Below are 57,671 nucleotides of genomic sequence, written 5' to 3' on the forward strand. Positions count from 1 at the left end.
AAGTTGCATGCTTAGGGCAAACGTATAAAAAACAAGGATAGTATGTAGTTATCCGTTAATATACGCATAAGTGCGATAACTCTAACACCACCCCGCCTTCGGCACCCCTCCTAAGACCAGGAGGGGGAAAGCCAACAGCGAGAGTAAATTCACCTAGGTCATCCTCATCGTTGAAATTGAGTTGTCCAAAAGGGGAGATTGAAAATCCTGTAGTCGCCGCAAAAAATGATGTGCAGATCCCGCCATATAATAAGGCCAATAATGCACGTAATTCGCGCTCTTCCTTCGGTTTGGCTTTAAGAATGAAGTGATTGATTTGATTTTCCCATTCTTGATTCAAGTTGGACATACTTTTAATGGGCTTGCTGAGGTTCCAAAGTAGGAGTTGCCGCATTTCAAGGTCCTCTTTTAATTGATCAATGAGATTGTAATATACATGCTTCAAGAAAATTTCCAGATCAATCCTCGATGGATCATCTTTCAGCAGGAAAACCTGTTGAAACAAGGCTGCCCAGATCTTTTTGTCCCTAAGATATTCATCTATCATATTTTGATAGCATCCAAAGTGGTATGCTATCAATTTTTTATCATGTCCGGCTTCCCTGGAAATCTCATTAACACCGAGAGCTTCAAATCCTTTTGCCTTCAGCACGGTACCCACGGCTTTCAGAAAAATTGCTTTTGTTTTCTCTTTATCCCTATTCCGATAAGGACTTTCTGCATTGTAATTAATGTGTTTTGTCATGTTGTATATATTAGTTGCTGCTAAACTACTGCTGGTAAAACTCCGAAGTGGTGAATTAGGGGGCAATATTTTTCAACAAACTGGGCTTTTTATCGGGGGGGTATATTTAGGGTGTTGTTAATGGTTCGTTATCAGCAATTTCGCTCAAACGATGTCATATAAGTAAGATCTTGATCATGGTGCAAGAGGTTAGGATATGGACTATAATTAGCTGGCAATAAAACTTTATTTATTTTATGCGAAAAATTCGGTTAAAAACACCTATAAGTTATTACGGTGGTAAGCAAAAGCTTGCCACCACTATTGTTTCTCTGATTCCCTCACATACCCTTTACTGTGAGCCATTCATTGGCGGTGCAGCTGTGTTTTTTGCCAAGAAGTCCTCTGAAGTTGAAGTGATCAATGACACCAACCGGGAATTGGTGAATTTTTACAGGGTTGCTAAGGAAGATTTTGTAAGCCTGGAGAAAGAGGTACGAATCAGTTTGCACAGTAGGGATATGCACCGGCGTGCGACCGTTATTTATAGCAACCCGGATATGTTTTCAGATCTGAAGCGTGCCTGGGCAGTTTGGGTATTGAGCTCGCAAAGTTTCAGTGCCAAATTGGATGGAACCTGGGGATATGATATTTCCAGCAACACTACGACTAAAAAAATCGATCACCATAAAGCCGGTTTTACTGAAGAACTCGCCATTCGCTTACAGAATTGTCAGATTGAATGTGCAGATGCATTATATATTATTGGCAGCCGGGATTCTGCTAACACGTTTTTCTATTGCGATCCGCCTTATTACAATTCAAATTGCGGTCATTATAACGGTTATAGCCAGCAAGATTACGAGAGTTTGTTATATCTGCTGAGCCGAATTAAAGGCAAGTTTCTGCTTTCATCTTATCCTTCGCCGATATTGGAGAAGTATACATTGAGTCAGCAATGGCAGAAATGGTCTATTCGGCAAAAGGTGTCTGTAAATGCCAAGGGCGGAAATCAAAAAACAAAAACGGAAATGCTGGTGGCGAATTACCCAATAGCTGAACAATTGAAAATTTTGGAGGTTTAGCCAATGGCCAATCATGTATTTAATGAAGTAAATTTTCATGGGCAGGATGCTGATTTGATGGTTGCTGCACATTTTTTCGAGCAGATGGAAGCCTGCGAGCCCAAGACAGAGGAAGCCCAGTGGCCGCATTTTTTTATCGAAATGCCAAAACGCTTTTTTGCCCATATCGAAGGAGCCCATCTACCTGGCGTATTGAGAGTGGAATACGAGACTGATTGGTACCCCAATCCAGAGGATCTGGTGACCATCGCTGCACATTTCGGGCTGGATTTTGAGTCTACCTATATCGAACATGGAAACGGCTATTACGGAGCCTGCAGATATAAGTTCGATGAAGGTAATTTATTGCATACCTGGCTGGGGGAGAATGATTTTATGCAGATCGGGTGCGATGATCAAAAAAATGAATACTTGTATAAAGAACGCAGGTTCAAGTTTCAGGGCACTTGCTATAATCATGTGCTGAAAGAGAAGCTCGATGTGCTTGAACAGTTTATCGGTCAGTCCAGGGGGAGATAAACTATTATTTTATGGATTTAGAAATACCGGAGATGCTCTACCACGGCTCCTATTATAATTTTAGCGAGTTTGATGACCGCTTTAAACGCAGCAATACCGAATGGGAAAATACCGTTCACGGATTCTTTTTTGCTGATAAAGTGGAAAATGCTTTGCTTTTTGGCCCGAGGGTATATAGTGCCCAGGTTTCTATCACGAAGCCATTGGATTTGAGAATACATGGCATTTTTTCTACGCTTGAGCAGGCACCTGTCATTTGCGAGATTGCTTTTGAACGGGAACTTAAGCCCAGAGCAGCGCTGTCCTTATTGAATAGAGAAATTGATCCTTTCGAGCTTGCGGAACTTTATGAAGTGCTAAATACTCAGCATGCAAATGACCTGTTCAAAAAAGCAGGATATGACGGTATAGTTTCTGATTTGGGAGATTATCAAAACGAATATATTGCTTTTAATGCCTCGCAGATCAAGATATTAGAGGTGTTGAATTATGGGGAAGAAAGGCATCTGACCGAGGTACATTCGAGGCGACGGTAATTAGTTAAATCTGGAGCGTCTGTTTTGCTGAGAGGCAAAGTATTGGTAAAACAGGCGCTCTTTTTCCCGCTGCCTTGCTTGGCGTCTGGACTTACCGGTCAAATGGAACATGAAAAGCAGTACAAGGGCAAAGGCAATAGCTGGCCCGATGAAGGGATTTTTCATGCTTAACGAGGCAAGCAACGCTCCAGTGCTGATTACCATTGTAATAAGGAATAAGATGATGGTTTTCATGGGTTTATATTTTTTAAAAATACCTGGTTATAATTAATAGAGTTACAAACTTTGTGCCTGATCTTTTGCGCCAATCATTTCTGAATATATTAGAATGTTGTGGTAATAATTACTGTAATTGGTATAATAGACGAATTATGGAGCCAATAAGTGAGGAAGATTTATTTTGGACCCAGTGCAAGTAATTCCAGGACGACACTACTTTGTCCGTTATATACAGGTATCGACTTTTAATTGTATGGCACCTGTTCGGTATCTGGGCACAATGAAACTGATATGGTGAATAAATTTATTTCAGCCTGCGCGTATCTTTGGATACCTTAGCTTTTAAGTATGAAATTAATCAGTGACATATTAAATGATTTGATGGATGATCAGCTTTCATTATCAGTGCCGCTTACCAAGACAAAGTTTTTGGCCAGTAAGATCGCTCACCAGGAGCTGCTTGAATGGGTCAATTTTGAGTTGAAGGGCTACCCCAGTAACGGGAGTTTACCTGCCTACAGAATTACCAAAGGCGTTATTGTGGGTGACATGATCAAAAGCGGTATAAGATTTTCGGACCACCCTTTTCATTTGCCTGACCTGCCAGCGGACTTAAATGAACAGATGCAGCTCTTCAGGGCACACGACAATGTCTCAGCTTTGGAAAGCCTTTTGAAATCAAAATCAAGCAACATGGTCTGCGCACTATTCCCTGAGAATATTTTACGAACCATTGAAAAGCCCATGAAAAACACCAATGGTGCAGACTTTCAATTGTTAAGAGCAGGCATAAAAGTACCGCTGCATTCTCTGCACAAAATACTTGCTGAGGTTAAAGACAAGCTGATGGAATTCATGCTAGCTTTGGACAAGCAGTTTGATGTCAACACTGAAATTCGGGATTTAAAGAACAACCAGTCTAAAATAACAACGATCATGAATACAACCATTCACAATAACGGAGACGGCAATGTGATCAACACAGGAGAAAAAGCGTCTATCACCACCAACGTAAGTATCAACAAAGGCAACAAACAGGTTTTGGAACGCAAACTGGCTGAAAATAATGTCGCTGAACAGGATATCAGAGAACTGCTTCTGGTGATTGACGAGGAGCCGCCCGTGGACCAGAAGTTCGGTGAAAAGGTCAACCTCTGGCTTCAGAAAATGGTAGCAAAATCATTGTCCGGAGGTTGGGAAATTTCGCTGGGTGCCGCAGGATCTCTACTGGCGGATGCGATTAAACAATATTATGGTTTAGGTTAAGATTCGCTTCAGCCGGATTTTTCTACAGAAATGCCTGCCTCAATTTTTGCCTTGGCTCCGGTATTGATGATGCCGCCGTCACCAAAATTAATGATGTTATTATGGACAATATGGGTAATCGCGGGACTAAAGGCCTTCAGTGCTTTAATGTCGGAGACCATGCCATAGGTCCGCTCCATTTCCAACATAAAATCCAGCAGCCGGTTTCTGACGGTACTGAGAATATCAAGCACAATATTAGCTGGTGTTTTTTTATATATCCTTGAAATCTGCAGGTTGCGGTTTTGTGAGCATAAATAATCCACGATGACCTGCCGCTGTTCACCTTCAAAGGTTTCCCCGACATGAGAGGAGGTATAGGTTTCCAGTGTTGGAATGCCTTGGCACATGTGCATCTCATAAAGTTCAGGATCTCCTTTGAGATCAACGAACTGGTCTGTTGCCAGCAGGTTGCCTTTGACATAGTCGGCATAAATGTCTCCGGTAGTTCTTCGGTAGTCCGGGACCTGGTCCAACAGGGGATAGCCTGTCAGCTCATGGTTGGTCCAGGCCAACAATTCCTGGTTTTCAATGCGGTATGCCAGCACCTTGGTTTTCAGCAATGGTGAGCTCAGTGATATGCTGGTGTTTGTCAGTTCATTGATGATGTTTTCGGCCAGTGCAGGAAATGCGGGGTGCTGTTGGTTCATTTGTTCAAATATAAATCTTATTGCGGGATTCCTTGCGATGAATCCGGTTGGTCAATAATGTCAACTGTACCAGATTCTCCTGATGGATCATGTTCAATATCTAGTGGCTCGAGGCTTTCACACAGCAGTACCGCCCTTTCAAAAGCTTCATGGCAGACATGCATCTCCCTGGATACAAAGCTCAGGATCTTGCCCATATCCTTTTCAAGATTAACCAGGGCTTCCTTGCGGTTCATGGCATTTTTCATCCAGATCCTGCTTTTTGTGGTATTGTAGGACCCTTTGATAAAGGTATTGCTGCTTTGGTAATGGATCAGCGGGTGCCGGTATCCGGAAAGTACTTCGTGTCCGTTTTTTACGCGGCTGACAAACCACTGGTAATGCTCATTGGTGGCAAGGTCCTTAAATTGCCGTTCCAGCACTTTTCTGGTTGGCTTTTCAAAAAGCTTATTTAGTGAAAGTGCTCTGGGCTCGAAGTTGTCAGGTCTTAAAAAGATATACAGCAAGTGCGCAATGCGTTCATAGAAGGTATAGAGTTCTTCCATGGCGGCCTCCAAGTAAAAAATATGCCGGTTGTCATAAAAGCTGGTTTTCATCGGATATACCGTTTTTTGCTCCATCTGGTAAGCATGATCCCCATGCAGGCTGATGTATCGTCCCCACATCATTGCGCAGCTGACGCTGTACATCACATTTCGGTGGGCTTCGGCAAGTTCGTGGAAATAATGCAGGTCTGTTGTTGCCGCTGCTTCGGGATGCCGAATGGCGGAGTTCTTCCAGATCCGGGTGAAAAAACTAAAGGCCTCACTGCCTTGGTACCTTGTTTCGATGATATTTTTGATGCCGGTACGATTGAGCTCCTGCTGGTACTGAAGCTGGTAATTAACCAATGCCTTTTGTTCTTTATTTAGCAGATCTATGTTCCCGTCAGACAGGTAACCATTATCGTCAAAGTAAGCCCGGATTGTGAAATCAAAACTGATTGCTTCATTGACAAATTCCTTGGAGGTGGTCCGATTGAATTGCCGGAGCCTGCCACTGGCCTGTACGTCCAGCATGATCTCGTGATATAGGTTTCCTTCGGAGTCGTTAAACTGGTTGTGGATGTAGTCCTGCGCCCAGTTGAGGTCTTGGGTGCTAAAGTCAAACCGGGTGATGGCAGTCTTTTTGAGCATGGGTTGGTAAAAATGCTGGTTCTCCCGCTTCTTCAACAGGAAATTGAATAGTCCGCACTGGTTCATTTCCATGCGCTGTTTCAATCGCTCCAACAGGTTGATTTGTCCGTCCATAGCCAAAGGTAGTTAATTAACCTTTCGTTACAATGACTTCAGCCTGGTGGTAGGCAGTCTTCTGGAAGGCGCTGACTTTAAATATTTATGTGTTTTAATGCTTTCCCACATAATCAGTTTGTCGCCTGCTTTGGTAAATGCCCGGATATCGCCATCCTGGGATACCACAAAGCCAATGGAACCTTCGTTGGCGTAGCAAAAGGAAATCATAGACTGGTGGCGGGTACCATAGTGTGATAAGGATTTGCGAACCAGCAGAGATTCTGTTCCGGTATTGTCGGTGGCCTGGTAAATGTACTTTGGTGCATGCAGATCCTGAACAAACACACCATATCCCTGTTCGAAGAGATCATCGTCAAAAAGGATCAGTCCATCCACACAGCTATGCGAGGCAATGAACCGGATAGCTCCCTTGAGTTCGTTTTCACTGGATTTCTTTTTTGATTTGCCGATTAGGTATTCGTTAAAAAGATCCATTTTCATGTTCCTGTCACCCAGGATGGAGATTTCTTCCTCGACCACATCGCAGGCTATTGTCCATTTCAACAGTCTGGCCATGGATTTATGAAGCCTGTCATAGCTGACAGTATAATTGATTTTTAGTCCTGTTGTTTCAGCGCTGATTAAAAATGCACCACCATGGCGATAGTTACGGATGTGAATGAGGATCCGGGAAAGGGTATCACGCCAGATATTATGAATGGTTGGTTCATAGTCTTCGATATCTACATCAAAATCGTTACTGACAATAAACTTGATGATTTCGTCTGTAAAATTTTTAGCTTTGGCTTTTAGGAGCCGTGAAATCGGACCGAATCGCAGAACATCTAAAAACTGGGTAACTAGGATGTTTTGCTTAAAGGTAGCGATCAGGTCATATTCCCTGATAACAGACAAACTGCCGATGCCAATAATGGAAACCTGAAAAAGTCCTGCCTGATCTGGTTTGGTGGTGCTTTCCCGGTTCAGGTAGCTTTCCGTATGCACGGCCTGGTCAATGAGTCCATAAATTTGCAACTCCTGATCGTCATCAAAATAAACGGCTAAAGAGCTGCTCCATGGATCGGCAGATTTGGATAATTTGACAATGGACTTAACATCATAGGGCATTGGTTTGCCAAAGGGAATATAGTTGTACCTTTCTATGTTTCTTGTCCTCCTGAATCCCACCGGCTCGTTAGGGTTGTAGAAGGCGACACGGACTTTGATCAGTTCTCCTTCTTCTGAGTTCATGCTGGCAAAATAAAGCGTCTCAAAAAGTTCCTCTAGGATGCCGGACGGCGGTATCCTGTACTCGAGCTTTGTTGATTTTTTAATGTTCTGCCAGATATATGCTGCCAGATCGGTAATGGTGTTTTTTTGGGGCATAGAGGTGAGATTGGTTAAAATAGTTTTTTCAGTTTACCCCAGAATCCTGCTTTTTCGGCTGGTTGTTGTGGTCCTTGGTTTAATAAGGCTATCGCCAGCTGCGCATTGCATGGTGTTTCCTGGCTTTCAGTCCTTGATGGATTTTCTGTAACTGGCTTAATGGATGATGATTTGTCTACCGGACTTTGATCGCCAGGGTTGTGGAGTTCATTTAAAAACATCTCCAGTGCATAATCATCCGGTATCAACACTTCCCTGGCTTTACTGCCTTCAAAGGGGCCGACTACACCAATGACTTCCAGCTGATCTATCATCCGGCCAGCGCGATTATAGCCCAGTTTGAGCTTGCGCTGGATAAGTGAGGTTGAGCCCTGCTGGTGCATGACGATGAGTCTCGCCGCATCATCAATCAGCGGATCCAGCGCGTCCAGATCTATTTTGGGTTCAGGATTCGGATTATACAGCAGGTAGCCTTCCGGGTAGCCTTTTTGCGCGGCAATACCTTCCGCCAGATTTTGCAGGTCTTTATATTCAATAAAGGGTTGTTGCGCTTTGAGCAGCTGCCCGCTGAAATTATAGATCATTGCACCAGGATGGACAAGCTTTTCTGCGCCAATGTTATCCAGGATTTTTTTGGAATCGCTTTGAGAGATAAGCCGGAAGGCAACGCGCAACACAAAATTACTCCTAAGCTGCCTGGAGATACTCGGACTGTTAACCTGGCTGGTTGCGGCTAGCACATAGATTCCGGTATGACTGTTCTGCTGGGTAAGCAGGATCAGTTGACTATCGAGCTCTTCGCTGTAGCTGAAATTGTACAGGTCATCGATGAGCACGGCAATATCGGGCAAATAGTGATGTCCCTGGTTATAGTCGAGTTGTTTTTTGATAATAAGCGCGTTGTATTGTTTGATGGTTTTGACTCCTGCTAGGGTAAACAGATGGATACGCTGCTGAATTTCAAAGATCAGCGCGGTGGCTGTTTCCCGGAAGTTTTCAGGCGTAACGATACTTCTACCCTTGTCAACTCCTGCCAGGAAGTGCTTTTCCAGTTTACCGAACAGGTTGTAGTCTATGCTTTTGCTCCCGCAGAATATGAATTTGAGCTGGGAAGGGTGTTTGTAGAATAGCCAGAAGGCGATCTGGTTATAGATAAACTGGGTCTTTCCGCTTCCCGTAGTTCCGGCGATGAGCATATTGGGCCGGTTGAATAGGTCTTCTACCTGCACATCGCTGGAATCTCCAAGCAATACAGGAAAGCTGCAGGCATCTCGTCTGGACATGGAAGCAACCAGAGTTTTTTTAAATTCCGGAGATACCAAAGCGAGCTCGGGATACTGGTAGCCCGAGAGATCAAAGGCCGGGTCGTAAACTGAATTGGAAAGATCTTTTTGTACTGATGGCTCGTTTGGTTCCATGGATTTTTGCAGTGCGTTAGTGTGGCATAAACGTAATGATTTGACATTAAATATCATAATAGTTAGCAGATTGCATTTGCCTGGTTGCCTAAGAAACAACGTATTACCATGTGATGCAGGGAATACCTCCCCTCGATGAAATTGCCTGACCTTGCTTATTATCCACCAAATATCAATTACTATTACCATTTAATGCGCAAATTTATATTCATAGCAGATCTTGATTGTCATGATAATTTTGGTTAATTTTGATTAGTTTGCAGCTAGCATAAAATAGGATAGTGAGTAATTCGGTGAGTCTAGTAATTTAAAAGTTTTTAAATGATTGAAAATCAATTAAAAAAAGCGCGACGAGAGGTTCTCGTCGGGACCACTGAAAGGCTAACCAAAACATTCAATTGCTTGTAAATCAGCAATTTACAGGTAAGTCTTAAAAAAAGACAGTGAGTGATTTGGTGAGTCATGAATTACAAACTTGTAAATGAATTGAAAATCAACAAGTTATAAGCGGGATTAGGTTCCCGTCGAGACCACTTCACTGGACAAGTCAGACATTCTGAACTTGTCCAGTTTTTTTGTCCTAACATTTTATTTATCAATAAGATGTCTCGTATGATTTCACTTGGTCTTTGGTTCGATGTGAAAAATCACCAAACATCAAATTTACAAGTATTAAAGGATAATATAGCTCTTATAAATCCCAAAATCGGGCATATATTATCATGCGTGTGCCTCTCAGTTAAATAATCATAAGTTAACATAAAATTAACCTTTCATTGTCAGCTTAGAACTATTTTTGCATTGATAAAGCTGGTTTGATAATGGCATTCAAAGATTTACCGGATAGTGTGTTACTGCAAAGATGGAAAGATGGGGATAAACAGGTATTTAAAACATTGTTTGATCGTCATTTCAATAAACTTTTGCAATATACCACCAACCGTATATCTGATACGGAACTTGCCGAAGAAATCGTAATGGATATTATGATGCGCTTATGGCAAAAACATACCATGCTACAAGTAGACAGTTCATTATCACCCTGGTTGTTCCGGGCCATAAAAAATTCCATTATTGATCATAAGCGAAAAAAAGCCCTGCAAACTATTGGAATTGAGGAAACTGATTTTGAGCATCCCACAACCGCAAGCCTTGAAGATCAGTACAATACTTCAGAACTACAGCAGATTTATCATAAAAGCCTGAAACTGTTAAGCCCACAGCGCCGCAAAGTATTTGAACTTAGCCGCCAACAAGGGAAAAGTATCAAAGAGATTTCGGAGGAAACAAATCTTTCGGTCAGTACCGTAAAGCAACATATTGGGGCATCTCTGCATACGCTTCGCCACACCATGCAACCCCATACCGATCTGGTTTACGGTTTCATGGCTGTTTTTTCTTTGTTTTTATAACGATTTATTTTACCTTCTCCTGTTAGGAATTCACTTGGCCGTTATAGCATTCATGTTTCTACAGGACCTTTTTTTCAATTTACTTCAAAATAATTCATTTTGCATTAGTACCTGATTGCAAATCTTACGTTTTCATAAGCAGAGGGGGCTTGTTAATGGCCACCATCGCAAATGAAAGAACTGTTAGAAAAGTATATCCAGGATCGCTGTACACCCGAAGAGCTGCAGAAAGTTTTGCCATATATCGATACTCCTCAGGGTCGCAGGGAACTGGAAGAATTGCTGATGGCAGACTGGGAGGATTTTGCTCCCGAAAAAGCAGAAGATAGTGTAGCAGGCGAATGGCAAGATCGTTTAACAAAGCGGGGTGGAAAAAAGCCTGGTAAGTTAACCATGCTTCGCCAATCATGGATCGGTTATGCCGCGACGGTTATACTGGTTACAGGTTTTGGATTTTATTTCTTAAACCGGGAAAAGCGCAGCAGGGTGGAAGTTCAGCAGGTTGCTATGATCGAAAAATTTAACCCCAGCGGTAAGCGGACTATCCTTACGCTTTCAGACAGCAGTGTGGTATACCTCGGGGCAGAAAGCCGTATACGATATCCTGAACGCTTTGCGGGCACAAAAAGGGAAATCTCTTTGGAGGGGGAAGCTTTTTTTGAAATCAGCCACAACCCGGAAAAACCTTTCATAGTCCAAACCGGAAAAGTAGAGACCCAGGTTCTGGGTACCTCTTTTAAAATCGAGGCTTTCAAGGGGCATCAGTTAACTGTTTCTGTAGCCACAGGTAGGGTAAGCGTTGGGCGTAAGGAAAACAGCAAATTAACCTCACTAGCTATTCTGACACCTGGGAAAATGGTTAGCTGGAACCCCTCAGATAACAGTACGGAAATCTCGGCTATACCTATTGAGGATGTGAGAAACTTAAAAAATGGAACCCTGGCCTTTAAAGATACACGCCTGGATAAAATAGCGCTTGACCTGGGGAGATGGTACAATACTAAGATCATTATCACCGAATCCAAATTAACGGCTTACCAACTAAGCATTACGATCAATGGCAAAGCATCAATAAATGGAGCACTGGATGCCATTACAGCAGCTACCGGCTTAAAATACAGGATCAGTAAAGATCAGATTATAATAGGACAACGATGAACACACAGAGAAAAGGAGGCCTGAATGCCTAAATAGATCAAATATAAAAAATCTGCCCCCGGAAGCCGGGAACAGACCTGATTAGATTAACCTTAAGCCAAAGTTTTCGACGACAGCTGGCTTAAAGCAGTCTTCCCGCAAGGATAACCTTAGGGGAAATTAACTTAATATGCCATACAGACAAAAAAGTCAATGTTCAAATTTATACAAAAAACAGCAGAACCCGGTTCTGCCCATGGATTTATCTTAAAACAGTATTATGCCCCATATCTATTATTCACAGCTACATCCGGCATTTTTCATCAGGGGCTTTGGAATAAATTTATCTTCCTGATGAAATGCTCATTGATCATGCTTGTTCTTCAGGTCACCTTCGCAGGTGTTCTGGCTGCAAATACAGCAAAAAGCCAGAATATAAATGAGGTGAAAGTTGGACTGAACCTTAAAGGGGCGAGCGTCAAAGAAAGCCTGATCCAGTTACAGACCAAAAGCGGTGTTAAATTTACCTTGTTTAACCAGTTGTTTGACGGGGAACACAAAAAGGTAACGCTGGCAACAGCGCAGATGTCCGTCAGAGATGCCCTTGTCAATATCCTTTCGGGCACCAATCTTCGCTATAAACTTGTAAATGAATTTATAGTGATTGAGGCCAAACCAGTCCCACCAAAGCCCGGCAGGATCTCTGGCAAAATACTGGATGAAAAAGGCGAAGCATTGCCCGGCGCATCCGTTAGGGTTGTAGAAACCGGTGCTGGTGTACAGTCAGGTGTTGATGGTAGTTATATTCTTAATGCTCAACCCGGAACGTATACCTTAGAAATTACCTATATTTCCTTTCAAACGCAAAGGATCACGGGAGTTCTGGTAACGGAAGATAAGAATACACCACTGAACATTTCGATGAAACCTGATACCAGAGGGCTGAAGGAAGTGGTCGTAACTTCCGGCTATAAAAAAGCTACTACCGCAGGCCTTTTAGCTAAACAGAAAAATGCTTCCGAGATTAGCAACGGTATAAGCGCCGACCAGCTATCGAGAACCCCTGACAAAAACATTGGCGAAAGTTTAAAACGCATCAGCGGCGTAAGTACTGTTGATAATAAATTTGTAGTGGTACGTGGTATTGGCGAACGCTATAACGCCGCTCAATTGGATGGAATAGCACTACCTAGTACCGAAGGACAAACCCGTAATTTTTCTTTTGACCTGATCCCTACCAACATGGTAGACAACATCGTGGTCAGCAAAACCGTAACTCCCGATATGAATGCAAGTTTTGGCGGTGGTTTAATTCAAATCAGTACCAAAGATATCCCGGCAGAAGATTTTATGAGCTTTACGGCAGGTACCTCGTACAATGATCAAAGTACCGGCAAAGATTTTTTTAGCAAACAAAGAGGGAAGTATGACTACCTGGGGTTTGACGACGGGCGACGGGACTTCCCAACAAACCTGGAACATACAGGTCGTACTACCGCCCCCAATAATACTTTAAGTAATGAACAATATCAAGCCAAATTGGATGCCCTAAGTAAAAAATTTACGGTAGATAATTTTACACTATACAAATATAAAACAGCGCCATCGCAAAATTACCAGTTTACCATAGGGCGTTTGTTTGGATTAGATACCGTAAAGAAAATTAAGCTTGGGTTTACCGCTTCGCTTAGTTATCGCAACACACAAAATATCAATAATTTTGATCAATACCGATCCGGCTGGACCCCTAACGCTAATAATTATGGCTCGTCATATCGTTTTAATACAACTTTGGGTGGTTTGTTAAATGTTGGTTTGCAGGTTGGTCAGCACCGGTTTAGTTTGCGGAATACTTACACCCACCTTTATGACAATGCCCTCATCAGAACAACAGGTTATAGTGAGGAAGATGGGAATGAATTCTTAGATAAGGGCTTAATGCCCGATAGAATACAAGAAGTTGACGACCCCACTTTTACTAATCTTTTACAGAATAAAATTAGCGGCCAGCATCAATTGAGTAAAGTAAAATTGGAATGGAACGTTAGCAGAACAAGCGTAGACAGGAAAGAAAAAGACATAGGTATAGCCGAGCAGAGAGCAAAACTGTTTGGGAAAGAGTATGCTTACTTTTACATTACAGATCAAATTAATCAAGGTTATATCAAACCTTCGTCACGCCATAACTACGATAACCAGGAAACCCATTATTCTGGAGGGGTAGACGTATCGCTGCCATTTAATACAGGCCTGCTACGAAATATTGTTAAAACAGGATATTTCGGCATCCATAAAAAAGGAAGCTTTAACTGGCAGATCGCGACATTAGCTAATCACATCAATATATCTGACAGCTTAACTTACCTGCCGATCAGTGAAAAATTAAAGCCTGAAAATATGGGCGCACATGGTTACAATTACACCATAAATCAATGGTTTATAGATGCCTATGAAGGTAAAAGCATTAGTCATGCCGGCTACCTGATGTTAGATAACCGCCTGGCCGAAAAACTGAGGTTGGTTTGGGGCGTTAGGGGCGAGTATTACAGGTATACAGAAATAAAAAACGGAAGTAATCAAAAAATGGGTAATTCGCCATTTTCTTTACCTCAGGAGAAGAATTGGCAGTGGATACCTTCGGCAAATTTAACCTACAGCCCAATAAGCCAGTTAAATATCAGGCTTGCTGCATCCCGTAGCGTGGTACGGCCGGAATTGCTTGATAACAGTCAGTTTTTCAGGTATAATGCGCCACTTAACGCCAATTTTGGAAACCTGGGCCTTGCAAGCACCAGAATAGAAAGTTACGATTTTAAAACAGAGTGGTTTCCGGGATTAGGCGAAATTATTTCTGCGGGTGCATTTTATAAATATTTTGATAAGCCAACCGAATTGGTAACCCTAACGCTTGACGGGGATATTTATTTAACCAATTCAGACCACGCCAAGGTGTATGGACTTGAATTTGAAATGCGCAAAAATTTAGGCTTTCTTACCGATAACCAACTGATCAAAAACTTTACGGTATATGGAAACTTAACCTTACAAAGATCAAGCGTTGTTGGCTACTACAAAACAACAAATCCTGATCCTAAGCTTGGCGATGTTTTGGTAAAAACTAAACAAAGCCGATCAATGTATGGACAGGCACCATACCTGATCAATGCAGGATTACAATATACCTCAAACCATTTTGGTTTTAATTTAGCCTATAATAAATCCGGACGTAAAACATACATCGTAGGGCTAAATCCGGATGAAATTGAATATGAAAAGCCGAGAGCACAGATAGATGCACAGGTGAGCTACAGGTTTTTAAAAAGCAGGTTTGAAGTGAAAATGAACGCCGCCAACTTACTTAACCAGGCATCTGCTTATTATATCAACAGAGGTAGCTATGAAAAGAACCCTGATTTTGTTGCCGGAAGTGGCGATTATAGTAATGCTAAACAATTAAAACCGGGTTTTACTGATAATTTTGAAGATGGAGATCAACTCAGATTTAATCAAAAATTTGGCCGTACCTACAGCTTGTCATTAAACTATAATTTTTAATATCATGAAACATAAAATATTTACGCTAGTCTTTCTTAGCGCTTTTGTAGTGCTGAATATCTCTTGTAGTAAAAAAGAGCTCGCTCAACCCGATCCGGATAAAGTTATTAAGTTGCAAATCCGGGGAAGCTCAGACGTTGATTTGGAATATGTTTATAAAGACAGTGTTATTGCTACCAGTTTAATCACCTCGGGTAAAAATATATCAATTGATACCCGGCTTTTAATAAAAGAGGAGGGAGCAACGTTTCAGATCAGAAAAAAAGGAAGTTCAGAAATATTGCAAACTAAACAGCTTTCATCCAGCCCCTTTATTCAAAATTTTACCGTGTTTTATGATGGCATAAAAGTATATGATCAGGCCATTTCCCTACTTATAAAGGGGTATGCCTTAACCGGAGAGCTTGAATTTTTATTGGATGGAAATATCATCCTCTCTAAAGGCGGAGCCGTAGATAGCCGATCTTCTATTTTAATCGATAAAGGTACTTCAAGAGAAATTCAGATTCGAAAAAAAGGTGAAACTACCGTTTTATTAAAAAAAACAATAGAATCCGACATTCAACAACAGAATATTAGCTTCTTTTTCGATGGAATAAAGATCGTTGATAATGTACAGCTAGATCCTCCAACAAATCCTGCCAATATGATGGTGAGGGCCAAATTTGAAACCTCATTTCCAAATCAGTTCAAAAAGGTAGATGTAGATCTTGTTTTTTATACCAGGCTTAAAACCGCATCGAACACCACAGTTGGAACAAAAGTAATACCCGAAATCAGGTTTACCTTGCCAAAAGATGGTTCTTTCAATTCGATAGAGCTGCCACCATTGCCGGGACCGGAGTACATCTATAGCTTTGACATATATGAAAAAGGAACGAATATTGAACCTTACAATCCTGGTAGCCCATTAACCCTTACTGGTTATACGATTAAGCCTAATGAAGGTCGGGTTACTTCAGCATATGTCGACTATCCTGAAAATAGAATTAATTTTCAGGCTGGAAAATCGAATTTATTGATTTTTACCGATGCAAGAATACTGGCAGTTGTAGCCGGTACAAGAAGCGTTTTTATATCAGGCGGCAAAGTAACGGATCTTTCTCAATACTTTCAATAACAATGCAGGCCATTAGCAAAAAGAGGCATGAGCGTTTAAAGGATGCTTTGCTGCAAATGAAAGGGTTGTTGAGCGACGGGCAAAAAGAATGCAGTTGTTTACAGCAGGCAGAAGATTATAATAGGGAACTGGAAACGATGTACAGGAACTATGATCGCTTGTTAAAAGAACTTTCAAGACAGATCACTGCCTATGAGATCTTATACAGCGAGGCCAAGGTTCAGTTTTTGGGCAGGAAGCTGAAAGCGCTGAAGAAGGAAATTCCTACTGAAATGCCAGCTTTTGTAATGCTCCAGGCAAGCATCAGGTTAGCCTACGGCACATAGCTAATCATATAATCATTGGGCAGGCCTTTAAGTGGCCTGCTCTTTTTACTGCCAACTTTTTGAGGGCTTAGCCAACCAGAATGTCCAATAATAGCCTTTACTTTTGCCAAGTTTTCTTGATCTGTTTTTTTCGTCTTTATTTTAGAATTAGAAATCATCATAAGAGTTTGAAATCGGTGTCTTGGAGACCACGGATTTGCCAGCAGTTTGTACAACTGCTGGCTTTTTTATGTTTCTACCACCACTTCAGCGGGAATTCCAGCTGGTCTACCGAACTTACAATCAGATCGGGCTTAAATGCGTATTGGCTTAAACGTTCTTTTTTAGCTATGCCAGATAATACCAGTACAGTTTTATAGCCCATTTGTACCCCGCCCTGTATATCGGTTTCCATGGTATCTCCAATTACTGTAGTTTCTGCGGTTTCCAGGCCCAGATATTTTCTGGCCGAACGCATCATTACCGGGCTTGGCTTGCCAATGACAAAGGCTTTCCTACCGGTTGCTTCTTCAATCATTGCAGTGGTTGCGGCAATGCCCAGGTTATTCCACCCTGGTTTTTTAGGTGAAGGATCCTGGTTGGTGGTAATAAATTTTGCCCCGGCCAGGATCATGTCTACAGCACGTTGTACCATTTCCAGGGTAAAATTTCTGCCTTCGCCCAATACCACAAACTCCGGATCGGTGTTGACCAGGTTAATTCCATTTTCATGTAAGCTGGTAATCAGCCCTCCTTCGCCCAGTACGTAAGCTGTCCCGTTTTCACTCTGATCGCCCAGAAATTTGCCGGTGGCCATGGCGCTGGTGTAAACATGGTTTTCGGTTACTTCAATGCCCAGGAGCTTTAGCTTGCGAACCACGTCGAGCCTGGTACGCTGGCTGTTGTTCGTCATAAAGGTAAAGGGGATATCGTTCTTAAGCAGGCTGGCAATAAACTTGTCAGCACCTTCAATTAATGTTTCTCCGCTGTAAATGACACCGTCCATGTCAATCAAAAGTCCGTGTTTCATAGAATTCTTCAGTTAAAATAATGTTCAGCCTGCTCGTACGATTTATATGGGTCAATACAAAGATGCAGAGATAAATTTAAAACAAAAGTTAAATCTTGTAAATGATATATTTGTGTCATGTCATCACATCATATTATTCGCGAGAAACAGGAACCGGCCCTTTATATTCATGAATTAGGGACCTTTAATGAAGAATATCTGGGGCAGCTGCTGGAATGGAGCCCTACCCTGATTGTAAATGGACCAGTATATGAAAAGGTACTGAGTATGGGCTTAAAGGTCGATGCGGTAGTCAGTTCAGGAGAAACAGGTGCATTCCAGGAAAATACCAAAGTGATCAGCGCAGGCAAGGAAGCTTTAGATGCTGTTCTTGACCATCTGATTGCCGAGAGGTATCCGGCAGTTAACGTAGTTGATGTTCAGAGTAATTTAAGGGAACTGGGCAGCTATATTGAGGCCATTAATATTGTGGTGTTCACCGGAACTGAAAAAGCCTATGCCATCAAAAAAGGGTTTAAGGTTTGGAAACCAAAGGGAAGTATATTCAGAATAGAGGTGCTCTCTTATTTTGAAACCAGCAACCTCCGCCAGGAAGAAAGTGGCGACTTTGTGGTGATCGATGATGGTTTTGTTGAATTTAACTTCTCAACCGAATACCTGTTTATTTCTGAAGTATTGTAACATCTGGCCGGCAAACACCGGCCTGATAAGGGTTTATTCTACTAATCTGGGAATTCTTGTGGGCGTATCTGTTCCTTTAATGATGCTGATCGCGCTTTTGGCAATGCTCTTTATGGTCGACAGGATATTGTTGGTGTCCAGCGTTTCATACTCATCTTTTACCGTATGGTAAAACTCATCCTTGTCAATCTGGTCGGTACTGATGGTATGGGCGGGTACCCCTAATGCAGCCAATGTGGCATTGTCGCTCCTGTAAAACAGCTGCTGGCGGGGATAGGGATCAGGATGAAAGGTAAATTCTGTGCCGGCAAGGTTTTTTTGCAGTATTTTTCCGAAATCAGATTTGTCATAGCCGGTAATGAATGCGGCATTTTTTCCAAACTTGCTTTCTTTACCGATCATCTCTATGTTAAACATGGCAACCACATCGTCAGGGTTTAGCTTTTTGGAGAAATAACGTGAACCAAAACCACCGATCTCCTCGGCGGTGAAAGCGATAAAGATGAGCGTACGTTCATTGTTGTTCAAAGCTTTATAGTATTTGGCCAAAGCAATAACAGCTGTCGTACCAGAAGCATCATCGTCTGCCCCGTTGGCAATACTGTCTGTTCCGTTTGCTTTAATGATCCCTAAATGATCGTAATGCCCTGAAAAAACCACAATTTCATTGGGTTTGGATTTGCCCGGGATCATACCAGCCACGTTAAACAAGGGGCGTTTATCTGTAGAATCTTTAAAAAAGGTCTGGCGGTAGCCTGTTTCCCCTTTTAACGGCATCAGGCCTATGCTTTTAAATTCTGATTCGATAAATGTTGCAGCTTTGTCTATCCCCGGACTAAAAGTTGCCCGCCCCTGCATGTCGTCACTGCTCAGCGTTTTTATCAGCCGGTCAACATAACCCGCTGTGATGATCTTATTGATGTCTTGCGCCCAGGCCAGCTGTGTAAATAACAAGGCCAGTAAAGTGTAAATGGTTTTTTTCATGTATAAATCAGTTTAGTTTTAATGCTTAGCGCTCCCAGTTGTGGTTTTTAAGGTCCTGATAGGCCTGCCCCTTTATAATTTCCTTGCGCTTTTCGGTTTCTGTTGAAACCTTCGTTTCATGGGTGCCGTCTGCTACCTCGGTTTCATACTCCCGCTCTTTATCCGATTGATAAATCTGTGTTTGCTCAACGTTTTCTACTGAGCGGTCGTAAGGCCCCCTGCTGCTCATCAGCTTTACAAATACCGGTAAACATTCAAAGAATATGAACAAAAGGCCTATAAAGGTTACGGCCAGGTAGGTACTTGTATCCCTTGTGCCATCCTTGTTAAAGCCCAGCTGCCCCAAGGCCCAGTTCCTGTCCGCAAAACCCGCAACGCCGGTCAGGCTGTCCAGCTGTTTGCCCGTATAAAGTTTCTCGGTCATTAAGCCATCAAACTGCTTCCTGTCGGCTACGAATTTCTCCTGGCTACGTACATCAGCGGTCAGGGTATCCAGCTCCTGTTCCCTTTGTTTCAGCTCAGCTTCTTTTCTTTTGGCATAAGGGCCATAGCCCATGATACCCGAGGTCTCTGTAGTTTTATTGCCAAAGATCTCAAAATTGAGCTTTTGCCGGTCGGCCTTAATGGCGCTGGCCATAGAATCCCTTTGGGCGCGGCTTTCATTCAGCTTGCCCATTTCAATCGCATACTTGTTCTCAAAAGCCGCGTTCAGGGTATCAATTTTCGATCGCTGGTTGTTCAGGTAACTCACCTTCAAACGTTCTTTGATCTCTTTGTCGAATATTTTGAGCTCCAAAGGTCTTGATATGACTATCCCGATCATGATAGCCAGCAGGATACGCGGGGTAGCCTGTAAAATCTGTTTGTTGGTGCTGGCGCTTTTATTGATACTGGATACAATATAGCGGTCCATATTAAAAATGGCCAGTCCCCAGATCAATCCAAACAATACAGCAAAAAATACCGCTCCGCCATCGCCTTTAAAAACAAAATACATGGCATAGCCGCCAGAGAGCGCTGCAAACAAGCCGGTAAAGAATATAGTGGCACCGATGCCTATATATTTATTGTGCTCTGTAGGATGTTTTTCCAGTGTGGAAATATGGGCCCCGGAGCAGAACCAAAAGAAACGCGATATAGAATTCATGACCTCTAAGCATCAAAGTTAATAAAGAATACTATTTAAACGCCCGGGGTATGAAGTTGTTACAGTAATTTGCTTGAAATGATCAGATTATCACATCTAAGTGTCTAAAAAACAGTTTTTTTACAATTAATGATTTCGGCATTCTGTATCTTTGGAAAAATCAAATGACATGATAAAAGAAATAACAGTTCAGGAGCTTAAAGAAAAAATTGACAATAAAGAGGATTTTCAATTGATCGATGTTAGGGAAACATTTGAATATGAAACCTCCAATCTGGACGGCCTGAACATACCTTTAGCTGGTATTTTAATTGAGGCAGATCAGATTGCACAAGATAAACCGGTAATTATTCACTGCCGAAGCGGAAAAAGAAGTGCGGCCGCCGTAATGCAATTGGAAGCACAACTGGGTTTAACCAATTTGTATAACCTTCAGGGTGGAATCCTTGCATGGCAGGAAGCCTTTGATCCAAACATGCCTGTTTACTAAGCATGGGAAAGAAAATTGCCTTAAACGTTTTTTATAACCTGGGTATCATCATTTCTGTTTTTGGAATGGTATGGGGATATAACAACGCCAAATATTTAGTGATTGCCTTATTTGTAGTTACTGCGGCTTTTTTTGTTTATTTAAAGGTGCAGCTGGTAAAAGAAATGCGCAATACCCTTAAAAGGAAGTAAAAAGACCGGGATCTATTCCCTCCAGTCCTAGTCCCGGCAGCTGGTTAAGCTGGTATTTTCCATCAGCCATTGCCGGGGCATTAAAAGGATTATTCTTGGTCAGCCAGGGGCCATCCAGGTCTGCCCAGTCGCACAAGGGCGCCAGAGCTATACCAGCTTGTGTGGCACAGGAGGTTTCACTCATGCAGCCAATCAAAACCTTCATTCCAAGTGATCTTGCTTTCAGGATTATCTGATGGCCTTCATACATGCCCCCGCTTTTCATCAGTTTGATATTGATGCCGTGGTAGGCTCCCTTTAAACCTTCCATGTCTGCTAACCGTTGTACGGCCTCATCGGCAAGGATCGGGATAGGGCTGCGTGCGGTAAGCCATGCATTGCCTTCCAGGTTGGCTTTATCCATGGGTTGCTCAATCAAAAGTACTCCATTGTCGTGCAGCCAGTAGATCATGTCTATGGCTTGTTTTTTATCGGTCCAGCCCTGGTTGGCATCTACATATAAAGGCAGGTTGCTCACACTCCTGATCGTATTGATCAGCTCCTTGTCATTGTCTCTTCCCAGCTTTATTTTCAATACTTTAAAACCCTTTGCATCGGCCACTTTTTCCCTGATCACTTCAGGGGTATCGATGCCAATGGTATAGGAAGTAACCGGCATTTTTGAAGGGTCGGCCCCATAAATTGTATAGCAAGGCTTATTCAACAATTTTCCGTTGATGTCATTCAAGGCGATGTCAATCGCCGCTTTTATGGCCGGGTGTCCCTTTTCTATACTGTCCAGATATGCCATGATCTCTCCAAAATTGAAGGGGTAAACAAACCTTTTCCAGTCTACCCGCTTCAAAAAGTTAACTGCAGTTTCCACACTTTCGCCCATATAGGGTACCATTGAAGCTTCGCCATAACCAGCTGTATTTTCATAGGTTAAGCGGATCAGCATTATGGGGGTACTGGTGCGCGAGAACTTTGCAATTGCAAATGGGTGCTTTAATTCGAGGCTATAGGCAGTGTAGGCGAGTTTCATGGGCAGGATAATTGGTAATTTAAAGGTTAAAAAAAATTGCCGGAGGCTAATGTAAAAATAATATGCCTAATATTGTGCCTTGTATGAGCAGCACAATATACCAGCCCTTTAAGAACTTCGATTTTAAATATAAAAATTGCTTTTTAAGTGGAGATACCTTTAAATCGCCCATTGAACAAATCAATATACTACCGGCATGGCTGCTGGAGGTGGCTAATTTTAGCGGCGAAGAACAGATTAAATTGCTGGATGAAAGTGTGCGCTCCTATAATGCCTTAAAGGTCCCATGTAACACCGAGATCCTGGCACACTTTATACAGCCGCTGGAAGAAAAGATTTCGGCTGCATTTGCAAAAGGTTATGAAGGGGTCTCTGCACTGAATGAAGCAGACTTATTTAAATGGATTGGTAAGTTCATCTACGGATTGATCTATATTGAAATGAACGCTGCCGTTCGGTTGCAGCAACTGAGTGCCGACGGACTGAACATGTCGCAGGGACTGATGCATAAGTTTGGTAACCTGAATACCATGATCCAGAGCATTTACCTGGATGTGGTATTTGAAGATTTTACACCCTGGTCTATCGTAGTGGTGCCGCTTGAAAATAAGGAAACCCCCTTTAGCTTCCGCGACGAGATCAATACCCTTACCTTCTCTTTAAAACTTAAGGACTTCGGGATCATCGCCTGCTTGCAGGACAATGGGACGAATAAAAAATACCACCAGGAATTGCTGGACCAGATCGGAAAGCAGGCTGTTTCGGCCGAACAGTTTGAAGAGTTGTGTGCCCGTTTCTTTTACTCGGCCTACCTCTTTAACCGTTTACCTGAATATGCCATTATGCCTGTTGAGGGCTCGGTTTATATTGATGCCATGCCACTTAAAGGAACTTTAAACAAAGCCCTTTTTGACCACTGGCAGCATAAAACCTATGCACAGGTATTACAAGATTTCTGGAAACCCTGGGGGCATACGCTTTTTGAGATCATCAAAGACCCGACAAAACCAATGAGTTATTTTGACCCGGCCGCGCTGCCGGAAACGAATTAACCGATTTTAGCCATCAGCTGACTGACGAAATTGGGAATGATTCCGGGAACTATCAGTACCGATATGATCAAGCCTGTTAAAGCGCCAAAAAGGTGTGCGTCATGATTAATGTGGTCTCTTGCATTTTTCGACATGTAAGCACAGTATACCAGGTAAAGCGGCCCAAAGATGATTGCCCAGATCGGAATCGGAAGTGGGAATATGATCATGGTAGAAAAAGGCTGACATAAAATATAGCTGAACAAAACAGCGCTTATGGCACCAGAGGCACCAAGGCTATTGTACCACATGTCGTTCTTATGGCGTATTACCGAAGGGATATCACTCAATATTAACCCAAGAAAATAAACTACTGCAAACCGCAAAGAGCCTATCATCGCTTCCAATTGGAAAGCAAAGAAAAAGAAGGTCATCATGTTAAATAGCAGGTGCATCCAGTCTGCATGGATCAATCCACTGGTAATTAAAGTGTATATCTTATGTTTACGTGATACACTATAAGGATGGAGCATGAATTTGCCATACACACCATGGTTGTAAAAAGCGTAAACGCTGGTAATGATGGTAAATACAAAAATAAATGAAGCAACAGGGGTGTGGATTAAATATTCCATTCTTATTTAAGTGACAATTGGGTTTCAGTAAGCAGACGGGCTATTGGGTACCTGTTGTGCGTTTTTTCGTAATAATCAGAATTTTTATAGATAAAATCAAGCTGTGCCTCAGCATTTTTACTTAAACCGGGGTCTTTCTGTTTTTGCTGTTCCAGCTTTTCCCTTAACCTGGGGTCTTTCTTTAAGAGATCGGCTGCAGTATCTTCAAACACATAAGCCGAAAAATGTTCTTTCATACCTAAGATGGAATCGAAAAAGTTCCAGTTAAAAAAAGAATCGGTAGCCTGCGGCTCCAGGGTTTCCACAATATACCGGTTTACAGGCTGGTTCACATACACTACGTAGTCGCCCGCATAAAACTGAAGGTTTTGTTTTGCAGGGCTAACTTTTACCGCAGAGTGTACATAATGCCCCTCAAAGGGTTTGCCCGCAGTTTTATAATCTGCAATGTAATAGACTTCAACCGGTATGGCGGCATCTTTTGTCAATCGCTGCATTTTTACGCGGTTCAGCTTTAGCAGGCTTATCACCTTGTCCCATGCCTGAGGGATAATATAAGCAATGGGTTTATGAAGTGTAACCGCTGGTACATAGGTATTCCAGTATTTAATGGTTTTGGTATAAGGCGTGCTACGGTCGTAGTAAAGCCGGTCTAAACCACTTACAGCACTTGGTTTTTGTTTCGCCGCATACCCTTTAAACTCGAGCGCCTCATGCTTTTCCTGGTCCAGCTTCCATTCTACGGTAAACTCTTTTTGACTGGCCGTTTCTTTATCTGCTGTATGCTTGTTTTCTACCAGTTTTTTTGCATCTCTGATTACAATTTCAAGATAGGTTTCTAAAAGCTTATAGGTAGCATCCACACGTTTGTCATAAGCTTTCAGCATGTGGGTTTCGGGCATAAAGCCGATGGTGTTGTGCAGCGTAGTGTAACCGGTCGAATAACGTGGCGACTCCAGGAAACCTGTAATTCCGGCATCTGGTGTTTCTTCTATAGAATTTACATAGGGGATCATTTCATAACCCCGTTGCTTAATACCTGCATAAAGATCGGGCAGTAAGGTTCCGGTCATGTAAGCTGATAGTCCCGGGTTTAATTTATCCTTATGGGTAGGGATCAGTGTCATGGTATATTGGTAGTCGGCGCCGTTGCTGGTATGGGTATCTACAAAAATCTCAGGCTGCCAGATGTTGAATATTTCCTGAAAACTGTGTGAATTCTTTGAATCTGTTTTAATGAAATCCCTGTTCAGATCGTAGTTTTTGTTGTTTCCCCTGAAACCATAAGCTACCGGGCCGTTCTGGTTTGCCCTTGAAGTACCGCTGCGGTTAAAGATGCCATCAATATTATAAACGGGGATAATGCAGATCACCACATTTTCCGGCAGTTTACCCGCTTTCAGCAGGTCACGCGCAAGCATCATGCTGGCATCAATCCCTTCCGGTTCCCCGGGGTGGATGCCGTTATTGATCAGCAGCACACACTTGTTATTTTTCCTTATCGTTATCGGGTCAAAAACCTTGTCCCTGGCCAGTACAAGCACATTTAACGGCTTGCCAAAGTCGGTATTGCCATAGGTAAGGAGTTTGCACTCCGGATAAGCCTGATCCAGCAACTGGTAGTATTTAATCGTCTCCTGGTAGGTTGCTGTTTCTGTTTTACCGCTTAATTCGTACGGGGTTTGCTGAGCTGATGCATTCATAAATATCAATAAGAGCAGTAAATTTAGGAAATGTTTCATTGCCCCGATCGCTTTTGCTAATACAATGATTTTATAGAAAGCCCCATCGGACCAAAGTAATATTTTAAGCCGATAGAGAAATAATTATAGATGTCTGGATGGCCGCTTTTGAACCTAATGGGCGAATCATCATAGCCGTCCAGCCCTTCGCCCAGTGTGATATTGGACTGGTAATTCACATTAAGCCCATACCGGTAATAGCCCGATCTGTCCATAAAGTTAAAATTAATGCCCAGGTTTAAAGGAACCAGCAGGTCGGTAGATTTATCCTTTCCGGGAAAGATGTAACTACTGCCATCTGGCTTTTCCCTTACCACAAACTTCATCTTGTTCATGATGGCCCCTACGCCGGCCCCTACGTATAAGCCTTTGATGGCATTGGCAAAATCGCTGCGCTTGTAATCGATCAAAGCACCAAGCGCCAGTTTGCCATTCACGTTAATGGCCTTATAGGTGTTGATGAACTGGCGCATGTTGGGGTCCTTATAAACATCCCCTCCGTTGATCTCACCAAACTGACCTTCCATGCCTAAGCTGATAAAAGGGGTCAGGTAATAATCTAAAGTCCCGTAACCCGACAAGCCAAAGTCGTGTTTGTTCAGGTCGGCGAAAGACTGGGTAATCCCTACGCCTGCTCCAAGGCCCAGTTTGTAAAAGTTAGATTGTGCTGCAGCATTTACGTATAGTACAACGGGCAGTAGTAGCGCTAAAATTGTTTTCAATTGATCTTCATTAAATTATTAGGCAAAAACTATAATCTTTCTATAACTTTGGATTTTCATAAGAGTATGCTAATTTATACAAATAAAAATAAAAGCCTTCAAAACAGGTTTACAAAATACGTGCAAATCGACACACAGTCAGATCCTTTGTCGCCTACCGTACCTTCAACAGAAAAACAGAAAAACCTGGGCCGGTTACTTGTAGAAGAACTGCTGGATCTGGGTATTGCCGATGCACATCTTGACGAATATGGTTATGTTTATGCAACCATACCTTCCAATTCAGACAAAAAGGTGCCCGTGATCTGTTTCTGCTCCCACATGGATACCTCGCCGGATTGCAGCGGATACAATGTAAAACCAATTATCCACGAGAATTACCAGGGACAGGACTTAGTGCTGCCCGATGATCATTCGGTGGTGCTGAAAATGAATGAACACCCTGACCTGAAAGATCAGATCGGTAATGATATCATTACGGCCAGCGGGACTACCCTGCTTGGGGCCGACAATAAAGCCGGTGTTGCAGAGATCATGGAAGCTGCGGCTTTTCTGGTACAAAATCCAGACTTTAAGCACGGTGAAATTAAGATCTTATTTACACCTGATGAGGAGATCGGCCGTGGGGTTGATAAGGCCGACCTGAAGAAACTGGGAGCCGATTTTGCTTATACCATTGATGGAGAAACGCTGGGCTCAATTGAAGATGAGACCTTTTCTGCCGACGGGGCAGTTTTAACCATTAAGGGGGTGAGTGCCCACCCTGGTTTTGCGAAAGGCAAAATGGAAAGTGCCATTAAAATCCTTTCTGATGTGATCAGCGCACTGCCGGCCGACTGCCTGTCACCCGAATCAACCGAGGGAAAAGAAGGCTTTATTCACCCTGTAACCATTAGCGGTAATGTAGAGCAGGCCGAAGCCCGCTTTATTCTCCGCGCCTTCAATGATGAAGAGCTGGCCGCGAACGGTGAACTGCTGGATGCTACCGTTCAGAACATCATTGAAGATTTTCCAAACTCATCCTACGAGCTGAAAATAACCGAGCAGTACCGCAATATGAAGCAGGTGCTGGATAAATACCCTCAGATCATTGAATATGGTATCGAAGCCATCAGGAGAGCTGGAATTACCCCTAAGCAGCAAAGCATCAGGGGTGGAACAGATGGTTCGCGCTTGTCGTTTATGGGCTTGCCTTGTCCGAATATCTTTGCTGGTGAGCATGCCTTCCATGGTAAACAGGAATGGGCTTCTGTACAGGATATGGAAAAGGCGGTAGAAACCATTGTAAATATAGCTGCCATCTGGGAAGAACATTCTTAAACCTTTAAAGTTAATCTTGCTAAATACTGGTCATTTTCGTCTTCGAAAATGACCTCGGTATGCCATCCGGTTTCGGTAGCAATATCTGTTAAGGTCTTCTGGTCTACGTATATCCATTTAAACCAATTTCCTTTAACACTTTTATACTCATACCTAAAGCTGACTTCACCAAAATACCCGCTTTCCGGGAAGGGGATTTCGAGGTACAGGTAAGACAGGTCGGAACTGTCGAAAACCAGCTGCCCATCGGTGTGGATGAGTTCTTTTGCCTGGTTTAGAAAAGACCTGAGACCCGGTAATGACCCTGTAAGGCCGATTCCGTTCATCATAAAAAGCAGGGTGTCGTACTTTTTGCCCCCGGGTCTATAGGTTAGGATGTTGCCTTCTATAGCCTGTTTCAGGCCACGTTGTTTCATGATGGTTACCGCGGCGGCAGAGATGTCCATCCCGGTAACGTCCAGGCCTTTTTTTTGCAGGATAAGGGCGTGGCTGCCTACACCGGCACCAACGTCGAGCACACGACCCCGGCATAAATCAAGGGCCCTGAGCTCCAGCTCCGGCATTTCATTTTCATTCCTGAAATAAATGTCAACCGGCATTTCTTCCGGTTCGTCATAAGAATTATGCACCCATAAGGTTTCAGCGGGTGGTTTTATAAACTGGTCTTTTAAAGCTTCTCCGAATACATCCATGCGGCAAAGATAGGAAACCAAGTGTTTTAAAGCTCAAATTCCTGATGATATTCGGGGATAGCTACATTGCTAAATCCTGCCGCCCGAACCCGTTGTGCAAAATTCTGTTGTACCTCATATTCTCCATGAACAAGGAACACCTGTTTCACTTTTGAAGCGTCCTGAACAGAAAGGAACTGGAGCAGGTCTTCATAATCGCCATGTGCGCTCATTGATTTTATGGACCGTATTTCTGCAATTACATCATACTCCTGTCCAAAAAGCCATACCCTTTTTTGTCCGCCTATAAGCCTGCCTGCCAGCGAGCCCGGACTGGCATAGCCCACCATTAAAATGGTATTCTTTTTATCGCTGATGTTGTTTCTGATGTGGTGCCTTACCCTGCCGCCTTCGGCCATGCCCGATGAGGAAATGATCACGCAAGGCTGCTGTTCGCTGTTTAAAGCTTTGGACTCGGCTACATCTTCAATAAAACGAAGGCCTTTAAAGCCGAAAATATCACGATCTACCTTTAGTACTTCTTTTACCCCGTTGTTGTACACTTCCGGGTGGTTTCTCAAAACCTCAGTTGCTTCCAGTGAAAGCGGGCTGTCGACATAGTAAGGAACGGCCGGAAGCTGGTTCTTTAATTCCAGTCCATTTAGTGCATAAAGCAGTTCCTGTGTGCGGCCCACACTGAAAGCTGGTATAATCACTTTCCCTCCTTTTTCCAGGCAGGTATGTCTGATAACCTGCAGCAGCATATTTTCTATCGGGTCAAGATCTACATGCAGGGAATCCCCATAGGTAGACTCCATAATGATGTAATCGGCCTGTGGAAAGGTTTGCGGACTTTTCAGCAGCAAATCGCCGTAGCGCCCAACATCCCCGCTAAAGGTAAGCCGGGTTTCTTTTCCTTCTTCATTTACCTTGAGGTGTACGGCGGCACTGCCTACAATATGGCCCGCATCGGTAAAACAGACAGAAATATCGGGACTGATATTGAAATCCTGATCGTAGGGAATGGTTTTAAACTGACTCAACGTTTGATGAACGTCCTTATCCGTATAAAGCGGCATTTCCTGATCTTCCACACGTTTGATTTTTTTATTGGCGTATTCAGCATCCTGCATTTGGATCTTGGCTGAATCCAGCAACAGGATCCGGGCAAGGTCTTTGGTGGCAGGCGTACAGAATACAGGCCCCCGGAAACCTTCTGCTACCAGGCGGGGCAAAAGTCCGCAATGATCTATATGCGCATGCGATAAGATCATGTAATTAACTTTTTCCGGGTTAAAACCAAAAGACTCGTTCAGGCTTTCCGTGACGTCGCCCATCCCCTGGAAAAGCCCGCAGTCTAATAATATCTGTATTCCGTTGTTTAGTGTAATCAGGTGTTTACTGCCTGTAACGGCGCGCGCCGCCCCATGAAAAGCAATCTTCATTCTTTGTTTTTACGTGGCTTAGGCTCTTACTTTTGCGATAGTATCTTTTACCTGATCGGTCACATCGGCCAGTTTTTCTTTTGAAGCATCTAAAAGGTCACAAAACCAGTCAGACATTTTATCTTTCATTTCTCCTGTTTTATCTGACGATAATATCAGGGCAACAGCAGCACCAAGGGCAGCTCCTGCCAATACGCCTGCAATTATTTTAGTTTCTTTCTTCATGGTTTCTCCTTTGTTTAATCCGTAAATGATGTTGTAAGATAAACAAAAATAAGGCCGAATGGTTTAGCCGCGGCGGTATATTGCATAAAAAAGCCGGGAAACATTTATTTGCCCGGCTTTTGAATAGGGATGGATGAATATTATTTTACGCTTGGTCCTTCAAAAAAGATTACGTTATTGTTAAAGTTATAAGCCAGATTCAGGTTAATCGTAGCATCTGCCTGGAAGCTGAATATAATAGCACCTGGGTTTGAACCTGCATACTGATTGGTTTGGCTTGAATACATCATACTGGCAAATGTTAAACTGGTAAAGGCAGGGTAATTTTCTCCGCTTACGGCTTCAAAAGTAATTTGATTCGCTGCTTTACGTGTTACCTTTACTTTAACATTGGTATACTCTACAGTAGCTCCCGGAGGGCCCAGGGTTAGTTTGCCCTGATAAGTTTTTGCTACCTCAGCAGATTTATCCTGACCATCTGGATTTGGTTCTTTGTCCTTGCTGCAGGCAGCGAAAATGGTAACAAGCAATAGAATTGGGTAGATGATTGATTTTTTCATAACAAAATAAGAGTTGGTTTAAAAATATTTAGCCATGCCTGTTGTAAAAACTGTGCCAAAGCGCAACAGCAGTCGTAAGACCGGGCCCTTAAATCATTAGAATTAACTACTGGTTTACCGTTAATTGCGTTGTTTTTAACGATTTGTGTTTTCGATTATCTTTGTATGATAATTAGCATTTTCTTTAATAAAAGAAGAACAGCAAAGAATAAGATGTCTGTAAAAAGAAACAGAAGATGCTTTACCTATTTCAAGGCTTCCTCGAGCTGCTGAATTAATTTAACTCTTTCCATCGGGTATCCTGCTTTGGAGAGTTCATAGCTCCCATCTTTTTTTATCAGAAAATAAGTGGGGAAGCCTTTGCCTTTCACTGCGTTCATAACGCTTTTGGTTAAGGCCTGGCTGGCCAGGATGTGTGTGCCTTCCAGATTAAAATAGCTGATCAGTTCTTTCCATGCCTTTGTATTGCTGGCATCGTAGTTGGCAACATAGAAGTATTCAAGACCCTTACCTTTAAAATGTTTTTTAAGCTCGGCGCTGTTTTTTTCAATTTCCTGCCTGCAAGGGGAGCACCATGTTCCCCACAAATCCACCAAGACTGTTTTGTTTTTGGCCAGTTTTAAGAGATCATCAAATGCGTTTAATTGTTTGGCGGTACTGTCGGCAAAAACCATACGGTCGTTTAAACCTTGTTCCTGCCTCTTTTTAACGGCATTTACAATGGTTTTTAATTCCGCATCATATTCGCTGCCTGGATATTGATCTTTAAACCTGCTGTAAATGTCGAGCAGATTTTTCGGGTCACTGTTATCTATAGCGTCGACAATCAGGTGAGCGTATAGATGCTCTGCTGTTTTGCCTTTGAAGTACTTGTTGATGATCTTTTCCCTTAGGGCGTTGCTCTTATCTGCCATATATTCTTCTTCTCCCTTAAGCTGATCTCCTCCGTACCATTCTTTGTAAAAAGCGTCCTTATTTTCATATTGTTCAGTCCATAAAGCTTCTTTTTTTCTGTTAAGAAATTCGGCTATCAGAAGGGTATAATTGCGAGAAGATAAGGCGTTCGGGTTGTCGAAAGGCTGTGCATTGAACAAACTGTCCTGAACGGATTGCCACTTGTCAGAATTACGCTTGTAGGGCTGCCTGATCTGGAATTTGTTGTTCTCTTTAAAACTAAAATAAGCGCTTGCAGCCCAATAAGTCAGGTTAAGTTTTTTAGCCGCTATAAATTCCTTAGTTGGTTTATTACGCGTAATATATTTTTCCAGTTCAGTCTTATGATGTGCTTCTTCTTTTAAAATTGCGCTGATGATCCGATTAGGGACCGTGTCTCCATAGAACTTTTCGAAATCAAAACGTGAAGAGTTGCTATAAATGGATTGGTTGTTATTGCTTCCTTTTCCCGTTACGGTTATCTGGTAATCCCTGGCCAGCATATCTGCATTAAATGTCAGCTGATCGCCAGGAGAAAGAAAAAACGAATAGGATAACCATTGATCAGATTTGCTGCGCTCGCAATAAAAGTTGAACGACCTGGGCTTTGTAATTTTTAAACCGTAGGATGCTTGCCCGTTTTTATCAAGGGGTAAAGGAATACGTCCTTTGCCATATCGGGATAAATCATTTTGAGGGGATAAGGTGCAATTGCAGGAACCAGCGTTTTTAATGTTGAAGTTGATGGTTGCAGTTTGTGCAAGCGCGGCACCGGTATATAAGATAACCAGTAGCAAAGAGCAGATAATTTTTTTCATCCGTTACATAGTTTGTTTTTCATTTGTGATGAAGCTATCAGATTTATTTCATCCCAAGTGTGGTTTGAAAAATCATGATGGTTTCATAATTAAAGATAGATCTTTTTTAGAGAAGCAAAAGCTGTAGCAGATGAAAAAGTATGTAAACAGAAACAGGGACCACCTGGCGGTGCGTCCCTGTTATAAGATGGTTGATCCACCACAGATCAACCTAAACCAAACAAACTGCAACTATAACGAAGGATGTTGTGCAAATGTTTTACTGAAATGGGAAAAAAGTTTTTGATGACGGTTTAATGACTATCAGGGGTAATGTGTAGCAGCTATAAGCAAGGAATACATTTTTTTATCGTAAAAGTATTTTTGCTGATTTAAGGTAATAATTAATTAATATTGAACTCATTTCTTGAATGTTGTATGGATTAACCAATGAAAATTAACTATAGCTCTTGTCCGGATATTGAACTCGTTAACTTATTGTCTGAAGATGATGAGCATGCTTATTTGGAAATATTCAGCAGGTACAACAAATTACTTTATAGCCATGCTTATAATAAACTCAGGGAAAGGGAAGACGCAATGGATATCGTTTCGGAAGTTTTTTATGCACTTTGGATGCGGAGGGCCCAAAGCTTGCCAAAAGAAAATCTTGTTGGTTACCTTTTTATGGCTGTGCGGTATAAAATTGCCGATTTTTTATCCAGAAAACAGGTAAAGGAGCAATACGTGCAGTCATTGCAAACTTACATTAACCAAGCCGAAGTTGATACCGATCATCTGGTGAGGGAAAAGCAACTGAAAGAGATCATCGAAGAAGAAATTGCGGCACTCCCGCCGCGGATGCAGGAAATTTTCAGAATGAGCAGGTTTGAGCAGATGAGCCACAAAGAGATTGCAGAAAAACTACAGCTTTCAGAACAAACAGTAAAAGATCAGGTAAAAAAAGCACTTAGAATTTTACGCATTAAGTTAGGTTTAATGGCGTTTATCATTCTTTTCTTTAAAATATTTTAATTTTTTAATTTTCGGTATCCCTCCAAAGCTGCACTTGTCCGACTTATAGTTTAATCAGCCAAATAGACCGGATTAAATGAACGACATAAAAGCGAAAGCGCTATTGCGTAAATATGCTGAAGGCAGCAGTACAGCTGAAGAAAAATTGCTGTTTGAACAGTGGTATGCAAGTTTGAACAACACAGACCATTTAAGGCTGACAGAAACTGAACTGGAACTGGCCGAGCAGGAAATGCTAAAGAAGTTACCTGTTGTAGTGCCTGAAAAAACAAAACGTTTGCGCCCATATACAATTACAGCTGCCGCCGCCGCCATTGGCTTTGCTATAGCAGCAGGTTTGTGGTGGTACAAACCGGATCATAAAATTAACAACAGCAATATTGAGGTCCAGGCCCGGAATAACATTCTTCCAGGAGACAATAAGGCGATATTGACCCTTGCCGATGGTTCCAAAATATCACTTACAGAAGCAATGAAAGGCGAACTTGCGCAACAGGCAGGCGTAAGTATTACGAAAACCAGGGATGGTCAGCTTGTATACCAGGTAAAAGGCAGAGGAAGCAAAGTCGTTTACAATACCATTCAAACCCCCAGGGGGGGGCAACATCAGGTTATACTTCCCGATGGGTCTAAAGTTTGGTTGAACGCCGCATCATGGCTAAGGTTCCCTTCTTCGCTGGCCCTGGCTACTGAACGTAAGGTAGAATTAAGAGGGGAGGCCTACTTCGAAATTGCACACAAGCGAAAACACAGCCTTTTTGTTGTAGTTACAGCTAACCAGGAAATAGAAGTACTGGGTACACATTTTAATGTTAACAGTTATGCAGATGAAAGCATTGCCAGGACAACATTGCTGGAAGGGGCTGTTAGACTTAGCACTCCTGCCGGGCAATCTTATGTGCTCAAGCCCGGTCAGCAGGCTGTTTCAGGGAAGGATCAGCCGCTAAGTATCAGAAATGTAGATGTTAGCGTGGTGGTAGACTGGAAAGAGGGACTTTTTGTGTTCAATAAGGAGAGCCTGGAAAGTATTATGCGAAAGCTTTCGCGCTGGTATGATGTGGATGTTGTTTTTGAAAACGAGCAGTTAAAGCAGCAGCTTTTTGGTGGTAAAGTATCGCGTTTCAGCACGGTTGCAGAGGTGCTTGATGTTTTGGAGCTAACAGATCTGGCACATTTTAAAATTGAAGGAAGGAGGATTATGGTTGTCAAATAGCTACCCATACCGTAATCCATAAAAAAGCCAGATGTGGTTGGAACACAACTGGCAAATGTCGGGATTACGTTCATAAAACTGGATTGTATCAACATTAACCCAAACTAACCAAATGTATAAAAAAAAGACCAAGAAACTTGGTGTACCTGAGAGGTATGTCCATAAACTTCTGCTAATTATGCGAATCACCACCGTAATATTAATAGCAATGATCATGCAGGTGAGTGCAAACGGGCGCGCACAAACTTTGTCGTTCGTTAAAAGCAATGCCACTTTTAAAGAACTTTTTGCTGAAATTAAGACCCAGACTGGTTATAACGTAGTGTGGCCAGCCGAAAAATTTGACGAATACAGAACACTGGACGTGAAGTTTAGCAATGTGCCGCTGGCAAGTGTTTTGAGCCAGACATTTGCCGGGCAATTGATCAGTTATTCCATTAAGAACAAAACCATTGTACTAAAAACCCATGTACCGCCGGGTCAGGTTTACCAGGAAGTGGTATCCGGCCGGGTAACCAGTGCTTCAAATAATGAGCCGCTGTCGGGTGTAAGCGTAATTGCGGTAGGCAACCCATTGGTAACGCAGACCGACGCCCGGGGAAATTACAGTATTAAAGCAGATAAAGGCGCGCTGAAGTTTACGTCTGTAGGTTTTGCGGATACCATTATTAACATAAATGGACGAAGCACCATTAATGTGCAGATGCGGCCATCCAATACCAAACTTGTCGAAGTTGTGGTGGTGGGCTATGGTACGCAAAAGAAATCAGATATCACCGGCTCTATAGTTTCTATTAATGAAAAAGCGCTGAAGGAAGTTCCGGTCGCGAACTTATCGCAGGCATTGCAGGGTAAAGCAGCAGGTATTGATGTGCAAAAAGGCGGAGGTAATAGCAAGCCCGGAAATTCTCCAGTGATCAGAATCAGGGGGGTGCGTTCCATTAGCGCCGAAAACGGGCCTCTGTTTGTGATTGACGGGATTCCTTACAACGGGAATATCAACGACATCAATCCTGATGATATTGTATCGGTGGAAATACTTAAGGACGCGTCCGCAACGGCCATTTACGGTGCAAGGGGTGCCAATGGGGTAATCCTGGTAACATCCAAAAGGGGCAAGCCTGGTGATGCAGTTGTCACTTACAGTGGTTATGCCGGTTTTACAAAGAACCTGGGCAAAATCAATGTAATGAATGGCGAACAGTTCATGAACCTCAAAAAATGGGCGGTGGTAAATGGGAATTTTGTGGGTAGCACACCAAAGTATACAGGCATTGATGATCCCAGGCTTTTAACAGATGGTATTTTTGCAGCAGAAGAAATTGAGGGAATCAATACGGGCAGAAATACAGATTGGCAGGACCTGATTTACCGGACAGGTTTAAATACCAATCACCAGATTGGGGTATCAGGAGGAACAGAAAAAACACAATATTCAGCGTCCTTGGGCTACCATAATGAAACGGGTATTTACCCCGGTCAGGCTTTTGGGCGTTATACCATTAAGGGGGGCTTTGATCAGCAATTGGGAAAACGTATAAAAGCGGGTTTGAGCACTTTAATTACCTATAACAATACGCAAGGCGAGAACGCCAATCCGATGGGGCAGGTATTGCGGGCCAGTCCGCTCGCCAGTCCTTACGATAAAGACGGTAAGCTGCTTGGCTTTGTTCCGGGAAGTGCAAACCAGGTATGGAACCCCCTGGCCGATTTTGTAGAAGGGGCCAAAATAGAAGACCGTAAACGATTTGGGACTTTTACTACGCTGTATGGAGAAATCAGCATTGCTGATGGTTTGAAATACAAGTTTAATGGTGGCGTAGAATTAAAGTCTGATAACTATGGTACTTTTTATGGCAGTGCCACCTCCAATAATCTGGGTGGTTTGTCAACTTCTAACAACAGGAGTGCTTTCAGGTCAAATTATACGCTAGAGAATATCCTGACCTATAACAAAATTATTGCGCAGAACCATAAAATTAACTTTACAGGTCTTTTCAGTTACCAGGCGGCTTACGGGCAGTCTAACAGCTTCAGCAATAACGATACCCCTGTTGAACTTGTTTATTTTAATCCGGCTTTTGGAGCCAATCTGGTAGGTACTGGAGATTATGAAAAATGGGGTATTGTGTCTTACATGGGCAGGTTGAACTACGGCTTTAAAGACAAATACCTACTTACCTTAACCATGCGTTCAGACGGTTCCTCGCGTTTAAGCCCCGGTAAGCAATACGAGTATTTTCCGTCTGCCGCAGTAGCCTGGAACATGCACGAGGAGAGTTTTATGAAAAATGTAAAGTGGATATCCAGCTTAAAACTAAGAGGAAGTTACGGGCGAACAGGAAATACAGCGATCGACCCCTACCAAACATTGGGCGCTTTACTTGCGGTTCCTTATAATTTTGGCGACCAAACTACTACCGGGGCTTATCTGGGCAGTGTGGTCAACAGGGACCTCCGCTGGGAACATACCACAACAGCTGACATCGGTATTGATTTTGTATTGTTCAACAGCAGGGTTACCGGATCTGTTGAAGTGTACAGGCAGCTCACCGATAAATTGTTGTTAACAAAAGCACTGCCGCTTACTCAGGGGATTCCGAACGCCCCTGTAACCAATGTCGGTAAAACGCGGAACGACGGTTTTGAGCTTCAGCTTGGAACGGTCAATTTTAAGGGTGACGGACGAAAGACTTTTTCATGGTCTACCGATGTCAATATCTATCTCAACCGCGGAAAGATTACGGAACTTGACCTTGGCGTGTTGAACGATATTACCAACAGCAGGTTTGTTGGACATCCAATAGGCACAATTTTCGATTACAAAAGGATAGGGATCTGGCAAAATACACCAGAAGATATCGAACTGGCCAGGAGCCTTGGTCTGAGTTTATCAGGGAGCGGATCAGTAATAGGAAATATTAAGGTAGCAAACACAAACCTCACCCCGAATGCTGACGGACTGCAACGGATCAATGCTGATGACCGGGTTATCCTGGGATCAAGTCAGCCTGATTGGTCTGGAGGTTTAACTAACCGGTTTGCCTATAAAAACCTAGACTTTACGGTAGTGGCTTTCGGAAGGTTTGGCAGTACCATTATCAGCAGGGTTCACAACAGTGGCTTCGCTAATACTTTTCAGGGTAATTACAATAACCTTAATGTGAACTACTGGACGCCAACAAATGGCGAAAACTACTGGCCTAAACCGAATGCCGCATCAACCAATACACCAAACAATTCAACATTGGGGTATTTTGATGGCAGCTTCGTTAAAATCCGGAGTTTAACCCTGGGGTATAACCTTCCCCAGTTCATGGCTGCCAAAATAGGCGGAAAATCGTTAAGGGTATATGCTACCGCAAATGATGCTTTTATCCTTTTTTCAAAATACCGTAATAAATATAGTGGGATAGATCCTGAAGCCATCAATTCAGGTAACAACCGTGGTGAGGTCAACGTTGATACGCCAGCAAGTTATTCAATCCTTTTTGGAGTAAATCTGACCTTGTAATTTTAACAGAAGAAAACATGAAACGCATTTATATATATTTACTGGCCTGTATATCGATAGTCGCTGTATCGGGCTGTAAAAGAGCGCTGACAGAAGATCCGCATTCCATACTTACACCAGAGTTTTTTAAAACTACACAGGGATTTAAAAAGGGACTTGATGCTGCGTACGCCGGTACCAGAATGCTTTGGGGTACACAAAACCTGTTTACCATGACTGTAATAGGTACGGATGAATTTTATACCGGTAAAGATGGTAATAACGATATCAATAAGTACAACAGCAATTACAATACCTCAAATGGTACAGTTATGGCGATATGGAGGGATTGTTACATCAATATCAATACCTGTAATGGGATCATTGAAAATGCGGCTATCGTGCCAGATATTGATGAGGCTACAAAAAGCCGCATGGTTGCCGAGGCAAAATTTCTGAGGGCCAACTTTTATTTCTTGCTGGTTCAGTTCTGGGGGGATGTTACATTAAGAAAAACATTCCAGACCGAGGCCAATTCTTCAGATGCACGTACACCAATGGCCGAGATTTATGATTTTATCATTCAGGATTTAAAGGAAACAATCGCTACACCAACGGTTTTTGCGAGTCCGAAGTCTACAGGGGTTCGTCCAGGTCAGATTACCAAGGCTGCTGCACAGCATGTGTTGGCAAGGGTATACCTGACCAGGGCAGGTTCCAAAGCAAAAAAGAACACAGATTATACCGATGCCTATACCATGGCAATGACGGTGATCAATACCAGTGGCCTGTCATTAATGCCGGATTTTGCTGATGTGTATGCAGAGGGAAATGAAAATGGAAATGAAGTGATATGGAATGTACAGCACACACCAAACCTGGCTTACAATGGTCCAAACAACAGTGGCGGCAATGACAATGTGCTCAATCACATGTGGGTGCCGCAATACGAATTGCAGCCAGGCATGAAACGTGATGTGTTTTATGGCCGGCCTTATATCCGTTGTGTTCCTACACCATGGTTAACAGACGTGGCTTTTGCTGAACGTACCAATGATACGCGTTATAATAAAACATTCCAAACGGTGTGGTACTGCAATAATGCTGCTTCTATTCCGGTATGGCCCAATCCCCTTCCTCCCGGAGCTCCGGCCGGCGCTGCACCAGGCAAACCTAAATTTGCCCTCGGTGATATCGCTATCCTTATGCCAGGGAATAATACCGCAACTGATGCACAAATTGCGGCTGCGCCTTACCTGCTAATGCCTACACGGAAATATACGACCAGTATGTCTCCATATATGAAAAAATATAACGATACCAAACGTGCAGATTTAAATTATCCCTCGATCAGACCGGTTATCGTATACCGCCTTGCCGAAACGCATCTGATAGCGGCCGAAGCTGCATTTATGGGCGGAGGCCCTGCTTCAGAAGCGGTAAATCAAATTAATATTGTGCGCAGAAGGGCTGCATTTCCTAATGCAAATCCCGCAGTAATGAATGTAAGTTCCATTCCGTCAATTGATTTTATTCTGGATGAACGTTCGAGGGAGCTATGTGGTGAACTTGTCCGTTGGCTTGACCTTGTAAGGACAGGCAAACTTGAAGAGCGGGTTAAATTGTACAATGCTGAGGCAAAGGCAAATATTAAGCCATTTCATGTGCTGAGACCGGTTCCGCAGGTTCAGATCGATGCAGTTACCGTAGGCCCCAGATATCCTCAAAACTCAGGATGGGAATAGTTTATGCCTGTTAAGGGCATGCTGTTTGGCTAAGCGCGCGCCAGGCGCAGGGTTTGTTGGACTAAAAGGTACTTTTAGTCCAACAAACCTTAGCTGAGCCTTCAATCAACGCTATCAAGCTGTTTGATGCACTATAGGGGAATATTGTAATTTAAGTAAAAGACAACATTCCTGAGAATAAATATTCCTTCAACTATTTGACAATTAAATATTTCTATCTATCTTTGCAGTCCCTAAAAATTAGGGGAATAAATAATTGTTAAACAAATTAAATACAAGCAAGTGAATACGTTAAGTTACAAAACTGTCTCTGCCAATGCAAAAACTGTTAACAAACAGTGGGTTGTTGTGGATGCTGAAGGCGAGATTTTGGGGCGCTTGTCATCGAAGATCGCTATGATCATTCGCGGAAAAAACAAGCCTGAGTACACCCCACACGTAGACTGCGGTGATAACGTTATTGTTATTAATGCAGACAAGATCAAGTTGACCGGGAATAAATTTTCTGATAAAGTTTATATCTCTTACACTGGTTATCCAGGTGGTCAGCGTTTCATTTCTCCAAAAGAGTTAATGGCGAAACATCCTAAACGTGTTATCGAGAAAGCCGTTCGTGGTATGCTACCTAAAACTAAGCTTGGTGCAAAATTGTTCACCAACCTTTTTGTTTACACAGGTGCTGAGCATCCTCACGCAGCGCAATCACCAAAAACCATTAAACTTTAATTAAAGAAGAAATGTCAGTTACAAATACTTCAGGAAGAAGAAAAACAGCTGTTGCACGTATCTATTTAAAAGAAGGCAACGGCGCAATTACCGTAAACGGTAAAGACCATAAAGTATATTTCCCAACATTGCCTTTGCAATATATCGTTAACCAATCATTCGAAGTTGCTGAACTGGTTGGCCAGTACGATGTGCAGGTAAATGTTGCCGGTGGAGGTATCAAAGGTCAGGCAGAAGCAGTTCGTTTGGCTATCGCCAAAGCTATTGTTGAATTAGACGCTGAGAAAAAATCAGCATTACGCGCTAAAGGGTTAATGACCCGTGATATGCGTATGGTTGAACGTAAGAAACCAGGACGTAAGAAAGCACGTAAGAAATTCCAATTCAGTAAACGTTAATCTTAAGGAGACAAAACAATGGCAAGAACTACATATCAAGACTTATTGGATGCAGGTGTACACTTTGGTCACCTTACCCGTAAATGGAACCCAAAAATGGCGCCTTACATTTTCATGGAGCGCAATGGTATCCACATTATAGATTTAAATAAAACTTTAACTAAAACTGAAGAAGCTGCTTCAGCGATCAAACAGATTGTAAAATCTGGTCGTAAGATCCTTTTTGTAGCAACCAAGAAACAAGCTAAAGAAATCGTTGCAGATCAGGCGAAAAAAGTAAACATGCCTTACGTAACCGAGCGTTGGTTAGGTGGTATGTTAACCAACTTTGCTACCGTACGCAAGTCGATCAAAAAGATGGCTAACATCGATAAAATGACTAAAGACGGTACTTATTCGATCCTTTCTAAGAAAGAGCGTTTAATGATCCAGCGTGAGCGTATCAAATTGGAAAGCTTATTGGGTGGTATTGCAGACTTAAACCGCTTACCAGCTGCTATCTTTTTAATTGATGTTAAAAAAGAACACATCGCTGTTAGCGAAGCGTTGAAATTGAACATTCCAACTTTTGCAATGGTTGATACCAACTCTGACCCTTCAAACATCGATTTCCCAATCCCTGCGAATGATGATGCTACTAAATCTATCTCTTTAATTACTGATGTGATCATCAAAGCAATTGAAGAAGGTTTAGATGAGCGCAAACGCGAAAAAGACGAGGAAACTGAAAAAGAAGCCGTAGCTGCTAAAGCTGCTGCTGATGCCCCTGAAGCTGCTGCTCCTGGTGCAAGAAGGAAAAAAGTTGAAGCTGAAACCGAAGAAGGTACAGGCGAAGAAGGTTAAATAAAATATAAAAGAAATAAAATGTCTACAGTACAAATTTCTGCAGCTGATGTAAACAAATTGCGCCAACAGACCGGAGCCGGTATGATGGATTGCAAAAAAGCACTAATTGAAACTAACGGTGATTTTGAAGCCGCAGTTGATTACTTACGTAAAAAAGGAGCTAAAGTAGCTGCTTCACGTCAGGACCGCGATTCTAATGAAGGTGTTGTAATTGCTAAAGCAACTGCTGATGGCAAACGTGGTGTGGTTATCGAACTGAATTGCGAAACTGACTTCGTTGCAAAAAATGCTGATTTCGTAGCCCTGGGCAACAAATTTGCTGATCTGGCTATCGACAAGAACCCTGCTTCCCTGGAAGATCTGCTGGCTCTTGAAGTTGACGGATTGAAAGTGGCCGACCTGATCATCGAAAATACTGGTAAAATCGGCGAGAAAATCGGTATCTCTAAATTTGAGAGCGTAACTGGCGATAAAGTTGTTCCTTATATCCACGGTAACTACCGTTTAGGTGTATTGGTTGCTTTAAACCAGGCCGGTGCTGGCGTAGAAGAAGCAGGTAAAGACGTAGCAATGCAGATTGCCGCCATGAACCCTGTTGCTTTGGATAAAGGTGACGTAGATGCTACCACTATTGAGCGTGAAACTGAAATTGCAAAAGAGCAGATCCGCGCTGAAGGTAAGCCTGAAGAAATGGTAGAAAAAATTGCTGCTGGTAAATTGAATAAATTCTACAAAGACAGCACTTTATTAAACCAGGAATTTGTTAAAGATTCATCTAAAGATGTACGTAAATTCTTAAATGACGTATCTAACGGTTTAACTGTTGTTGCATTTAAGCGTGTACAATTAGGAGCTTAATATTTAATTAATTTTTTTAAAAGAGCCTTCTGTTTTCAGGAGGCTCTTTTTTTTGTCCTATATTTATCCTTATAAACCTGATCTTATGATTGCGATTACCAACTGTAAGCTTTTTATAAATGGCACCTTATATACCGATCAATCTGTTTTAATTGAAAATGGGAAAATAACAGCAATTTCGAGCGCTGAAGTACCAGGGACATATGAACTTATCGATGCAAAAGGAGACTACCTGTGCCCTTCATTTATAGACCTTCAGATTTATGGTAGTGGCGGGCCGCTTTTTTCTGCCTATCCTACTGCAGCCACCCTGAAACAGATGGATGCAGATCTGATGGCCAAAGGAACCACAGGTTTTCTGGCCTGTGTGGCCACCAACAGCATGGAGGTGATGTATGAAAGTATAGCTGCGGCTAAAGCCTACTGGCCAGCGCGTAAAGGATTTTTAGGGTTGCACCTGGAAGGTCCATTTATCAACCCCAAACGTAGAGGCGCACATATAGAAGCCTTTATTCACAAGGCTGAACTGGATGAGGTGAAGCGCCTGATGGACGCTGCTGATGGTACGGTAAAGATGATGACCCTGGCCGCCGAACTGCAGGATGATAAGGTGATCAGCTATTTGCTGGACAATGATGTCGTTTTATCGCTGGGCCATAGCGATGCCAGCTTTAACGAAGCTACCGCCGCTTATAACAAAGGATTTAAGACAACCACCCATTTGTTTAATGCCATGCCTTCCATTCATCACAGGGCGCCCAATTTACCTGCCGCAGTGTTTAACCATTCTTCGGCCATGGCCAGCATCATTGCAGATGGCAGCCATGTTGATTTCGAAATGATCAGCATCAGTCACAGGTTAATGGGCGACAGGCTGTTCCTGATTACGGATGCGGTTACCGAATGCAATATAGGGCCCTACCAGCACCAGCTTCTGGGCGATAAATTTATTACCCCCGATGGTACGCTTTCCGGCTCGAACATCAGCATGCTACAGGCGGTTCAGAACTGTGTGGCACATTGCCATATTGCGCTGCCCGACGCTTTGAAACTCGCGTCCGAAAATCCTGCAAAATTGATGGGCTTGACTCAGGAAATAGGATGTTTGAGCACCGGCAACCGTGCAAACCTGCTGTTGCTCAGTCCTGAACTGGAGCTTAAGAGAGTCTTAGTAGACGGTTTGTGCATTTAAGCCCTGTTAATTAATGACAAATTTTATTTTTTTCGCAAGCCTTGATTTTTTTCATCGGTAGCGAAGAGATCGATAAAATTGCTCTTTTCAGCAATTTTATCTAAGTTTGAAGCCATGAAATATAAACGGATCCTGCTAAAATTAAGTGGCGAATCGCTGATGGGCGAAAAGCAATATGGTATTGATAATGAGGTAGTAAGGCAATATGCCGAAGACATTAAAGCTGTACACGACCAGGGACTTGAAATTGCAATTGTTATTGGAGGAGGAAACATTTTTAGAGGATTAAGCGCAGAAAAATCCGGTATGGACCGTGCGCAGGCCGATTATATGGGCATGCTGGCCACAGTAATCAACAGTATGGCACTGCAGGATGCCCTGGAAAAAGTTGGTTTAAAAACCCGGTTGCTTACTGCAATAAAAATGGAACAGATCTGTGAACCTTTCATCCGTCGCAGGGCTGTACGACACCTTGAAAAAGGGCGTGTTGTTATTTTCGGTGCCGGAACAGGTAACCCATATTTTACTACTGATTCTGCGGCTGCATTGCGCGCAATTGAAATAAAGGCCGATGTGGTATTGAAAGGGACACGCGTTGATGGCATTTATACTGCCGATCCGGAAAAGGATCCAACAGCTACAAAATACTCGGAAATTTCCTTTAAAGAGGTTTATGCCAAAGGCTTAAATGTGATGGATATGACCGCCTTTACCCTTTGTGAGGAAAATGATTTGCCGATTATTGTCTTTGATATGAACAAAACCGGTAATTTCATGAAAATTGCAAATGGCGATGAGATCGGTACACTGGTTAGAAGCTGATGCTAAATAAATTTTATATTTTTGGTTAAATTTTATAATTATGAATGACCTCATAAAGAAACAATTACAAGATGCTCAGGCCAATATGGATAAAGCTATTTTGCATTGCGAAGCTGAACTGACAAAAATTCGTGCAGGTAAAGCTTCGGCAGGAATGCTGGATGGCATCATGGTTGACTATTACGGAAATCCTACCCCGCTAAGCCAGGTGGCAAGTATAAATACACCTGATGCGCGTACATTGATTATACAGCCTTGGGAGAAAACATTGCTTACACCCATTGAAAGAGCTATTATGGAAGCCAATATTGGTATCAATCCACAAAATGATGGTATTGTTATCCGTTTGGTAGTTCCCCCGCTCACAGAGGAGCGTAGAAAGGAACTCGTGAAAAAGGTTAAGGAGGAAGCTGAAAGGGGCCGGATCACCGTACGTAACATCCGTAAAGATGCCAATGAGAAAATCAAAAAGTTAAAAGGTGAAAGTGTTTCTGATGATGAGATCAAAACCGGTGAAGCTGAAGTGCAGAAAATCACCGATGCCTACATCATCAAAGTAGATAAACACGCTGAAGCCAAAGAAAAAGATATCATGACAGTTTAATCATCGGATTATAATCTGCTTGTAAATTAAAGGGAATGAAGGAAATGCTTCATTCCCTTTTTTTATTTTTAACCCCTCAAACAAAAATTGATCTATGAATTTACTGCTGGAATATTTAAAAAACCATAAATGGGTGGTGGTTTTAGCCCTCTTTCTTGCTGCAGTTAACATCGGATTTTCTTTGCTCGACCCCTACATTACCGGTAGAATTGTAGATGAGTTCATTGAAAAGAAGGATGTGCTGAACAAAAGCCAGTTTATTTTGGGCGTACTGGGCCTGGTAGGCTTAAGCGTTGGAGCTGCAATGGTATCCAGAATAGCGAAGAACTTTCAGGATTATTTTACCAGCATCATCGTTCAAAAAGTAGGGGCACGTATGTATGCTGATGGACTAAAACATTCGCTGGAATTGCCCTATCAGGTTTTTGAAGATCAGCGCAGCGGTGAAACACTCGGCATTCTTCAGAAAGTAAGGCTCGATTCAGAGAAATTCATCACCTCTTTTATCAGTATCCTGTTTGTCAGCCTTATAGGTATGGTATTCGTTATTGTCTATTCGGTAACGGTAAGCTATAAGGTAACCCTCATTTATTTTTCTGCGATTCCCATCATCAGCTTTGTAAGCTGGTTCCTTAGCCGGAAAATAAAGACCATTCAAAGAAAAATCATTGGTGAAACTACTGCATTGGCCGGCTCAACGACAGAATCTTTAAGAAATATAGAGCTGGTTAAAAGTCTGGGCCTTGCCAATCAGGAAATTGAACGGCTCAATAAAACTACCTACAAGATCCTGGGCCTGGAACTTAGAAAAGTTAAATATGTAAGAAGTATGAGCTTTGTGCAGGGCACTACAGTGAACTTTGTACGGAGTGTAATGGTAGTGGTTTTGCTGATCCTTATTTTTGAGAATACCATTTCTCCCGGGCAGTATTTTTCATTCCTTTTTTATTCCTTCTTCCTCTTTGGTCCATTGCAGGAACTGGGCAATGTTATTCTGGCCTGGCGAGAAGCAGAAGTCTCACTGGGTAATTTTAAACGTATCTTAAGTACCCCGGTAGATGCAAAGCCCCTTAATCCTGTAAAACTGGAAAAAATAAATAAGCTGGCCTTTGACTCGGTTAGCTTCAAACACCTTACAGGGAAACACAATGCCCTGAACAACATCAGTTTTACCACACACAAAGGAGAAACCATTGCTTTTGTGGGCCCTTCGGGTTCTGGTAAAACAACACTGGTAAAGCTCCTCGTTGGACTTTATCAACCCGGTGAAGGTGAAGTGTTTTACAACAACAGCTCTGGCAGGGAAATAGACCTGGACCTGTTAAGGGAAAAAATCGGTTTCGTTACACAGGATACCCAGCTTTTTTCAGGTACCATCAGGGAGAACCTGCAATTTGTAAGGCCCGGAGCAACAGACGAGGAATGTATGCGGGTATTACAACAGGCGGCATGCAACAATCTGCTGGCGCGGGCAGAAAATGGCCTGGATACCGTAATTGGAGAAGGCGGGGTCAAGGTTTCGGGCGGAGAGAAGCAGCGCCTTTCCATAGCCCGGGCACTTTTACGCCAGCCCGATATCCTGGTTTTTGATGAGGCAACATCTTCTCTCGATTCTTTAACCGAAGAAGAGATCACAGCAACAATCAGGGATATATCGGAACATACCAGTCACATTACCATTTTAATTGCGCATAGGCTGTCTACTATTAAGCATGCAGACCGCATCTATGTATTGGAGCGGGGGCATATCATTGAAGAGGGTAAACACGACGACCTGCTGGCTTTAAATGGTTTGTATTATGCCATGTGGAGGCAACAGATAGGGGAACGCCTTGAAGAGCGCGTTTAGAGCAACTAAGCGCATTTAAGGCGCTTTCTGCTCATTGATGTCCTGCAGGCTCAGCTTCAGCAGTCCCTTTGTTTTGAGGTAGGTCACACCGGCCACCACAATGGTCATGCTGCCGCCAAATACTACCGCCGGGACAGTCCGCATCAGCTTGGCGGTTAAGCCCGATTCAAAGGCCCCTATCTCATTGGAAGAGCCAATAAACATACTGTTCACCGCCGATACCCTGCCACGCATTTCATCGGGCGTGAGCAGCTGCATGATGGTAGAGCGGATCAGTACGCTTACACTGTCAAATGCGCCTTCCATGAACAGGAAAAATAGTGTTAAGTAAAAGTTTTTGGAGATGCCATAACAAATGATGCTTGTCCCAAAACCGGTAACGGCAATGAGCAGGTTTCTCCAGGGCTTGTTCATCGGCGAAAAGCGGGTCATGGCCAGCATGGTAATTACCGCCCCTGCAGATGCTGCTGCCCGCATAAAGCCCAGGCCCTCGGAGCCTACCTTCAGGATGTCGTTCGCAAAAACCGGCAATAGTGCCACTGCGCCGCCAAAAAAAACAGAAAAGAGGTCGAGGCTCATCGCGCCCAGCATCATTTTGTTCTTAAATACAAACTTTACCCCTTCCGTAAGGCTTTTTACAATATTCTCTTTAGGGATAAACCTTGGAGGTACGGGTTTTAAAAGAAAGATAAAACCAAGTGCCACCAGGATAAAAGCAATGATAACCGCATAAGTGATGGTTACCCCAAAAAATGCATAGATCAAACCGCCTACCGCCGGACCCAGAATTGAAGCCGTCATATAGGTTGAGCTGTTCCAGGTACTCGAATTTGGATAAAGCGCTTTGGGCACCACCTGTCCCATTACCGAAAAGGCCGCCGGACTATAGAAACCACGGGCTATACCTATCCCGAAGATCATCAGGTACATCACCGGAACTACATATCCTGCATGCACATAAGCGTGCATCTGCGGAATGGTAACCAGCATCATCACAAAGGAACACAGCAATACTGTTGTAAATATTTTCATCAGTAAGCCGCGTTTTTCCGATTTATCGGCAACGTAACCTCCGTATAAGGCAATGCCGATAGAAGGAATGGCCTCACAAAGCCCTACCAGGCCGAGGGCCAGCGGATCTTTCGTCAGGTGATAGATATGGAAGCCGATAATTACGGCCTGCATCTGGTAGGCAAACGTAAAAAAGAACCGCATGCCCACATAATATCTGAATTCTTTAAGCCGTAGTGCTGCGTAGAGGTCGGGTTTTTCCGGTATGGCTGTCTGATCGTCCAAGAGTAGATGCTTTAGACAAAGCTAAAGAAAAGTATTTACATGATCTTGTCATAAAATGACAGGTAGGCCTCCTGCATGTCCTCTGCCTGGTTAATGGCGGCGGATGCGGCAATTCCGAAGATCCCCGTATGCATCAATGGTTCAATGTCACTGATGCCCACACCTCCAACGGCCAGTACAGGTAAGTCAATTGATTTTTCTTTCAAGGTCTGCATGGCATTCCAGTACCCTTCAAGGCCCAGCAAAGGGAGTGTGTTAGGTTTGGTAATGGTAGTATAAAAAGGGCCAAAACCCGCATAATCTGCACCTTCAGTGGCCAGTCTGATCAAGCCCTCAACTGTATTGGCCGATCCGCCTATCGTAACGGCCTCGCCCAGCTCTTCCCTCAACCGAACAAAATCTGCCTCCATATCTTCTATATGAAAGCCCTGGATATCGGCTTTGCCATTCAACTGCACATGATCTGTAACGATCAGGGTAGCACCCCAGTCGTCACAGATCTCTGCAATGGCATTAATATCTTCCAGCAGTGCTTCCTCATTTTTTGTTAAGCAGCGGTATTGTATCCATTTTGCCCCGGCCTCACAGGCAATCTGTGCCTGTTCAATATGGCTCAGCTGTGGAATATCGTGTGTAATGAAATGCAGTTTTTCAATGAATTTCTTCATGGTGGAATTAAAATTTCAGATTCAGCGAAATTAAGAAATTAGTTCCGGCCTGAGGGAAGTAAAAATTCTCCGTTGTTTTTCCCCATGGGTAAATGGAACTATAGGTATAACCATTGCTCTCATATTTTTCGTTAAAGATGTTGTTCACCAATACCCCAATGTTGATGTTTTTAATTCCTTTTAAACTGAAATCATAACCTAATCTGGCATTGCTGACCCAATAGGCATCGAGCCTGCGGCTTTCGTTTTGTGTATTGTCCATATACTGCCGGCCCACATATTTACTTTGCAGGGCGATGGCAAAGCCCGATAACGGTTTATACACCAGCTCTCCAAACAATACCGTATTGGGTGAGAAAGCAATATCCGGACTGGCGTAGGTAGTTGCCTGCATGCCTGTAAAATCAAAATTGGCATCATATTCTGCAACGTAATCAATATAGTTTTTGATCTTGTTCCTGCTTAAGGCCGCATTGGCATTCAGGGCGAACTGTTGGCTGATCACATACGAGGCATCCAGCTCAATACCCATTCTTGAGCTTTTGTCTACATTCTGACGGTAAGGATCACCTCCATCATTGATCTCTCCGGTGAAGATCAGCTGGTCTTTATAAAACATGCCGTAAACATTAATTCCTGCATTCAGACCGTTGTTTTTAAAGCGATAGCCCGCTTCTATGTTGTTCAGCTGTTCTGATTTTGGTACCGGTAAGCCGCTTTTCAGGTTGATGAAATCATCGCGGTTCGGCTCCTTGTTTCCCACACTGAACGACGCATAAACATTGCTTTGCTCGTCTACGAAATAGGTAGCCCCGGCTTTAGGGTTAAAGAAGTTGTAATTGTTATGGAAATCAAGCGCATTGCGGTTTTTGTCTGTCCCGGTAATGTCGTAAGCTACATTTCTGTATTGCAGATCGGCAAACAGGCTGAGCTTGTCGCCAACCGTATAATTTACTTTCAGAAAACTGTTGAAGTCGTCTTTATTGCCTTCACCATCATAATAATGACGGTCATTGTCGCCGGTTGAGGCATATTCGGCCCAGATCACCTGACCGAAATGCTTGCCTCTGTACTGGTTGTAGGCCCCACCCAGTGTAAAGCTTAAATCAGACAAAGGCTGGTAATTGAAAGCATAGGTAAAACCGTAAAAATCGTTGTCCAGCCAGCGTCTGCGCACCAGGTTTGTTCTGCTTACCGACGATCCTCCGATAGTGATATCGGGCAGGCCGTATTTACTGAACTTCTGGCTGTTTTTATACTCCTCAAAATAACCCTTCCCAGCGGTGTAATGCAAGGCCCCGTTAAAAGAGAACTTTTCACTGAACTGTTTTGCGTATATAGCCTGGTAATGGTTTTGGGTATAATTGTCGTTCTGGTCTTTATACGTGAACTGGTTGTAACTGCGGTTGTTCGAGTTAAACAGGTTCAGGGAATCGGCCCCGGTATAGTACAAATAATCTTTATTATTGGCATAGTGCTCCTTTAAGCCTTCCAGGTTGCCACGCAGCTTAGCTTCAGGTACCCCGTTCCAGGCCTGGTAGGTTTTCTCCTGCCCAGAGAAAACATTGACCCGCAAAAGGTCAGTTTTGCCGTAGTAGGCTCCGGAAAGGAAATACGATTTAAGGTCAGATGCCCCGCGGTCAACAAAACCATCCGATTTGATCCTTGAAAGGCGCCCATCGAAACTCCACTTGTCGTCTATCAGCCCGGTGCCCAGCTTAACGGTATTTTTTAAGGTCCCGAATGAACCTGCCGAATTGTTGAGTTCAGCATAAGCTTTCTCCGAAAAAGAACCGGTCTGGATATTGACACTGCCACCAAAAGCACCCGCCCCATTGGTTGAAGTACCCACACCGCGCTGGATCTGTATGTTGTCTACAGAAGAAACAAAGTCGGGCATGTTCACCCAAAAGGTACCCTGGCTCTCGCTATCGTTATAAGGAATGCCGTTTACCGTAATGTTGACCCTGCTGGCATCACTACCCCGTATCCTGATGCCCGTGTAACCCACACCTGCACCAGCATCAGAAGTTACCACCACACCAGGGGTATTGTTGATGATGAAAGGCAGATCCTGCCCAAAATTGTTTTGTTCAATTTCGGCCTTGCCAATGTTTTTATAGGTTGTGGCCGAGCGTTCGCCTGCCCTGGTTGCCCGCACCACCACTTCGTCTGCCAGGAATGCCTGCGGACTAAGTACAAAGTCCAGCACAGCATCAGCATCTACCCGGATGGTTTTTTCTGTACTCAGGTAACCGATAAAGCTGGCTGTTAGTACGTAGGTACCCGCCTTTAAATTATTGAACTGGTATTTGCCCTGTGCATCTGTGATTACACCCGTGGCTTTATGCTTAAGTCTTACTGATGCACCGGGAAGTGCCTGCTCCGATTTTTCTGATACACGACCGGAAATACTGAATTGTGCCATAGCAAAGCATGGCAATAGCAGCACGGCTAAGGCCGTGATAATTGATTTTTTCAATTGGCTTGTTTTTAAATAATTTTTCATACTCATCTCCCTCCGCCGGCATTATCCGGATCAGGTGCATACATCTGCGTACAGCTGTATAGGGTATACTCTCAGCCTGTTTTTGTGTTTTTTACAAACAAGGCACCCCTTTTTGATGAAACAAAGGTACTCGCTTATTTTATCAATAGCAAATCCTCTACTGCTGCAATGGCATTGCTGAGCCGGTCTTCAGCCCCGCCTACAACCACGTAGTTTGCGTTTAAGGCTTGCAGCTCTTTATGCCATACTTCCATGAAGTATTCTCGCTTATCGGGGAAGTCACGTAAAGGATCTTCCTGCCAGGGCAGGTCAATGTCCATCAGCAGGTAAAAATCGTAATGGTAACCGGGCAGTGCATCAAGGACCACCTGCGGCGTTTCCCCGAAAACTTCATCACTCCAGATCTTAACCGTCAGGAATGTTGTATCGCAAAAAATCAGGTCTTTTTGCGCAATGGCCAGTATCGATGCTTCCAGTGCTACCTGTCCGTGAAACATATTGATTTCGTCCTGTAAATTACAAGGCTCAGTTAATGCCGCGCAATAATAGCGGGCATACTCGGGCACCCACAGGGTTTCGTAATGGGCAGCAAGCTGCGCCGTAATGGTCGATTTGCCGGTGCTTTCCGGACCAACAATGGCAATTTTTTTAATTTTCCTGTTCACGATAAGTCCTCCTCCAGTCTAAATAACCAACCGCTGCAATGTAAATGTATATCGCATACATCACAGCTGTTGCATATAAGTTTTTAGAAATGTACATGCCCACATAAATGATGTCAACAAATATCCAGATCAGCCAGTTCTGTATCACCTTCCGGGCAAGAAATATCTGGGCAACCAGGCTGCAGGCCGTACAAAAACTATCCAGGTAAGGAAAGGAAGCATCCGTATTTTTATAAAGCAGCTGTCCCAGCAGGAAAGTAAAAACAATAATCCCAATAACCGATAGCAATACTTCTTTCTGGTTGATATTGGCTACAGGCCTGGAAGCTTCCGGGTTATTCCTGTTTTCGCTCCAGTAATACCAGCCGTAGAGGTTCATAAAAAAGAAATAAAACTGAAGCCCCATATCGGCATACAGCCTCGATTCAAAAAAAATGAAAATGTAGATGACCACACTGACGATAGCAACCGGCCAGCTGTAAATATTGTTTTTGGCTGCCAGCCATACACACAATATCCCCGTAAATACGCCAAACCATTCCAGTGCCCCGGTCTGGATAAAAAATTGGGAAAAGCTGTCTTTCAATAATTCGATCATTGCCCCAAAAGTACTAAATGGATCTGCATAAAAAAATCCGGCAGGGATGAACGCCCGTACCGGATAATAAACCAAACAAACTATTTATGAAGATTACCCTCATGAAAGAGGATTTTTTAATTCTTATATTTTAGAAACGCTAATTCTGTGCATGTAGTACAAGATGCAGACCAATACCGGCGATTCTTTTGTTTCGTGACTATCGCATGACCCCGTCATATTTTAGTTACATTTTATAAAACAAAAGCCTGGCCCGTTTGTCTTTACAGGGCGAGGAGAGAAATATGGCAAATGCTTACCAATTCATTAAAGGTTAAATTAAAATTGATGAAATATGAAAAAGTTAAGTTTTTTGGTGATGGCGGGATTGCTGCTCGCTTTTTTCGCCTTTACTTTTATTAAAGACGGTGGCATACAAGGTAAAGTTACACCTCCCGAAGGCGCCGTTCAGGTACTTGCAGTTTCAGGCAAAGATACCCTGAAAACAGAAATCAATAACGGCAGCTTTTTATTTGCGGCGGTAAAGCCGGGCACTTATACTTTATGGGTAAAAGCTAAAGCACCTTATAAAGATACTTCTCTTGAGAATGTGGCCGTTGTAGACAGCTCGACAACCGATGTGGGCGAGATCAAATTGCTGCAATAATAAGCCCGTAAAAAAACACAATTGGAGGACATTTGATCCTCCTTTTTTATTTGCAGGGGTTTTTTAAAAAATAGCTGATATTTAATGCGCAAAACTGTATCTTTGCATCCCGACAGAAGAAGTCGGGAATTTTATGGCTCATCGAGAGCATCTCTGCACCACTCCTCTCTGCAACACCATTTATTACCCATAAACACATTAGACTTTTTAAAGCCTTATGCCAAAAGACACCTCCATACGCTCAGTATTAATTATCGGATCGGGCCCTATCATTATTGGTCAGGCTTGCGAATTTGATTACTCCGGATCTCAAGCCGCTTTATCTTTAAAAGAAGAGGGGATTGAAGTTTCGATCATCAATTCAAATCCTGCGACAATCATGACCGACAAAGTGATTGGCGACCATGTTTACCTCTGGCCTTTAACGGTAGATTCAATTGAGCAGATCCTCCAGGAACGCAAGATTGACGCTGTATTGCCTACCATGGGCGGACAAACAGCCTTAAACCTTTGTATTGAAGCAGATGAGCGTGGAATCTGGGAAAAATATGGGGTTAAGGTAATCGGTGTGGATGTTGCCGCAATTGAGAAGACCGAAAACAGGGAGGCTTTCCGCCAGTTAATGGTAGATATAGGTGTAGGGGTTGCAAAATCAAAAATTGCCAACTCTTTCCTCGAAGGTAAAGAAGCTGCCCAGGAAATTGGTTACCCGCTGGTTATCCGTCCGTCCTATACCTTAGGTGGTTACGGAGGCGGTTTCGTGCACAAAAAAGAAGAATTTGACCAGGCACTGAAACGCGGCCTAGAAGCTTCTCCAACCCACGAGGTATTGGTAGAGCAGGCGGTTTTAGGCTGGAAAGAATACGAATTGGAATTGCTGAGAGACAGCAATGATAACGTGATCATCATCTGTTCTATTGAGAACTTTGATCCGATGGGTATCCACACCGGAGATTCCATCACCGTAGCACCGGCAATGACCTTGTCAGACCGCTGCTATCAGGATATGCGTAACCAGGCGATCAGAATGATGCGGGCCATCGGAAACTTTGCCGGAGGCTGTAACGTACAGTTCTCGGTAAACCCAGACAATGATGAGATCATTGCCATCGAGATCAACCCAAGGGTATCGCGTTCTTCGGCACTGGCTAGTAAGGCAACAGGATATCCGATCGCTAAGATCGCCGCTAAACTGGCCATAGGATATAACCTGGATGAACTGGAAAACCAGATCACCAAAACAACCTCAGCCTACTTTGAGCCTACGTTAGACTATGTCATCGTGAAAGTACCGCGCTGGAACTTCGATAAATTCAAAGGTGCCAATATGGAGCTGGGCCTGCAGATGAAATCTGTAGGTGAAGTAATGGCCATCGGCCGTACCTTTATCGAGGCCCTGCAAAAAGCCTGTCAGAGTTTAGAAATCAGCCGTGCAGGTCTGGGTGCCGACGGTAAACACAAAAGAAATATCGACGAGATCATGCACGGACTGGAGCATGCCAGCTGGAACCGCTTGTTCCTGATCAAAGATGCGATGAGCATGGGCGTGCCATTGGAGTCGATCCGCAAAGTTACCCGTATCGACAAATGGTTCCTGTCGCAAATACAGGATCTGGTACACCTGGAAACAGAGTTGAAACGTTATTCGCTGAACAATATCCCTAAAGACTTCTTCTTTACCTTAAAGCAAAAAGGCTTCTCTGACATACAGATTGCTTACCTGCTGGGTAATGTTACCGAAGACGAGGTTTACGAACGCAGAAAATCCTTGGGCATCAGGCGCGTATATAAAATGGTGGATACCTGTGCTGCCGAATTTGCTGCACAAACCCCCTACTACTACTCTACTTTTGAGGAAGAGAATGAATCGCAGCCTTCTGATAAAAAGAAAATTATCGTACTGGGCTCAGGTCCAAACCGTATCGGTCAGGGTATAGAATTCGATTATTCTTGTGTACACGGTTTGCTGGCTGCCAAAGAAAGCGGCTTTGAGGCCATCATGGTAAACTGTAACCCTGAAACGGTATCTACAGATTTTAACATGGCCGATAAGTTATACTTTGAGCCTGTATTCTGGGAGCATGTCCGCGAAATTATAGAGCTGGAAAAGCCGGAAGGTGTAATTGTACAGCTGGGCGGACAAACAGCTTTAAAGATGGCCGAGAAACTGCATGAAAATGGCATCAGGATCATCGGTACTTCATACAATGATATGGACGTGGCAGAAGACAGGGGCCGTTTCTCTGATCTGCTGAAAGAACTGGAAATCCCTTATCCTAAATATGGCGTAGCCGAAAATGCTGAAGAAGCCATAGTGGTAGCCAATGAAGTAGGATACCCTGTCCTGGTAAGACCAAGTTATGTACTGGGCGGGCAGGGAATGAGCATTGTGATCAACGATGAAGACCTGGAAAAAGCTGTGGTAAAACTGCTGGGTGACCTGCCAGGAAACCGCGTGCTGATCGATCACTTCCTCGACAGGGCAGAAGAAACCGAGTCCGACTCGATCTGCGATGGCGAAGATGTGCATATTGTAGGGTTAATGGAACACATTGAGCCTGCTGGTATCCACTCCGGAGATTCAAGTGCGGTATTGCCGCCTTTCAGCTTGTCTGAAAAGGTGATGAACGACATGGAGGTTTACTCTAAAAAGATCGCTAAAGCGCTCAATGTAATCGGACTGTTAAACATACAGTTCGCGGTTAAAGACGAGAAGGTATATGTGATAGAGGCCAACCCAAGAGCTTCCAGAACGGTTCCTTTCATTGCCAAAGCCTACGATGTGCCTTACATCAATATTGCCGCCAAGGTGATGCTGGGTGTGAATAAACTGAAAGACTTTACAATCGAGCGTAAGCTGGAAGGATATGCAATTAAAGAACCGGTATTCTCTTTCAACAAATTCCCGGAAGTAACCAAAGAGTTAGGTCCGGAAATGAAGTCTACAGGCGAGGCCATCCGCTTCATCAGGAACACAGAAGATCCTTACTTCAGACAACTTTATAAAGATAAATCGATGTATTTGTCTAAATAACAGGAAAAGTCCCGAAAGGGACTTTTTTTATTTACAACCTTTATGACTTGGTCCAGATCCGGGTATTCAGATCCAGGTCCTGGATGATCCCATACATGAAACGGATGATTTCCATATCCTCGTTTAAAAAGGCCGGGTCTAACAGGCTCTTGCGTAGCGGAGGTTCAAAATAATCTTTGTTCAATGGGAAGGCAATAAAAACACCGGAACCGATAAATGAAACCGATATGGTATAGCTGCACCTGGCGTTTAACGCACAAAGCCGTTCCATTAGCGCCGGGGTTAAAATGTACCTTGCTTCTACCTGGTCGGTCGAATAGGTGACGAACTCTTTTTCGAAATCAGGATTTTCCAGCTGTACCAGTTCTCTCCCTGAGGTAGAAAAGATAGGCATGGCTTTGGCCACCCATGCGCCTAAAGCGGTACCTATATCTTTGGGCCTCACAACAGTGAGACCGTTGAAATGTTTGTTGAAATCGGCATTAAATACAATCCCCTTCAGTATGGTGTGCCAGTGTTCCTGCCGGCCGTTCTTGGTTTGGGTTACCGTTTTGTATTCAGCGTGAAGTTCGGAAAAAGAAAACTTCGTTTTCCCGGCAGTGCCCCAGATCTGGTCTTCGCTCGAGTAACGGTCGGGTTCCATCGTGAATAAACGCGAATAAATAAAATCTGCTTCAGATAATCCTGTAGCATAGTCTATTTGCAGGCTTTCATCAATTTCTTTCAATGCCATGGCTACTACCCGCTGTTTAAAGCCATGCCGGTAATAGCCGAATTTAGTGTTCGATTTACCTAGAAAGATAAAACCGGCGATCAGTAAAGCTGCCCCGGCAACTACACCAGGTATAACGAAGCCCGAAAAAAAACCTCCTGCGCTCAATAAAATTCCACCCGCAATAAACAGGTAGCTTTTTGTTTTGAGTGCTAAAACAGCCTTTCTTTCTTCCTCCAGTTCGGCTAAGATCTGCTGTAACGATTGCTGCCCGGAAGTACTGTATTTCATTAGCTGTTAAACAGATCTTTTGCGCTGATATTTTTGCGTTCTTCTTCAGTGCTGGTAAGGACCTCCATAGCTTGAAAATTCATCATGCCCGCCAGCAGGCTGCCCGGAAACATCATGATGGCATTGTTGTAGGCCGTAACGGATGCATTGTAATTGCGCCTTGCCGCTGCAATCTGCTCTTCGCTCTCTGTCCAGGTACTT

The 57,671-nt window shown here is 43.2% G+C and carries 55 protein-coding genes (2 of these 55 cut by a window edge); 29 read left to right on the plus strand and 26 right to left on the minus strand.

Going from position 1 to position 57,671, the window contains the following annotated elements; genetic code table 11:
* A protein-coding gene (locus ABIE26_RS22000; RefSeq protein WP_310146153.1) for a hypothetical protein crosses the window boundary here: on the plus strand, positions 1 to 28 show its end. It extends 338 nt beyond the left edge of the window; 28 of the gene's 366 nt are visible here — the last part of the coding sequence; the start codon falls outside the window, past its left edge; it ends in the stop codon at positions 26 to 28.
* A 27-nt stretch (positions 29 to 55) separates the two neighbouring features.
* Here ABIE26_RS22000 and ABIE26_RS22005 read toward each other — a convergent pair whose 3' ends face one another.
* Positions 56 to 745, minus strand: coding sequence for a TetR/AcrR family transcriptional regulator (locus ABIE26_RS22005; protein ID WP_310146151.1), 690 nt, complete (start codon positions 743 to 745; stop codon positions 56 to 58).
* 236 nt (positions 746 to 981) lie between these two features.
* On the opposite strand from ABIE26_RS22005, the gene ABIE26_RS22010 reads away from it, so the two are divergent.
* From ABIE26_RS22010 to ABIE26_RS22020, 3 genes are read left to right on the plus strand one after another with little or no spacing between them, the layout of a single operon-like run.
* Positions 982 to 1,809, plus strand: coding sequence for a DNA adenine methylase (locus ABIE26_RS22010; protein ID WP_310146150.1), 828 nt, complete (start codon positions 982 to 984; stop codon positions 1,807 to 1,809).
* Between the two features lie 3 nt (positions 1,810 to 1,812).
* Complete coding sequence (locus ABIE26_RS22015; RefSeq protein WP_310146148.1) at positions 1,813 to 2,328, plus strand: hypothetical protein; 516 nt, start codon at positions 1,813 to 1,815, stop codon at positions 2,326 to 2,328.
* A gap of 11 nt (positions 2,329 to 2,339) precedes the next feature.
* Positions 2,340 to 2,864, plus strand: a complete 525-nt coding sequence (locus ABIE26_RS22020) for a hypothetical protein (protein ID WP_310146146.1) — start codon at positions 2,340 to 2,342, stop codon at positions 2,862 to 2,864.
* On the opposite strand, the gene ABIE26_RS22025 is transcribed toward ABIE26_RS22020, so the two are convergent.
* Entirely contained in the window at positions 2,865 to 3,098 is a 234-nt protein-coding gene (locus ABIE26_RS22025) for a hypothetical protein (protein WP_310146145.1), read from the minus strand. It abuts the gene before it with no gap.
* 333 nt (positions 3,099 to 3,431) lie between these two features.
* On the opposite strand from ABIE26_RS22025, the gene ABIE26_RS22030 reads away from it, so the two are divergent.
* Positions 3,432 to 4,349: a hypothetical protein gene (locus ABIE26_RS22030; RefSeq protein WP_310146144.1), complete on the plus strand. Its 918-nt coding sequence runs from the start codon at positions 3,432 to 3,434 to the stop codon at positions 4,347 to 4,349.
* Positions 4,350 to 4,357: 8 nt separating this feature from the next.
* On the opposite strand, the gene ABIE26_RS22035 is transcribed toward ABIE26_RS22030, so the two are convergent.
* Genes ABIE26_RS22035 through ABIE26_RS22050 form a run of 4 tightly spaced genes read right to left on the minus strand, consistent with a single transcriptional unit; the run spans position 4,358 to position 9,113 of the window.
* Positions 4,358 to 5,038, minus strand: a complete 681-nt coding sequence (locus ABIE26_RS22035; RefSeq protein ID WP_310146143.1) for a hypothetical protein — start codon at positions 5,036 to 5,038, stop codon at positions 4,358 to 4,360.
* Positions 5,039 to 5,055: 17 nt separating this feature from the next.
* A complete protein-coding gene (locus ABIE26_RS22040) occupies positions 5,056 to 6,327 on the minus strand; it encodes a hypothetical protein (RefSeq protein WP_310146142.1) in 1,272 nt (423 codons plus the stop codon).
* A gap of 27 nt (positions 6,328 to 6,354) precedes the next feature.
* Positions 6,355 to 7,695: a putative sensor domain DACNV-containing protein gene (locus tag ABIE26_RS22045; protein WP_310146141.1), complete on the minus strand. Its 1,341-nt coding sequence runs from the start codon at positions 7,693 to 7,695 to the stop codon at positions 6,355 to 6,357.
* 14 nt (positions 7,696 to 7,709) lie between these two features.
* The gene (locus tag ABIE26_RS22050; RefSeq protein WP_310146140.1) at positions 7,710 to 9,113 is read right to left on the minus strand and encodes a DNA translocase FtsK; all 1,404 of its coding nucleotides are present in this window, start codon (positions 9,111 to 9,113) and stop codon (positions 7,710 to 7,712) included.
* An 821-nt stretch (positions 9,114 to 9,934) separates the two neighbouring features.
* On the opposite strand from ABIE26_RS22050, the gene ABIE26_RS22055 reads away from it, so the two are divergent.
* The 5 genes from ABIE26_RS22055 to ABIE26_RS22075 all read left to right on the plus strand — a co-directional run bounded on the left by ABIE26_RS22055 (position 9,935) and on the right by ABIE26_RS22075 (position 16,663).
* Positions 9,935 to 10,525, plus strand: coding sequence for an RNA polymerase sigma factor (locus ABIE26_RS22055; protein WP_310146139.1), 591 nt, complete (start codon positions 9,935 to 9,937; stop codon positions 10,523 to 10,525).
* A 171-nt stretch (positions 10,526 to 10,696) separates the two neighbouring features.
* On the plus strand, positions 10,697 to 11,683 hold the full coding sequence (locus ABIE26_RS22060) for a FecR family protein (protein WP_310146138.1): 987 nt from the start codon (positions 10,697 to 10,699) through the stop codon (positions 11,681 to 11,683).
* Positions 11,684 to 12,016: 333 nt separating this feature from the next.
* Complete coding sequence (locus ABIE26_RS22065) at positions 12,017 to 15,217, plus strand: TonB-dependent receptor (protein ID WP_310146137.1); 3,201 nt, start codon at positions 12,017 to 12,019, stop codon at positions 15,215 to 15,217.
* Positions 15,218 to 15,221: 4 nt separating this feature from the next.
* A complete protein-coding gene (locus tag ABIE26_RS22070; protein ID WP_310146136.1) occupies positions 15,222 to 16,337 on the plus strand; it encodes a hypothetical protein in 1,116 nt (371 codons plus the stop codon).
* A 2-nt stretch (positions 16,338 to 16,339) separates the two neighbouring features.
* Positions 16,340 to 16,663: a hypothetical protein gene (locus ABIE26_RS22075; RefSeq protein WP_310146135.1), complete on the plus strand. Its 324-nt coding sequence runs from the start codon at positions 16,340 to 16,342 to the stop codon at positions 16,661 to 16,663.
* On the opposite strand, the gene ABIE26_RS22080 is transcribed toward ABIE26_RS22075, so the two are convergent.
* Positions 16,651 to 16,824 (minus strand): hypothetical protein, encoded by a 174-nt coding sequence (locus tag ABIE26_RS22080; RefSeq protein ID WP_310146134.1) that lies wholly within the window; start codon positions 16,822 to 16,824, stop codon positions 16,651 to 16,653. The two genes, ABIE26_RS22075 and ABIE26_RS22080, sit on opposite strands and share 13 nt — an antisense overlap.
* Positions 16,825 to 16,898: 74 nt before the next feature.
* Entirely contained in the window at positions 16,899 to 17,672 is a 774-nt protein-coding gene (locus ABIE26_RS22085) for an HAD-IIA family hydrolase (RefSeq protein ID WP_310146133.1), read from the minus strand.
* A 117-nt stretch (positions 17,673 to 17,789) separates the two neighbouring features.
* Between ABIE26_RS22085 and ABIE26_RS22090 the strand changes: the two genes are divergently transcribed.
* Positions 17,790 to 18,353 carry a thiamine pyrophosphokinase gene (locus tag ABIE26_RS22090; protein WP_310146132.1) on the plus strand — a complete coding sequence of 188 codons (564 nt, stop codon included), beginning with the start codon at positions 17,790 to 17,792 and terminating at the stop codon, positions 18,351 to 18,353.
* A gap of 33 nt (positions 18,354 to 18,386) precedes the next feature.
* On the opposite strand, the gene ABIE26_RS22095 is transcribed toward ABIE26_RS22090, so the two are convergent.
* Both ABIE26_RS22095 and ABIE26_RS22100 read right to left on the minus strand, forming a co-directional pair.
* Complete coding sequence (locus ABIE26_RS22095; RefSeq protein ID WP_310146131.1) at positions 18,387 to 19,337, minus strand: M20/M25/M40 family metallo-hydrolase; 951 nt, start codon at positions 19,335 to 19,337, stop codon at positions 18,387 to 18,389.
* Positions 19,338 to 19,362: 25 nt separating this feature from the next.
* Complete coding sequence (locus ABIE26_RS22100; protein ID WP_310146130.1) at positions 19,363 to 20,484, minus strand: DUF4407 domain-containing protein; 1,122 nt, start codon at positions 20,482 to 20,484, stop codon at positions 19,363 to 19,365.
* Positions 20,485 to 20,656: 172 nt separating this feature from the next.
* On the opposite strand from ABIE26_RS22100, the gene ABIE26_RS22105 reads away from it, so the two are divergent.
* On the plus strand, positions 20,657 to 20,974 hold the full coding sequence (locus tag ABIE26_RS22105) for a rhodanese-like domain-containing protein (protein ID WP_310146233.1): 318 nt from the start codon (positions 20,657 to 20,659) through the stop codon (positions 20,972 to 20,974).
* 2 nt (positions 20,975 to 20,976) lie between these two features.
* Positions 20,977 to 21,165 (plus strand): DUF6358 family protein, encoded by a 189-nt coding sequence (locus ABIE26_RS22110; RefSeq protein WP_310146129.1) that lies wholly within the window; start codon positions 20,977 to 20,979, stop codon positions 21,163 to 21,165.
* Here the strand turns inward: ABIE26_RS22110 and ABIE26_RS22115 are convergent.
* Positions 21,152 to 22,189, minus strand: a complete 1,038-nt coding sequence (locus ABIE26_RS22115; RefSeq protein WP_310146128.1) for a dipeptide epimerase — start codon at positions 22,187 to 22,189, stop codon at positions 21,152 to 21,154. The two genes, ABIE26_RS22110 and ABIE26_RS22115, sit on opposite strands and share 14 nt — an antisense overlap.
* An 83-nt stretch (positions 22,190 to 22,272) precedes the next feature.
* On the opposite strand from ABIE26_RS22115, the gene ABIE26_RS22120 reads away from it, so the two are divergent.
* Positions 22,273 to 23,241 (plus strand): hypothetical protein, encoded by a 969-nt coding sequence (locus ABIE26_RS22120; RefSeq protein ID WP_310146127.1) that lies wholly within the window; start codon positions 22,273 to 22,275, stop codon positions 23,239 to 23,241.
* Here ABIE26_RS22120 and ABIE26_RS22125 read toward each other — a convergent pair.
* From ABIE26_RS22125 to ABIE26_RS22135, 3 genes are read right to left on the minus strand one after another with little or no spacing between them, the layout of a single operon-like run.
* On the minus strand, positions 23,238 to 23,855 hold the full coding sequence (locus tag ABIE26_RS22125; RefSeq protein ID WP_310146126.1) for a rhomboid family intramembrane serine protease: 618 nt from the start codon (positions 23,853 to 23,855) through the stop codon (positions 23,238 to 23,240). The two genes, ABIE26_RS22120 and ABIE26_RS22125, sit on opposite strands and share 4 nt — an antisense overlap.
* Before the next feature lie 2 nt (positions 23,856 to 23,857).
* Entirely contained in the window at positions 23,858 to 25,597 is a 1,740-nt protein-coding gene (locus ABIE26_RS22130) for a M14 family metallopeptidase (protein ID WP_310146124.1), read from the minus strand.
* A gap of 17 nt (positions 25,598 to 25,614) precedes the next feature.
* Complete coding sequence (locus ABIE26_RS22135) at positions 25,615 to 26,319, minus strand: outer membrane beta-barrel protein (protein ID WP_310146122.1); 705 nt, start codon at positions 26,317 to 26,319, stop codon at positions 25,615 to 25,617.
* 66 nt (positions 26,320 to 26,385) lie between these two features.
* On the opposite strand from ABIE26_RS22135, the gene pepT reads away from it, so the two are divergent.
* A complete protein-coding gene (gene pepT / locus ABIE26_RS22140; RefSeq protein WP_310146121.1) occupies positions 26,386 to 27,639 on the plus strand; it encodes a peptidase T in 1,254 nt (417 codons plus the stop codon).
* Here pepT and ABIE26_RS22145 read toward each other — a convergent pair.
* From ABIE26_RS22145 to ABIE26_RS22165, 5 genes are all read right to left on the minus strand, one after another.
* Positions 27,636 to 28,331 (minus strand): class I SAM-dependent methyltransferase, encoded by a 696-nt coding sequence (locus ABIE26_RS22145; RefSeq protein WP_310146120.1) that lies wholly within the window; start codon positions 28,329 to 28,331, stop codon positions 27,636 to 27,638. The two genes, pepT and ABIE26_RS22145, sit on opposite strands and share 4 nt — an antisense overlap.
* Before the next feature lie 26 nt (positions 28,332 to 28,357).
* The gene (locus ABIE26_RS22150) at positions 28,358 to 29,755 is read right to left on the minus strand and encodes an MBL fold metallo-hydrolase (protein WP_310146119.1); all 1,398 of its coding nucleotides are present in this window, start codon (positions 29,753 to 29,755) and stop codon (positions 28,358 to 28,360) included.
* A gap of 18 nt (positions 29,756 to 29,773) precedes the next feature.
* Positions 29,774 to 29,980, minus strand: a complete 207-nt coding sequence (locus ABIE26_RS22155; RefSeq protein WP_310146118.1) for a YtxH domain-containing protein — start codon at positions 29,978 to 29,980, stop codon at positions 29,774 to 29,776.
* Positions 29,981 to 30,120: 140 nt separating this feature from the next.
* Positions 30,121 to 30,540, minus strand: coding sequence for a hypothetical protein (locus ABIE26_RS22160; RefSeq protein ID WP_310146117.1), 420 nt, complete (start codon positions 30,538 to 30,540; stop codon positions 30,121 to 30,123).
* A 245-nt stretch (positions 30,541 to 30,785) separates the two neighbouring features.
* Positions 30,786 to 32,291, minus strand: a complete 1,506-nt coding sequence (locus ABIE26_RS22165; protein ID WP_310146116.1) for a TlpA family protein disulfide reductase — start codon at positions 32,289 to 32,291, stop codon at positions 30,786 to 30,788.
* A gap of 429 nt (positions 32,292 to 32,720) precedes the next feature.
* On the opposite strand from ABIE26_RS22165, the gene ABIE26_RS22170 reads away from it, so the two are divergent.
* The 12 genes from ABIE26_RS22170 to ABIE26_RS22225 all read left to right on the plus strand — a co-directional run bounded on the left by ABIE26_RS22170 (position 32,721) and on the right by ABIE26_RS22225 (position 47,051).
* Positions 32,721 to 33,305 (plus strand): RNA polymerase sigma factor, encoded by a 585-nt coding sequence (locus ABIE26_RS22170; RefSeq protein WP_310146115.1) that lies wholly within the window; start codon positions 32,721 to 32,723, stop codon positions 33,303 to 33,305.
* 76 nt (positions 33,306 to 33,381) lie between these two features.
* Positions 33,382 to 34,518: a FecR family protein gene (locus ABIE26_RS22175; RefSeq protein WP_310146114.1), complete on the plus strand. Its 1,137-nt coding sequence runs from the start codon at positions 33,382 to 33,384 to the stop codon at positions 34,516 to 34,518.
* 178 nt (positions 34,519 to 34,696) lie between these two features.
* Positions 34,697 to 38,032, plus strand: coding sequence for a SusC/RagA family TonB-linked outer membrane protein (locus ABIE26_RS22180; RefSeq protein WP_310146113.1), 3,336 nt, complete (start codon positions 34,697 to 34,699; stop codon positions 38,030 to 38,032).
* A 17-nt stretch (positions 38,033 to 38,049) separates the two neighbouring features.
* Complete coding sequence (locus ABIE26_RS22185) at positions 38,050 to 39,756, plus strand: RagB/SusD family nutrient uptake outer membrane protein (protein WP_310146112.1); 1,707 nt, start codon at positions 38,050 to 38,052, stop codon at positions 39,754 to 39,756.
* Between the two features lie 282 nt (positions 39,757 to 40,038).
* Positions 40,039 to 40,482 carry a 50S ribosomal protein L13 gene (gene rplM / locus ABIE26_RS22190; RefSeq protein WP_084238486.1) on the plus strand — a complete coding sequence of 148 codons (444 nt, stop codon included), beginning with the start codon at positions 40,039 to 40,041 and terminating at the stop codon, positions 40,480 to 40,482.
* Positions 40,483 to 40,493: 11 nt separating this feature from the next.
* Positions 40,494 to 40,880: a 30S ribosomal protein S9 gene (rpsI, locus tag ABIE26_RS22195; RefSeq protein ID WP_084238488.1), complete on the plus strand. Its 387-nt coding sequence runs from the start codon at positions 40,494 to 40,496 to the stop codon at positions 40,878 to 40,880.
* A gap of 18 nt (positions 40,881 to 40,898) precedes the next feature.
* On the plus strand, positions 40,899 to 41,723 hold the full coding sequence (gene rpsB / locus ABIE26_RS22200; protein ID WP_084238489.1) for a 30S ribosomal protein S2: 825 nt from the start codon (positions 40,899 to 40,901) through the stop codon (positions 41,721 to 41,723).
* Positions 41,724 to 41,744: 21 nt separating this feature from the next.
* Positions 41,745 to 42,584 (plus strand): translation elongation factor Ts, encoded by an 840-nt coding sequence (tsf, locus tag ABIE26_RS22205; protein WP_310146110.1) that lies wholly within the window; start codon positions 41,745 to 41,747, stop codon positions 42,582 to 42,584.
* Positions 42,585 to 42,669: 85 nt separating this feature from the next.
* Positions 42,670 to 43,776, plus strand: coding sequence for an N-acetylglucosamine-6-phosphate deacetylase (nagA, locus tag ABIE26_RS22210; protein WP_310146109.1), 1,107 nt, complete (start codon positions 42,670 to 42,672; stop codon positions 43,774 to 43,776).
* 114 nt (positions 43,777 to 43,890) lie between these two features.
* A complete protein-coding gene (pyrH, locus tag ABIE26_RS22215) occupies positions 43,891 to 44,598 on the plus strand; it encodes a UMP kinase (protein WP_310146108.1) in 708 nt (235 codons plus the stop codon).
* A gap of 40 nt (positions 44,599 to 44,638) precedes the next feature.
* Positions 44,639 to 45,202 carry a ribosome recycling factor gene (gene frr / locus ABIE26_RS22220; protein WP_310146107.1) on the plus strand — a complete coding sequence of 188 codons (564 nt, stop codon included), beginning with the start codon at positions 44,639 to 44,641 and terminating at the stop codon, positions 45,200 to 45,202.
* Between the two features lie 94 nt (positions 45,203 to 45,296).
* The gene (locus tag ABIE26_RS22225; protein WP_310146106.1) at positions 45,297 to 47,051 is read left to right on the plus strand and encodes an ABC transporter ATP-binding protein; all 1,755 of its coding nucleotides are present in this window, start codon (positions 45,297 to 45,299) and stop codon (positions 47,049 to 47,051) included.
* Positions 47,052 to 47,066: 15 nt separating this feature from the next.
* On the opposite strand, the gene ABIE26_RS22230 is transcribed toward ABIE26_RS22225, so the two are convergent.
* The 5 genes from ABIE26_RS22230 to pnuC all read right to left on the minus strand — a co-directional run bounded on the left by ABIE26_RS22230 (position 47,067) and on the right by pnuC (position 52,787).
* Positions 47,067 to 48,347, minus strand: coding sequence for an MFS transporter (locus ABIE26_RS22230; RefSeq protein ID WP_310146104.1), 1,281 nt, complete (start codon positions 48,345 to 48,347; stop codon positions 47,067 to 47,069).
* Between the two features lie 35 nt (positions 48,348 to 48,382).
* Positions 48,383 to 49,015 carry a thiamine phosphate synthase gene (locus ABIE26_RS22235; RefSeq protein WP_310146102.1) on the minus strand — a complete coding sequence of 211 codons (633 nt, stop codon included), beginning with the start codon at positions 49,013 to 49,015 and terminating at the stop codon, positions 48,383 to 48,385.
* Between the two features lie 7 nt (positions 49,016 to 49,022).
* Positions 49,023 to 51,497: a TonB-dependent receptor gene (locus tag ABIE26_RS22240; protein ID WP_310146100.1), complete on the minus strand. Its 2,475-nt coding sequence runs from the start codon at positions 51,495 to 51,497 to the stop codon at positions 49,023 to 49,025.
* Positions 51,498 to 51,658: 161 nt separating this feature from the next.
* Positions 51,659 to 52,189, minus strand: coding sequence for an ATP-binding protein (locus tag ABIE26_RS22245; protein WP_310146098.1), 531 nt, complete (start codon positions 52,187 to 52,189; stop codon positions 51,659 to 51,661).
* The gene (pnuC, locus tag ABIE26_RS22250; RefSeq protein WP_310146097.1) at positions 52,173 to 52,787 is read right to left on the minus strand and encodes a nicotinamide riboside transporter PnuC; all 615 of its coding nucleotides are present in this window, start codon (positions 52,785 to 52,787) and stop codon (positions 52,173 to 52,175) included. Before pnuC ends, ABIE26_RS22245 begins: the two co-directional genes overlap by 17 nt.
* A 334-nt stretch (positions 52,788 to 53,121) precedes the next feature.
* Between pnuC and ABIE26_RS22255 the strand changes: the two genes are divergently transcribed.
* On the plus strand, positions 53,122 to 53,433 hold the full coding sequence (locus tag ABIE26_RS22255; RefSeq protein WP_310146096.1) for a carboxypeptidase-like regulatory domain-containing protein: 312 nt from the start codon (positions 53,122 to 53,124) through the stop codon (positions 53,431 to 53,433).
* A gap of 217 nt (positions 53,434 to 53,650) precedes the next feature.
* Entirely contained in the window at positions 53,651 to 56,467 is a 2,817-nt protein-coding gene (gene carB / locus ABIE26_RS22260; RefSeq protein WP_310146095.1) for a carbamoyl-phosphate synthase large subunit, read from the plus strand.
* Between the two features lie 40 nt (positions 56,468 to 56,507).
* On the opposite strand, the gene ABIE26_RS22265 is transcribed toward carB, so the two are convergent.
* Complete coding sequence (locus ABIE26_RS22265) at positions 56,508 to 57,470, minus strand: DUF3137 domain-containing protein (RefSeq protein WP_310146093.1); 963 nt, start codon at positions 57,468 to 57,470, stop codon at positions 56,508 to 56,510.
* On the minus strand, positions 57,470 to 57,671 hold the 3' portion of the coding sequence (locus ABIE26_RS22270) for a LemA family protein (RefSeq protein ID WP_310146092.1). 353 nt of this gene lie beyond the right edge of the window; 202 of the gene's 555 nt are visible here — the last part of the coding sequence; its start codon lies off the right edge, out of view; the stop codon is at positions 57,470 to 57,472. Before ABIE26_RS22270 ends, ABIE26_RS22265 begins: the two co-directional genes overlap by 1 nt.

The sequence above is a fragment of the Pedobacter africanus genome (assembly GCF_040548825.1).
GTDB lineage: Bacteria > Bacteroidota > Bacteroidia > Sphingobacteriales > Sphingobacteriaceae > Pedobacter > Pedobacter africanus_A.

Coding starts and splice junctions, on each gene's coding strand:
- ABIE26_RS22005 (WP_310146151.1), bottom strand. CDS start 745: ATGACAAAACACATTAATTACAATGCAGAAAGTCCTTATCGGAATAGG.
- ABIE26_RS22010 (WP_310146150.1), top strand. CDS start 982: ATGCGAAAAATTCGGTTAAAAACACCTATAAGTTATTACGGTGGTAAG.
- ABIE26_RS22015 (WP_310146148.1), top strand. CDS start 1,813: ATGGCCAATCATGTATTTAATGAAGTAAATTTTCATGGGCAGGATGCT.
- ABIE26_RS22020 (WP_310146146.1), top strand. CDS start 2,340: ATGGATTTAGAAATACCGGAGATGCTCTACCACGGCTCCTATTATAAT.
- ABIE26_RS22025 (WP_310146145.1), bottom strand. CDS start 3,098: ATGAAAACCATCATCTTATTCCTTATTACAATGGTAATCAGCACTGGA.
- ABIE26_RS22030 (WP_310146144.1), top strand. CDS start 3,432: ATGAAATTAATCAGTGACATATTAAATGATTTGATGGATGATCAGCTT.
- ABIE26_RS22035 (WP_310146143.1), bottom strand. CDS start 5,038: ATGAACCAACAGCACCCCGCATTTCCTGCACTGGCCGAAAACATCATC.
- ABIE26_RS22040 (WP_310146142.1), bottom strand. CDS start 6,327: ATGGACGGACAAATCAACCTGTTGGAGCGATTGAAACAGCGCATGGAA.
- ABIE26_RS22045 (WP_310146141.1), bottom strand. CDS start 7,695: ATGCCCCAAAAAAACACCATTACCGATCTGGCAGCATATATCTGGCAG.
- ABIE26_RS22050 (WP_310146140.1), bottom strand. CDS start 9,113: ATGGAACCAAACGAGCCATCAGTACAAAAAGATCTTTCCAATTCAGTT.
- ABIE26_RS22055 (WP_310146139.1), top strand. CDS start 9,935: ATGGCATTCAAAGATTTACCGGATAGTGTGTTACTGCAAAGATGGAAA.
- ABIE26_RS22060 (WP_310146138.1), top strand. CDS start 10,697: ATGAAAGAACTGTTAGAAAAGTATATCCAGGATCGCTGTACACCCGAA.
- ABIE26_RS22065 (WP_310146137.1), top strand. CDS start 12,017: ATGAAATGCTCATTGATCATGCTTGTTCTTCAGGTCACCTTCGCAGGT.
- ABIE26_RS22070 (WP_310146136.1), top strand. CDS start 15,222: ATGAAACATAAAATATTTACGCTAGTCTTTCTTAGCGCTTTTGTAGTG.
- ABIE26_RS22075 (WP_310146135.1), top strand. CDS start 16,340: ATGCAGGCCATTAGCAAAAAGAGGCATGAGCGTTTAAAGGATGCTTTG.
- ABIE26_RS22080 (WP_310146134.1), bottom strand. CDS start 16,824: ATGATGATTTCTAATTCTAAAATAAAGACGAAAAAAACAGATCAAGAA.
- ABIE26_RS22085 (WP_310146133.1), bottom strand. CDS start 17,672: ATGAAACACGGACTTTTGATTGACATGGACGGTGTCATTTACAGCGGA.
- ABIE26_RS22090 (WP_310146132.1), top strand. CDS start 17,790: ATGTCATCACATCATATTATTCGCGAGAAACAGGAACCGGCCCTTTAT.
- ABIE26_RS22095 (WP_310146131.1), bottom strand. CDS start 19,337: ATGAAAAAAACCATTTACACTTTACTGGCCTTGTTATTTACACAGCTG.
- ABIE26_RS22100 (WP_310146130.1), bottom strand. CDS start 20,484: ATGAATTCTATATCGCGTTTCTTTTGGTTCTGCTCCGGGGCCCATATT.
- ABIE26_RS22110 (WP_310146129.1), top strand. CDS start 20,977: ATGGGAAAGAAAATTGCCTTAAACGTTTTTTATAACCTGGGTATCATC.
- ABIE26_RS22115 (WP_310146128.1), bottom strand. CDS start 22,189: ATGAAACTCGCCTACACTGCCTATAGCCTCGAATTAAAGCACCCATTT.
- ABIE26_RS22120 (WP_310146127.1), top strand. CDS start 22,273: ATGAGCAGCACAATATACCAGCCCTTTAAGAACTTCGATTTTAAATAT.
- ABIE26_RS22125 (WP_310146126.1), bottom strand. CDS start 23,855: ATGGAATATTTAATCCACACCCCTGTTGCTTCATTTATTTTTGTATTT.
- ABIE26_RS22130 (WP_310146124.1), bottom strand. CDS start 25,597: ATGAAACATTTCCTAAATTTACTGCTCTTATTGATATTTATGAATGCA.
- pepT (WP_310146121.1), top strand. CDS start 26,386: ATGCTAATTTATACAAATAAAAATAAAAGCCTTCAAAACAGGTTTACA.
- ABIE26_RS22145 (WP_310146120.1), bottom strand. CDS start 28,331: ATGGATGTATTCGGAGAAGCTTTAAAAGACCAGTTTATAAAACCACCC.
- ABIE26_RS22150 (WP_310146119.1), bottom strand. CDS start 29,755: ATGAAGATTGCTTTTCATGGGGCGGCGCGCGCCGTTACAGGCAGTAAA.
- ABIE26_RS22155 (WP_310146118.1), bottom strand. CDS start 29,980: ATGAAGAAAGAAACTAAAATAATTGCAGGCGTATTGGCAGGAGCTGCC.
- ABIE26_RS22160 (WP_310146117.1), bottom strand. CDS start 30,540: ATGAAAAAATCAATCATCTACCCAATTCTATTGCTTGTTACCATTTTC.
- ABIE26_RS22165 (WP_310146116.1), bottom strand. CDS start 32,291: ATGAAAAAAATTATCTGCTCTTTGCTACTGGTTATCTTATATACCGGT.
- ABIE26_RS22170 (WP_310146115.1), top strand. CDS start 32,721: ATGAAAATTAACTATAGCTCTTGTCCGGATATTGAACTCGTTAACTTA.
- ABIE26_RS22175 (WP_310146114.1), top strand. CDS start 33,382: ATGAACGACATAAAAGCGAAAGCGCTATTGCGTAAATATGCTGAAGGC.
- ABIE26_RS22180 (WP_310146113.1), top strand. CDS start 34,697: ATGCGAATCACCACCGTAATATTAATAGCAATGATCATGCAGGTGAGT.
- ABIE26_RS22185 (WP_310146112.1), top strand. CDS start 38,050: ATGAAACGCATTTATATATATTTACTGGCCTGTATATCGATAGTCGCT.
- rpsI (WP_084238488.1), top strand. CDS start 40,494: ATGTCAGTTACAAATACTTCAGGAAGAAGAAAAACAGCTGTTGCACGT.
- rpsB (WP_084238489.1), top strand. CDS start 40,899: ATGGCAAGAACTACATATCAAGACTTATTGGATGCAGGTGTACACTTT.
- tsf (WP_310146110.1), top strand. CDS start 41,745: ATGTCTACAGTACAAATTTCTGCAGCTGATGTAAACAAATTGCGCCAA.
- nagA (WP_310146109.1), top strand. CDS start 42,670: ATGATTGCGATTACCAACTGTAAGCTTTTTATAAATGGCACCTTATAT.
- pyrH (WP_310146108.1), top strand. CDS start 43,891: ATGAAATATAAACGGATCCTGCTAAAATTAAGTGGCGAATCGCTGATG.
- frr (WP_310146107.1), top strand. CDS start 44,639: ATGAATGACCTCATAAAGAAACAATTACAAGATGCTCAGGCCAATATG.
- ABIE26_RS22225 (WP_310146106.1), top strand. CDS start 45,297: ATGAATTTACTGCTGGAATATTTAAAAAACCATAAATGGGTGGTGGTT.
- ABIE26_RS22235 (WP_310146102.1), bottom strand. CDS start 49,015: ATGAAGAAATTCATTGAAAAACTGCATTTCATTACACACGATATTCCA.
- pnuC (WP_310146097.1), bottom strand. CDS start 52,787: ATGATCGAATTATTGAAAGACAGCTTTTCCCAATTTTTTATCCAGACC.
- ABIE26_RS22255 (WP_310146096.1), top strand. CDS start 53,122: ATGAAAAAGTTAAGTTTTTTGGTGATGGCGGGATTGCTGCTCGCTTTT.
- carB (WP_310146095.1), top strand. CDS start 53,651: ATGCCAAAAGACACCTCCATACGCTCAGTATTAATTATCGGATCGGGC.
- ABIE26_RS22265 (WP_310146093.1), bottom strand. CDS start 57,470: ATGAAATACAGTACTTCCGGGCAGCAATCGTTACAGCAGATCTTAGCC.